The organism is Comamonas sp., assembly GCF_036666375.1.
GTDB lineage: Bacteria > Pseudomonadota > Gammaproteobacteria > Burkholderiales > Burkholderiaceae_C > Comamonas.
This window is the reverse complement of sequence record NZ_JAVWWA010000018.1, coordinates 1-55657: the sequence shown is the minus strand read 5'-3', so window position 1 is coordinate 55657 and position 55657 is coordinate 1. Positions and strand designations below refer to the sequence as shown.

The 55657-nt window shown below is 66.2% G+C and carries 54 protein-coding genes, 2 pseudogenes and 1 riboswitch (1 of these 57 cut by a window edge); of the genes and pseudogenes, 26 read left to right on the top strand and 30 right to left on the bottom strand.

Annotated elements, in window-relative coordinates:
* From RR928_RS06910 to uvrA, 3 genes are all read right to left on the bottom strand, one after another.
* Positions 1-31: the 5' portion of a glycerophosphodiester phosphodiesterase family protein gene (locus RR928_RS06910; protein WP_332681907.1), read on the bottom strand. Its footprint begins 2345 nt before the window's first position; only the first 31 of its 2376 coding nucleotides appear in the window; its start codon is at positions 29-31; the stop codon falls past the left edge of the window.
* 158 nt (positions 32-189) lie between these two features.
* Positions 190-1335 (bottom strand): NAD(P)/FAD-dependent oxidoreductase, encoded by a 1146-nt coding sequence (locus tag RR928_RS06905; protein ID WP_332536460.1) that lies wholly within the window; start codon positions 1333-1335, stop codon positions 190-192.
* A gap of 105 nt (positions 1336-1440) precedes the next feature.
* Positions 1441-4494 carry an excinuclease ABC subunit UvrA gene (uvrA, locus tag RR928_RS06900; protein WP_442881468.1) on the bottom strand — a complete coding sequence of 1018 codons (3054 nt, stop codon included), beginning with the start codon at positions 4492-4494 and terminating at the stop codon, positions 1441-1443.
* A gap of 232 nt (positions 4495-4726) precedes the next feature.
* On the opposite strand from uvrA, the gene RR928_RS06895 reads away from it, so the two are divergent.
* Positions 4727-5914, top strand: coding sequence for an MFS transporter (locus RR928_RS06895; RefSeq protein ID WP_332536459.1), 1188 nt, complete (start codon positions 4727-4729; stop codon positions 5912-5914).
* A gap of 158 nt (positions 5915-6072) precedes the next feature.
* Positions 6073-6654, top strand: coding sequence for a single-stranded DNA-binding protein (gene ssb, locus RR928_RS06890; RefSeq protein ID WP_332536458.1), 582 nt, complete (start codon positions 6073-6075; stop codon positions 6652-6654).
* Between the two features lie 238 nt (positions 6655-6892).
* On the opposite strand, the gene gcvA is transcribed toward ssb, so the two are convergent.
* Positions 6893-7807 (bottom strand): transcriptional regulator GcvA, encoded by a 915-nt coding sequence (gene gcvA, locus RR928_RS06885; RefSeq protein ID WP_332547534.1) that lies wholly within the window; start codon positions 7805-7807, stop codon positions 6893-6895.
* Between the two features lie 148 nt (positions 7808-7955).
* Between gcvA and RR928_RS06880 the strand changes: the two genes are divergently transcribed.
* From RR928_RS06880 to RR928_RS06850, 7 genes and pseudogenes are all read left to right on the top strand, one after another.
* Positions 7956-8729 (top strand): SDR family NAD(P)-dependent oxidoreductase, encoded by a 774-nt coding sequence (locus RR928_RS06880; protein ID WP_332536455.1) that lies wholly within the window; start codon positions 7956-7958, stop codon positions 8727-8729.
* Between the two features lie 60 nt (positions 8730-8789).
* Positions 8790-9134, top strand: coding sequence for a carboxymuconolactone decarboxylase family protein (locus tag RR928_RS06875; RefSeq protein WP_332536453.1), 345 nt, complete (start codon positions 8790-8792; stop codon positions 9132-9134).
* Between the two features lie 7 nt (positions 9135-9141).
* On the top strand, positions 9142-9879 hold the full coding sequence (locus tag RR928_RS06870) for a cupin domain-containing protein (RefSeq protein ID WP_332536451.1): 738 nt from the start codon (positions 9142-9144) through the stop codon (positions 9877-9879).
* Positions 9854-9934: pseudogene (locus tag RR928_RS06865) on the top strand (hypothetical protein); the annotation flags it as partial. The gene RR928_RS06870 and the pseudogene RR928_RS06865, both read left to right, overlap by 26 nt.
* Positions 9935-9965: 31 nt before the next feature.
* On the top strand, positions 9966-10172 hold the full coding sequence (locus RR928_RS06860) for a hypothetical protein (protein ID WP_332681912.1): 207 nt from the start codon (positions 9966-9968) through the stop codon (positions 10170-10172).
* A gap of 11 nt (positions 10173-10183) precedes the next feature.
* Positions 10184-10654 (top strand): type III secretion system chaperone, encoded by a 471-nt coding sequence (locus RR928_RS06855; protein ID WP_332536447.1) that lies wholly within the window; start codon positions 10184-10186, stop codon positions 10652-10654.
* A 17-nt stretch (positions 10655-10671) separates the two neighbouring features.
* Complete coding sequence (locus tag RR928_RS06850; RefSeq protein ID WP_332536446.1) at positions 10672-10914, top strand: hypothetical protein; 243 nt, start codon at positions 10672-10674, stop codon at positions 10912-10914.
* Positions 10915-10985: 71 nt separating this feature from the next.
* On the opposite strand, the gene RR928_RS06845 is transcribed toward RR928_RS06850, so the two are convergent.
* From RR928_RS06845 to hppD, 4 genes are all read right to left on the bottom strand, one after another.
* Entirely contained in the window at positions 10986-11696 is a 711-nt protein-coding gene (locus RR928_RS06845; RefSeq protein WP_332536445.1) for an SDR family NAD(P)-dependent oxidoreductase, read from the bottom strand.
* On the bottom strand, positions 11686-12588 hold the full coding sequence (gene phhA / locus RR928_RS06840; protein ID WP_332536444.1) for a phenylalanine 4-monooxygenase: 903 nt from the start codon (positions 12586-12588) through the stop codon (positions 11686-11688). The genes RR928_RS06845 and phhA overlap by 11 nt, the downstream gene beginning before the upstream one ends.
* 1 nt (position 12589) lies before the next feature.
* The gene (locus RR928_RS06835) at positions 12590-12904 is read right to left on the bottom strand and encodes a 4a-hydroxytetrahydrobiopterin dehydratase (protein WP_332536442.1); all 315 of its coding nucleotides are present in this window, start codon (positions 12902-12904) and stop codon (positions 12590-12592) included.
* A gap of 72 nt (positions 12905-12976) precedes the next feature.
* Positions 12977-14059 carry a 4-hydroxyphenylpyruvate dioxygenase gene (gene hppD / locus RR928_RS06830; RefSeq protein ID WP_332536440.1) on the bottom strand — a complete coding sequence of 361 codons (1083 nt, stop codon included), beginning with the start codon at positions 14057-14059 and terminating at the stop codon, positions 12977-12979.
* Positions 14060-14592: 533 nt separating this feature from the next.
* On the opposite strand from hppD, the gene RR928_RS06825 reads away from it, so the two are divergent.
* A complete protein-coding gene (locus RR928_RS06825) occupies positions 14593-14946 on the top strand; it encodes a DUF1428 domain-containing protein (protein ID WP_332681902.1) in 354 nt (117 codons plus the stop codon).
* Between the two features lie 12 nt (positions 14947-14958).
* On the opposite strand, the gene RR928_RS06820 is transcribed toward RR928_RS06825, so the two are convergent.
* The 5 genes from RR928_RS06820 to RR928_RS06800 form a co-directional block, all read right to left on the bottom strand.
* On the bottom strand, positions 14959-16701 hold the full coding sequence (locus RR928_RS06820) for an ABC transporter ATP-binding protein (protein ID WP_332681900.1): 1743 nt from the start codon (positions 16699-16701) through the stop codon (positions 14959-14961).
* Positions 16698-17648, bottom strand: a complete 951-nt coding sequence (locus RR928_RS06815; RefSeq protein ID WP_332536436.1) for an ABC transporter permease — start codon at positions 17646-17648, stop codon at positions 16698-16700. The genes RR928_RS06820 and RR928_RS06815 overlap by 4 nt, the downstream gene beginning before the upstream one ends.
* A 17-nt stretch (positions 17649-17665) precedes the next feature.
* Entirely contained in the window at positions 17666-18631 is a 966-nt protein-coding gene (locus RR928_RS06810) for an ABC transporter permease (RefSeq protein WP_332536434.1), read from the bottom strand.
* A gap of 71 nt (positions 18632-18702) precedes the next feature.
* Complete coding sequence (locus RR928_RS06805) at positions 18703-20328, bottom strand: ABC transporter substrate-binding protein (protein ID WP_332536433.1); 1626 nt, start codon at positions 20326-20328, stop codon at positions 18703-18705.
* 144 nt (positions 20329-20472) lie between these two features.
* Entirely contained in the window at positions 20473-21879 is a 1407-nt protein-coding gene (locus tag RR928_RS06800) for a leucyl aminopeptidase family protein (RefSeq protein ID WP_332681897.1), read from the bottom strand.
* A gap of 152 nt (positions 21880-22031) precedes the next feature.
* Between RR928_RS06800 and RR928_RS06795 the strand changes: the two genes are divergently transcribed.
* Positions 22032-23309 carry a hypothetical protein gene (locus RR928_RS06795; RefSeq protein ID WP_332681895.1) on the top strand — a complete coding sequence of 426 codons (1278 nt, stop codon included), beginning with the start codon at positions 22032-22034 and terminating at the stop codon, positions 23307-23309.
* Here the strand turns inward: RR928_RS06795 and mnmA are convergent.
* Positions 23306-24439 carry a tRNA 2-thiouridine(34) synthase MnmA gene (gene mnmA, locus RR928_RS06790; protein ID WP_332536430.1) on the bottom strand — a complete coding sequence of 378 codons (1134 nt, stop codon included), beginning with the start codon at positions 24437-24439 and terminating at the stop codon, positions 23306-23308. The genes RR928_RS06795 and mnmA overlap by 4 nt on opposite strands.
* 64 nt (positions 24440-24503) lie before the next feature.
* Between mnmA and RR928_RS06785 the strand changes: the two genes are divergently transcribed.
* From RR928_RS06785 to RR928_RS06770, 4 genes are all read left to right on the top strand, one after another.
* The gene (locus RR928_RS06785) at positions 24504-25478 is read left to right on the top strand and encodes a LysR family transcriptional regulator (RefSeq protein WP_332681893.1); all 975 of its coding nucleotides are present in this window, start codon (positions 24504-24506) and stop codon (positions 25476-25478) included.
* An 88-nt stretch (positions 25479-25566) separates the two neighbouring features.
* Positions 25567-26985: an FAD-dependent tricarballylate dehydrogenase TcuA gene (gene tcuA, locus RR928_RS06780; RefSeq protein WP_332536427.1), complete on the top strand. Its 1419-nt coding sequence runs from the start codon at positions 25567-25569 to the stop codon at positions 26983-26985.
* An 11-nt stretch (positions 26986-26996) separates the two neighbouring features.
* Entirely contained in the window at positions 26997-28220 is a 1224-nt protein-coding gene (tcuB, locus tag RR928_RS06775; RefSeq protein WP_332536425.1) for a tricarballylate utilization 4Fe-4S protein TcuB, read from the top strand.
* A gap of 58 nt (positions 28221-28278) precedes the next feature.
* Entirely contained in the window at positions 28279-29256 is a 978-nt protein-coding gene (locus tag RR928_RS06770) for a Bug family tripartite tricarboxylate transporter substrate binding protein (RefSeq protein WP_332536423.1), read from the top strand.
* A gap of 60 nt (positions 29257-29316) precedes the next feature.
* Here the strand turns inward: RR928_RS06770 and RR928_RS06765 are convergent, their stop codons facing one another.
* Positions 29317-29907 carry an NUDIX hydrolase gene (locus RR928_RS06765; protein WP_332536422.1) on the bottom strand — a complete coding sequence of 197 codons (591 nt, stop codon included), beginning with the start codon at positions 29905-29907 and terminating at the stop codon, positions 29317-29319.
* A gap of 34 nt (positions 29908-29941) precedes the next feature.
* Positions 29942-30478 (bottom strand): GNAT family N-acetyltransferase, encoded by a 537-nt coding sequence (locus RR928_RS06760; protein WP_332681890.1) that lies wholly within the window; start codon positions 30476-30478, stop codon positions 29942-29944.
* A gap of 200 nt (positions 30479-30678) precedes the next feature.
* Between RR928_RS06760 and RR928_RS06755 the strand changes: the two genes are divergently transcribed.
* A complete protein-coding gene (locus tag RR928_RS06755) occupies positions 30679-30927 on the top strand; it encodes a DUF2061 domain-containing protein (protein WP_332536418.1) in 249 nt (82 codons plus the stop codon).
* Between the two features lie 87 nt (positions 30928-31014).
* Here the strand turns inward: RR928_RS06755 and RR928_RS06750 are convergent, their stop codons facing one another.
* Complete coding sequence (locus RR928_RS06750; protein WP_332536416.1) at positions 31015-31386, bottom strand: hypothetical protein; 372 nt, start codon at positions 31384-31386, stop codon at positions 31015-31017.
* Positions 31387-31511: 125 nt separating this feature from the next.
* Entirely contained in the window at positions 31512-32543 is a 1032-nt protein-coding gene (locus RR928_RS06745; protein WP_332681888.1) for a Bug family tripartite tricarboxylate transporter substrate binding protein, read from the bottom strand.
* A gap of 384 nt (positions 32544-32927) precedes the next feature.
* On the opposite strand from RR928_RS06745, the gene RR928_RS06740 reads away from it, so the two are divergent.
* The 3 genes from RR928_RS06740 to RR928_RS06730 all read left to right on the top strand — a co-directional run bounded on the left by RR928_RS06740 (position 32928) and on the right by RR928_RS06730 (position 36343).
* Positions 32928-35240: an NADP-dependent malic enzyme gene (locus tag RR928_RS06740; RefSeq protein ID WP_332547543.1), complete on the top strand. Its 2313-nt coding sequence runs from the start codon at positions 32928-32930 to the stop codon at positions 35238-35240.
* Positions 35241-35384: 144 nt separating this feature from the next.
* Positions 35385-35789 carry a ribonuclease domain-containing protein gene (locus tag RR928_RS06735; protein WP_332539047.1) on the top strand — a complete coding sequence of 135 codons (405 nt, stop codon included), beginning with the start codon at positions 35385-35387 and terminating at the stop codon, positions 35787-35789.
* 128 nt (positions 35790-35917) lie between these two features.
* Complete coding sequence (locus RR928_RS06730; protein ID WP_332539046.1) at positions 35918-36343, top strand: barstar family protein; 426 nt, start codon at positions 35918-35920, stop codon at positions 36341-36343.
* A 50-nt stretch (positions 36344-36393) separates the two neighbouring features.
* On the opposite strand, the gene rsmA is transcribed toward RR928_RS06730, so the two are convergent.
* The 3 genes from rsmA to RR928_RS06715 are packed head-to-tail and all read right to left on the bottom strand — an operon-like array spanning position 36394 to position 40898.
* Positions 36394-37164: a 16S rRNA (adenine(1518)-N(6)/adenine(1519)-N(6))-dimethyltransferase RsmA gene (gene rsmA, locus RR928_RS06725; RefSeq protein ID WP_332539045.1), complete on the bottom strand. Its 771-nt coding sequence runs from the start codon at positions 37162-37164 to the stop codon at positions 36394-36396.
* A 9-nt stretch (positions 37165-37173) separates the two neighbouring features.
* Positions 37174-38574 (bottom strand): peptidylprolyl isomerase, encoded by a 1401-nt coding sequence (locus RR928_RS06720; RefSeq protein ID WP_442881529.1) that lies wholly within the window; start codon positions 38572-38574, stop codon positions 37174-37176.
* Positions 38575-38588: 14 nt separating this feature from the next.
* The gene (locus tag RR928_RS06715; protein ID WP_332547552.1) at positions 38589-40898 is read right to left on the bottom strand and encodes an LPS-assembly protein LptD; all 2310 of its coding nucleotides are present in this window, start codon (positions 40896-40898) and stop codon (positions 38589-38591) included.
* A 181-nt stretch (positions 40899-41079) separates the two neighbouring features.
* On the opposite strand from RR928_RS06715, the gene RR928_RS06710 reads away from it, so the two are divergent.
* Together RR928_RS06710 and RR928_RS06705 are read left to right on the top strand one after the other, a co-directional pair.
* A complete protein-coding gene (locus RR928_RS06710) occupies positions 41080-42177 on the top strand; it encodes an aminoglycoside phosphotransferase family protein (RefSeq protein WP_332681885.1) in 1098 nt (365 codons plus the stop codon).
* Between the two features lie 98 nt (positions 42178-42275).
* Entirely contained in the window at positions 42276-43040 is a 765-nt protein-coding gene (locus RR928_RS06705; RefSeq protein WP_332539043.1) for a 16S rRNA (uracil(1498)-N(3))-methyltransferase, read from the top strand.
* A gap of 130 nt (positions 43041-43170) precedes the next feature.
* Here the strand turns inward: RR928_RS06705 and RR928_RS06700 are convergent, their stop codons facing one another.
* The 5 genes from RR928_RS06700 to RR928_RS06680 all read right to left on the bottom strand — a co-directional run bounded on the left by RR928_RS06700 (position 43171) and on the right by RR928_RS06680 (position 48319).
* Positions 43171-44646, bottom strand: a complete 1476-nt coding sequence (locus tag RR928_RS06700; protein ID WP_332539042.1) for a M20/M25/M40 family metallo-hydrolase — start codon at positions 44644-44646, stop codon at positions 43171-43173.
* Positions 44647-44713: 67 nt separating this feature from the next.
* Positions 44714-45853, bottom strand: coding sequence for a glycerophosphodiester phosphodiesterase (locus RR928_RS06695; protein ID WP_332681882.1), 1140 nt, complete (start codon positions 45851-45853; stop codon positions 44714-44716).
* Positions 45854-45917: 64 nt separating this feature from the next.
* The gene (metW, locus tag RR928_RS06690) at positions 45918-46502 is read right to left on the bottom strand and encodes a methionine biosynthesis protein MetW (RefSeq protein WP_332539038.1); all 585 of its coding nucleotides are present in this window, start codon (positions 46500-46502) and stop codon (positions 45918-45920) included.
* On the bottom strand, positions 46499-47626 hold the full coding sequence (gene metX, locus RR928_RS06685) for a homoserine O-succinyltransferase MetX (RefSeq protein WP_332539037.1): 1128 nt from the start codon (positions 47624-47626) through the stop codon (positions 46499-46501). The genes metW and metX overlap by 4 nt, the downstream gene beginning before the upstream one ends.
* Before the next feature lie 114 nt (positions 47627-47740).
* A complete protein-coding gene (locus RR928_RS06680) occupies positions 47741-48319 on the bottom strand; it encodes a TMEM165/GDT1 family protein (protein ID WP_332539035.1) in 579 nt (192 codons plus the stop codon).
* Between the two features lie 41 nt (positions 48320-48360).
* Positions 48361-48537: riboswitch (yybP-ykoY riboswitch) on the bottom strand.
* A gap of 240 nt (positions 48538-48777) precedes the next feature.
* On the opposite strand from RR928_RS06680, the gene RR928_RS06675 reads away from it, so the two are divergent.
* Positions 48778-49158 carry an RNA recognition motif domain-containing protein gene (locus RR928_RS06675; protein WP_332547545.1) on the top strand — a complete coding sequence of 127 codons (381 nt, stop codon included), beginning with the start codon at positions 48778-48780 and terminating at the stop codon, positions 49156-49158.
* 251 nt (positions 49159-49409) lie between these two features.
* On the top strand, positions 49410-49988 hold the full coding sequence (locus RR928_RS06670) for an RNA recognition motif domain-containing protein (protein ID WP_332539051.1): 579 nt from the start codon (positions 49410-49412) through the stop codon (positions 49986-49988).
* Positions 49989-50136: 148 nt separating this feature from the next.
* On the opposite strand, the gene RR928_RS06665 is transcribed toward RR928_RS06670, so the two are convergent.
* Genes RR928_RS06665 through RR928_RS06650 form a run of 4 tightly spaced genes read right to left on the bottom strand, consistent with a single transcriptional unit; the run spans position 50137 to position 53118 of the window.
* Entirely contained in the window at positions 50137-50928 is a 792-nt protein-coding gene (locus tag RR928_RS06665; RefSeq protein ID WP_332539032.1) for an SDR family oxidoreductase, read from the bottom strand.
* Positions 50929-50930: 2 nt separating this feature from the next.
* A complete protein-coding gene (gene lptC, locus RR928_RS06660; RefSeq protein WP_332539050.1) occupies positions 50931-51560 on the bottom strand; it encodes an LPS export ABC transporter periplasmic protein LptC in 630 nt (209 codons plus the stop codon).
* Positions 51560-52117: a KdsC family phosphatase gene (locus tag RR928_RS06655; RefSeq protein WP_332539031.1), complete on the bottom strand. Its 558-nt coding sequence runs from the start codon at positions 52115-52117 to the stop codon at positions 51560-51562. Before RR928_RS06655 ends, lptC begins: the two co-directional genes overlap by 1 nt.
* Entirely contained in the window at positions 52117-53118 is a 1002-nt protein-coding gene (locus RR928_RS06650; protein WP_332539030.1) for a KpsF/GutQ family sugar-phosphate isomerase, read from the bottom strand. The genes RR928_RS06655 and RR928_RS06650 overlap by 1 nt, the downstream gene beginning before the upstream one ends.
* A gap of 129 nt (positions 53119-53247) precedes the next feature.
* On the opposite strand from RR928_RS06650, the gene RR928_RS06645 reads away from it, so the two are divergent.
* From RR928_RS06645 to RR928_RS06635, 3 genes and pseudogenes are all read left to right on the top strand, one after another.
* A complete protein-coding gene (locus RR928_RS06645; protein ID WP_213293504.1) occupies positions 53248-53802 on the top strand; it encodes an adenine phosphoribosyltransferase in 555 nt (184 codons plus the stop codon).
* 81 nt (positions 53803-53883) lie between these two features.
* Positions 53884-54930 carry an Lnb N-terminal periplasmic domain-containing protein gene (locus RR928_RS06640; protein WP_332539029.1) on the top strand — a complete coding sequence of 349 codons (1047 nt, stop codon included), beginning with the start codon at positions 53884-53886 and terminating at the stop codon, positions 54928-54930.
* 11 nt (positions 54931-54941) lie between these two features.
* Positions 54942-55657 (top strand): annotated as a pseudogene (locus RR928_RS06635) (alpha/beta hydrolase); the annotation flags it as partial.

The window sequence follows — 55657 nt, the reverse complement described above, 5'->3', positions numbered from 1 at the left end:
CCAGACTGATTGCCAGAAAAGCCGCTACCACTGTCTTCGACGTGTTCATCTCATCCCCGTTTTGCAAAAAGAGATGACTCTAGGTGCGCGGGATGACAGGCGTATGGCGTGTATGTGACAGCGGCCGGCACGCTACTGCCCTCGGTCGCTCCAACCTGTGGATAAAAATGTGGATAAGTCCAATGGTCGTCAGCGCAGCCGGGCCGGCGACAGTCTTTCGGGCAGCACGCCTTCGGTTTGCAGGCGCGCATCGAGGGCCGCATCGAGCAGCAGATCACGCGCCAGCAGGCCGGCCGCATAGGCGGTCTGTATGCCGTAGCCGCCCTGCGCGGCGAGCCAGAAGAAGCCGGGCTGACCGGCTTCGGGCGGCGCGTCCCAGCCTATGACCAGCTCGCCATCGGCGACAAACGAGCGCAGGCCGGCCCAGGTATGCGAGGGCCGGCGGATCTGCAGCGTGGTGTTTTCCTCGATGTGGAAAATTCCCGTCGCGACATCGATTTCCTCGGGCACCACGTCGTGCGGCGTGGTCGGGTCGGCGTTGGCCGGCGAACCCAGCAGCTGGCCGGCATCGGGCTTGAAATAGAAGCTGTCATCGACGCCCATCACGGCCGGCCAGTGGCGCGTCTCCATGCCCGCGGGCGGGGCAAAGGTGAACGCGCTGCGGCGCTTGGGCACCAGGCCCAGCGGCGCGACGCCAGCCAGCGCCGCCAGCGCGTCGGCCCAGGCACCCGCGGCATTGACCACCTGCCGGGCCGCAATGCGGCTGCCGTCGGCCAGATCGATCTGCCAGCAGGCGTTGGCGGCATCGCGCGTCAGCGAGACCACTTCGGCGGCGCAGCGCAGCTGGCCGCCGCGCAGCCGCATGCCGCGCAGGAACGCCTGGTGCAGGCCATGCACGTCGATGTCGCGCGCATTCTCGTCGAGAAAGCCGGCAACGATGACATCGGCGCGCAGACAGGGCACCAGCGCCAGCATTTCGGGCTGGTCCAGCCAGCGCACGGCGGGCGAATGCAGCCGCGCTTCGGCAAACGCCGCCTCAAGCTGATCGAGCTGGTCGGCGCGCGCCACATAGAGTGCGCCGCGCGGGCTCAGCACCGGCTCGGGCATGAAGTCCGCGGGCGGCGCGGTGTAGAAAGCGCGGCTGGCGCGCGTCAGCGCCTGGACCTGGGGCGGGCCGTAATGCTCGAGGTACAGCGCCGCCGAGCGGCCCGTCGAGTGATAGCCCGGCTGGGTCTCGCGCTCTAGCACCAGCACCGAAGCGTGTTCGGCCAGCTGCCAGGCCACGGATGCGCCCGCAATGCCGGCACCGACCACCACAAAATCAACGGGAGACATAGTCACCTCCTCACACGAAAAATACCGGGGGCGCCGCTATGGTTGCCTGCGGCGCGGAACTCGATTGTCGGCGCAGATGCGCATGGCAAGCCAGCGGGCAGCGGGTCAGCCCGGCACGCCCAGATAACGCCGCAGATAATGCCCCGTATGGCTGCCTTCGTGCGCCGCCAGCTGCTCGGGCGTGCCCGTGGCGACCACGTTGCCGCCGCCGGCACCGCCTTCGGGGCCCATGTCGATCAGCCAGTCGGCGGTCTTGATCACGTCGAGATTGTGTTCGATGACGACAATCGTGTTGCCCGCGTCGCGCAGCTGGTGCAGCACCTTGAGCAGCAGGTCGATGTCGGCGAAATGCAGGCCCGTGGTCGGCTCGTCGAGGATGTAGAGCGTGCGGCCGGTGTCGCGCTTGCTCAGCTCCTGGGCCAGCTTGACGCGCTGCGCCTCGCCGCCCGACAGCGTGGTCGCGCTCTGGCCCAGGCGGATGTACGACAGGCCCACGGCCAGCAGCGTCTGCAGCTTGCGCGCAATGCTGGGCACGTCCTGGAAGAACGCATGCGCGTCCTCGACCGTCATCTGCAGGATCTGCGCGACGTTCTTGCCCTTCCACAGCACTTCGAGCGTCTCGCGGTTGTAGCGCTCGCCGTGGCAGATGTCGCAAGGCACGTAGACGTCGGGCAGAAAGTGCATCTCGACCTTGACCACGCCGTCGCCCTGGCAGGCTTCGCAGCGCCCGCCGGCGACGTTGAAGCTGAAGCGCCCCGGACCGTAGCCGCGCTCCTTGGCGGTCGCGGTCTCGGCCATCAGGTCGCGTATCGGCGTGAACAGTCCGGTGTAGGTCGCGGGATTGCTGCGCGGCGTGCGACCGATCGGCGACTGGTCGACGTTGATGACCTTGTCGAAATATTCCATGCCCACGACTTCGTCGTGCGGCGCGGGCTCTTCGCTCGCGCGGTAGAGCTGGCGCGCGACTTCGGCGTACAGCGTGTCGTTGACCAGCGTGCTCTTGCCCGAGCCCGAGACGCCGGTGACGCAGGTGAACAGGCCCACGGGGAACTCCACCGTGACGTTCTTCAGGTTGTGGCCGCGCGCGCCGACCACGCTGATCGCCTGCAGCGCACCCTGGCGCGCGACATGCTCGGCCTGGCGCTCGGCGCGGCGCAGCGCCGCGGCCGAGACCGGAAAGCGCGACTTCGCGGGCGCGGATGCGGGTTCCGCGGACTTGACCACGGGCAGCCAGGGCGTGCGCCGCGCGGGCACGGCAATCGACTGCGTTCCCGCGAGATAGCGGCCGGTGGGCGAATCGGGATTGGCGCGCACCTGCTCGAACGTGCCCTGGGCCATCACGCGCCCGCCATGCAGGCCCGCGCCCGGGCCCATGTCGATGATCTGGTCGGCGGCGCGCATCATGTCTTCATCGTGCTCGACGACGATCACGCTGTTGCCGATGTTGCGCAGGTGCTGCAGCGTCGCGATCAGCCGGTCGTTGTCGCGCTGGTGCAGGCCTATGCTGGGCTCGTCGAGCACATACATCACGCCCGTGAGGCCGCTGCCTATCTGGCTGGCCAGGCGTATGCGCTGGGCTTCGCCGCCCGACAGCGTCTCGGCGCTGCGGTCCAGGCTCAGGTAGCTCAGGCCCACGTCGTTGAGGAACATCAGCCGCGAGGTGATCTCGCGCACCACCTTGTCGGCGATGTCGGCCTTGGCGCCCTGCAGCTTGAGCTGGGCGAACCAGGCGTGGGCTTCGGCCAGCGTTGCGCGGCTGACTTCATAGATGGCACGCTGCTGCTCGCCGTCGCCAATGCGCACCCAGCGCGCCTCGCGCCGCAGCCGCGTGCCTTCGCAGTCGGGGCAGCAGCGCGTGCTGCGCATGCGCGCGAGGTCGTCGCGCACCACGCTCGAATCGGTCTCGCGGTAGCGCCGCGTGATGTTGGGAATGATGCCTTCGAACGGATGGTGCTTGATCAGCGGCTGGGCCTTGTTCTTGCCGCTGTCGGTGAAGTAGGCAAAGGCAATGGCTTCCTCGCCCGAGCCCCACAGCACGGCCTGGCGCACCTGCTCGGGCAGCTCTTCGAACGGCGCCTCGATGTCCGCGCCGTAGTGCGCGGCCACGCTTTCGAGCATGGTGAAGTAATAGGCATTGCGCCGGTCCCAGCCCTTCACGGCGCCGCTGGCCAGGCTCAGCGTGGGAAACGCGACCACGCGCTCGGGATCGAAGGTCTCGCTCTGGCCCAGGCCGTCGCAGGTGGGGCAGGCGCCCTGGGGCGAATTGAACGAGAACAGCCGCGGCTCGAGCTCGGGCAGCGAATAGCTGCAGATGGGGCAGGCGAACTTGGCGCTGAACCAGTGCTCGACGCCGGTGTCCATTTCAAGCGCGACCACGCGGCCGCCGGCCTCGCCGCCGCCGGCGCGCAGCGCGGCTTCGAAGCTTTCGGCCAGGCGCTGCATCGCGTCCGGGCGCACCTTGAGGCGGTCGATGACGACGTCGATCGAGTGCTTCTCGTTCTTCTGCAGCTGCGGCAGCGACTCGACTTCGTGGATCTTGCCGTCGATGCGAAAGCGCACGTAGCCCTGGGCCTGCAGCTGGGCGAACAGCTCGGTGAACTCGCCTTTCTTGTCGCGCGCCAGCGGGCCCAGCACCATCAGCTTGGTGTCCTCGGGCAGCGCCAGCGCGGCGTCGACCATCTGGCTGATGGTCTGCGACTGCAGCGGCAGCTGGTGGTCGGGGCAGTAAGGCGTGCCGGCGCGCGCGTAGAGCAGGCGCAGGTAGTCGTTGATCTCGGTGACCGTGCCCACGGTGGAGCGCGGGTTGTGGCTGGTGGCCTTCTGCTCGATGCTGATCGCGGGCGACAGGCCTTCGATCAGGTCGACATCGGGCTTGTCGAGCCGGCCCAGGAACTGGCGCGCATAGGCCGACAGGCTTTCGACATAGCGCCGCTGGCCTTCGGCGTAAAGCGTGTCGAACGCCAGGCTGGATTTGCCCGAGCCCGACAGGCCCGTGATCACCACCAACTGGTTGCGCGGAATATCGAGGTCGATATTCTTCAGGTTGTGCGTGCGCGCTCCGCGGATGCTGATGCGCGACTGTGCCAGGGCATGGCCCAGATAGCGACCGGAATCTGCAGCGCTTGCCTGCTCGGAAGAGGGATGAGTGGGGTCGTTCACGGGCGCGGGCGCTCCATGCGGGGAAACCTAGCATGATAGTGAGCCTGGCCCCGGAAATGCGACGAACTTGCAGATCACGGACAATCGGGGTTGTTATTGCGCCGCACGCAAGGGGAATCTCCTCTGCGCGCCAAGGCCGCCTTCTTCCAATCACTTGCATTTCTTGCGCGTGCCACAAACGACCACCCCCCTTTCGGCTGCCCCGCCCGCCCCTGCCCCGGACGCCTCCACCATGACGCCGCTGGAGCGCCGTGCGAGCGGCGGCCTGGCGCTGATCTTCGCCTTGCGCATGCTGGGGCTGTTCCTGGTGCTGCCGGTGTTCGCGCTCGAAGCGCGCAAGTACCCGGGCGGCGACGATCCGGCGATGGTCGGCCTGGCAATGGGCCTGTACGGCCTGACCCAGGCGCTGTTCCAGCTGCCGCTGGGCCTGGCCTCGGACCGCTTCGGCCGCAAGCGCGTGATCGTGTTCGGCCTGCTGGTGTTCGCGGCCGGCAGTCTGCTCGCGGCGCTGGCCGATTCGCTGACCGGCCTGATGGTCGGCCGCGGTCTGCAGGGCGCGGGCGCGGTCTCTGCGGCCGTGACCGCGCTGCTTGCCGACCAGACGCGCGACGCCGTGCGCACCAAGGCCATGGCCATCATCGGCGGCTCTATCGGCCTGATGTTCGCGCTGGCGCTGGTCGCCGGCCCCATGCTGGCCGCCTGGGCGGGTCTGTCGGGCGTGTTTGCGCTGACGTTCGCGCTGGCGCTGGCCGGCATCGCCGTGGTCATCTGGGTGGTTCCGCCCGAGCCGCTCAAGCACCAGGACGCGCCGCGCGGCCGCCTGGTCGAGCTGCTGCACCAGCCCGACCTGCTGCGCCTGAACCTGGGCGTGTTCGTGCTGCACACCGTGCAGATGGCGATGTGGGTGGCCGTGCCCGCGCTGCTGCTGCAGGCCGGCTTGCCCAAGGGCGCGCACTGGCAGATCTACCTGCCGGCCGTGCTGCTGTCGTTCATCGCCATGGGCGGCATGTTCTCGCTGGAGCGCAAGGGCAAGCTGCGCATGGCGCTGCTGGGCGCGATCGCGCTGGTGCTGGTCGTGCAACTGGGCCTGGGCGCGGTCGCCGCCAGCGGCGCCACGCCTTCGCTGTGGACCATGGGCCTGCTGATGCTGGTGTTCTTCTGCGGCTTCAACATTCTCGAAGCCAGCCAGCCCAGCCTGGTCTCGCGCATGGCGCCCACGCCGCTGCGCGGCGCGGCGCTGGGCACCTACAACACGCTGCAGTCGCTGGGCCTGTTTGCCGGCGGAGCGCTCGGCGGCGCGATCGCCAAATGGGCCGGCATGCCGGGCCTGTTTGCCGTCACGGCCGTGCTCACGGCGATCTGGCTGCTCGTGACCTGGCCGCTGCGCCCGGTCGGCAAGACCGGCGCCGGCGGCCACTGAGATCTCCGGCCCCTATCGATATCACGGGTTTGCCCGCAGTCTTGGGCAAACGGATATGCTCCCGTCTGCGGCGTCTCCGAGGGGGATGCTGCAATCCAAGCATCTGGCACGGGCCCCCTCATCTACTGGCCCGCGCTATCCATTTTTCGAGGTTATTCATGGCATCCGTCAACAAAGTCATCATCGTCGGCAATCTGGGCCGCGATCCAGAAATGCGCGCCTTTCCCAGCGGTGACCAGGTGGCCAACGTGACCATCGCCACCACCGACCGCTGGCGCGACAAGAACACCGGTGAAAACAAGGAAGCGACCGAATGGCACCGCGTGGTGTTCAACGGTCGCCTGGCCGAAATCGTCGGCCAGTACCTGCGCAAGGGTTCGCAGGTCTATGTCGAAGGTTCGCTGCGCACGCGCAAGTGGACCGACCAGGCCACGGGCCAGGAACGCTACGCGACCGAAATCCGCGCCGACACCATGCAGATGCTGGGCAGCCGCCAGGGCATGGGCGGCGGCCAGCAAGGCGGCGGCTACGGCGACGACAGCGGCTACGGTGACAGCAACGGCGGCAATGCCGGCAACAACGGCGGCGGCTACGAAGCCGCGCCGCGCCGCCCCGCGCCCGCTCCGCGCGCTCCCGCCCCCGTGCAGCGCATGGCCCCTCCCGCCCAGGCCCCGATGGCCCCCGCACCCCAGCGCGCGGCTTCGGGCTTCGACGACATGGATGACGACATCCCGTTCTGACCGGCGATTTTTAGATCTGTAAACAAAGAGCCCTAAGTGATTGTCACTTGGGGCTTTTTTCATTGCTTACACTAAAAGATGTATCTGCCCCAGGATCCGATTGACTCGCTCACTCCCGCGTCCTCCTCCGATCGCGAAATCTTCAAAGTCATATCGATCAAACGTCCTTCCACATGGGCCGAGCTCCCTTCAAATGAAATTGAAGATTGAATCGACAACAGCTGTCTGATCCGGACGCTCAGTTCGCAAGAGCTTCGGCGCACAACCAGTCGCGAAAGGTGACGAGCCGCGGAAGTTTTGCACTCTCCGCTCGGTAAACCACGTAGTAGGCTAGTGGCGACGCGAAGTCCACCTCCGGGAACAACCTGACAAGGCGGCCGGCAGCCACGTCGTCGTGCGCCATGACGCTGCGCGCCATGGCAATGCCATGCCCTTCAATCGCAGCCTGAAGGACGGCCGCTGAGTTGTTGATCTTCATGCCGCGCGCCGTGTTCACGTCGATCATGCCTGCCCGAGACAGCCATTCGTCCCAAGATGGAAAGCCCGTCTGGGCGTCCATCGAAAGGTCATGGATCAGCGTCTCGCGTGCCAGATCGCATGGCCGCTCGAAGCAACCGCGATCGGTCAGCAACTGCGGCGAGCACACCGGATAGACCTGCTCATCCATCAGCTTGTCTGCCACCAGCCCGGGCCAGAAGCCGGCACCGTACCGCACGCCTATGTCGATCTGCTGCGCCGCGAAATCGACTGGCTTCAGGCTCGTGTCGAGCCGCACATCGGTGTCCGGGCAAACCGCCTGAAATCGGTCGATGCGCGGCAACAGCCATTTGGCCGCGAACGCCGGGCTCACCGTGACAGTCAATACGCCGCGAGCAGCGGCCTCCTTCATTCGTTCAAGTCCGTGAGCCAGGCTTGCCAAGCCGGCTCGGATGTCCGGAAGGGCACGCTCGCCGGCGTCCGTTAAAGCCAGTCTGGCTTTCCCGCTGCTACCTCTGACAAAGAGGAGCGTGCCGACCCAGTCTTCCAACGTTCGCACCAGTTGCCCCACGGCAGCGGGCGTCACGTTCAACTCTCCAGCGGCGGCTGAAAAGCTCTGGTGCCGCGCGCTCGCCTCGAACGCACGCAACGCGTTGAGATACACGGGTGTTTTCATTAAAGATTTTCTTTATGGTTGAGACACTTTATCTCGTTTGTCTGCAACCGCCAAACCGCGAAGAATTGCGTCCATGCCGAGGCGGAACTCACTTGTTGAGAAAAACTGTCCAAGGCAAGTTTGATACTTTTTCTTCAGGAGTTTAATTATGCAAGGTCAATTCCAAGGCAAGAAGCTGCTAGTGGTCGGTGGGACCAGCGGCATGGGTCTGCAAACCGCTCGCATCGTCCTCGCCGGCGGCGGCAGCGTCGTCGTCGTCGGCCACCGCGCCGACAAGGCGCAAGAGGCTCGCAAGGAGCTGTCAGCCCTCGGCCAGGTCAGCGTGTTGGTGGCCGACCTGGGCAGTGACGAGGGCCTGGCCGCGCTGCTCAAGAGCATCGATGAGCAGCATCCCGATATCGAGCTGCTGGTCAACGCCGCTGGTGTGTTCTTCCCGAAGCCCTTCCTGGAGCACCAGGACGCGGACTACGACCAGTACATGAAGCTGAACAAGGCGTTCTTCTTTGTCACGCAGAAGGTCGCCGCCAACCTGGTGGCCAAGGGTCGCCCGGGTGCGATCGTCAACATCGGCTCGATGTGGGCGAAGCAAGCCATCGCCGCCACGCCTTCGTCGGCCTACTCGATGGCCAAGGCCGGCCTGCATTCGCTGACGCAGCATCTGGCGATGGAGCTGGCTTCCAAGCAGATCCGCGTCAACGCCGTGTCGCCTGCCGTCGTGCAAACGCCCATCTACGAGGGCTTCATTCCGAAGGCGGAAGTGCACGCTGCTCTGCAGGGCTTCAACAGCTTCCACCCCATCGGCCGGGTCGGCACCCCGACGGACGTTGCCGAGGTCGTGGCGTTCCTGCTGTCCGAGAAGGCTGGCTGGGTCACCGGCGCGATCTGGGATGTCGACGGCGGCGTGATGGCTGGCCGCAACTGAAGCGATTTCAACCGTGAGCTCGCGCCAACCGGCGCGGGCTGACTCACTGGACCACAAACCATGATGCAAGACTGGAATGCCTACCGCAGCGCCCTGCTGGAGCGGGTCGGCGACCTGGCCAAGAAGAGCCCGGACGTCGTCCGCGGCCTGACCGTGATCGACAACGCAGCCGCCAAGACCGGCCATCTCGCGCCCAAGGTACACGAGCTGATCGCACTCGCGGTGGCGGTCACCACGCGCTGCGACGGATGCATCTCTGTGCACACCAAGAAGGCTGTCGAGCACGGTGCTACGGCCGGGGAAATCTCTGAAGCCCTGGGTGTCGCGATTGCCCTGAATGCCGGCGCGGCGCTGACCTACTCGGCCCGCGTCCTCGAAGCCCACGCGCAACTGCAAACCGCTTGAGGCTGACATGCTCGTCAACGCCGACTTCTCACTCCCCGCCCTCGTCACTCCTGATGCCTACCAATGGATCCCCTCGCCGCAGGCTGGCGTGGAACGGGTGATGCTGGACCGGGTGGGTGGAGAAGTCGCGCGGGCCACGAGCATCGTGCGCTACGCGCCTCAGTCGGACTTCCCCCGCCACCAACATCCCGGTGGCGAGGAGATTCTTGTCCTGTCGGGCACGTTCTCCGACGAAGCCAACGACTACCCGGCCGGGTGGTATCTGCGCAATCCGCCAGGTTCAAACCACAGTCCGTCGAGCGTCGACGGGGCGGTCATCTTTGTGAAGCTCTGGCAGATGCAGCCCGCCGAGTCGTCCGCACTGCGGATCGACACCAACGATTCGGCCAACTGGTCTGACGCCCAAGGCTACGTCGTTTGCAAGCTGTACGCCGACGACCTGGAGTCGGTCAGCCTTGTCCGTCTGCAGCCAGGTCAGGCGATGCCGGCCCAGCCGGCGACCCCGGCGGAGCTGCTGGTGCTGAGAGGGGCGCTGCAGGAAGACCACCGGCAGTTCCCCCATGGCAGCTGGCTTCGCTTCCCTGCCGGGCATCGCGTTGGGCTGGTTTCTGGCAACGACGGCGCCACTGTGTACGTGAAGACAGCCCAGCGGCATGACGGTCTCAACCGCACGCATCGCCATCGTGGGAGGTGGGCGGGCTGGCCTCTACGCGGCCTACCTGCTGGAACAGCGCGACATCCATGACTACGTGCTGCTCGAAGCCCGACCCACCTGGGGAGGCCGGATCGCATCGCACAGCCCGCATGGTTTGGCTGCATCGAGCGCGGCGCTTGATCGCTTCGACCTGGGACCCAGCCTTGCGGGCGACGCTGGCCCAGCAGTGGCGACACACCGCGACATGGATGGCGCCGCACGCCAAATATGTGGCCGTCTTTGACGTCGCGGCGCGCCTGCCGCCGCCGCGACCCGCGGGGCCGGGCGCGATGGAACCGGCGCGCGCCCAGGGTTACGAACCCTGCAGCAACGTCACTTTCTAAAGAGTGTTTTCATGGACTTCCTGGGATTTCTGCAAGCCATTGGTGCAGCGACACGACTGGATATCAGCGCCGCCGTCCAGGACGGCGGCTGCTCCATTGTTTTCAGCGACTCCCTGGAAGTCACTTTCGAGCATGATGAGCAGAACCAGAAAGTCGTGCTCTTTGCGCCGGTCATGTCCATAGGCGAATGGCCGGCCGAGTCGCGCGAGCGCATGCTTTCACGCGTTCTGGAAGTGCATCTGTTCGGCATGGCGACCGACGGCAACTACTTCGGTTTCGATCCTTTGCTCGAACGCATCCTGTTCTTTCGCAGCATGGCACTGCGCCAGCTGGAGGCGGCGGCGGCCATACAGTCCGTCGAATCGTTCGTCGACCAGCTCGAGCATTGGCAAGCCCAGTTGCTGCAGTCGTCCCTGCATGCAGAAGCGGCACCGCAGGCGCCTGCGCCCCATGCCAGCGCCTTGCCCATTCAACCTGTCTAACCGGGGCACCGTGACTTATGTCGATCATCACCAATCTGCTGAAAGTCGGCGCCGGGCTGCTTTCCATGCCGTTCCAGCCGCTGCTGGCGCTCAATCCCGTGAACTCGCTGCTCGACCGCATGACCGGCGGCAGAGTCAACCGGGATGTCCTCGCCCAGCAATTCTTCAGCGGTCTCTGGGGTTTGACCATGGCCCATTTCAGCACCGCATTGGCTGAACGCAATGCACAGCAGGTGGCCTACCGGCCGCGCAATTTCTGAGAGCATTCGGCAAGGCCGGCTGAAACTCGGCACACCGTCACCCGATTTCCGTTGGCGACCTGCCAAGCGCTTCAGCTCAAGCCCGTTACCGGCAGCGATGCGCCATGAATCGCGCGCGCCTGTTCCGAAGCCAGGAACAGGATGGCGGCCGCGAGGTCGTCGGGCGCGACCCAGCGCCTGGGATCGGCGTCGGGCATGGCAGCGCGGTTCTCGGGCGTGTCGATGATGGTCGGCAGCACGCAGTTGACGTTGATGCCCTGCTCGCGCAGCTCGCCCGACATGGCTTCGGTGATACGCGCGAGCGCGCTTTTCGACGCGGTGTAGGCGCCCATTGCGGCCACGCCGCGCGCGGCCGCGAACGCACCCACGTTGACGATCTTGCCGCTGCCTTGCGCGAGCATGCCCGGCACGATGGCCTGGGCGGTGTGCAGCGCGCTGCGCACGTTGAGCGCGAACAGGAAGTCCCAGTCTTCGGCGGGCGTCGCATGCACGGGCGGGCCCATGCGAAAGCCGCCCGCGAGATTGCACAGCACATCAATGCGGCCGAAGCGCGCGACGGCCTGCGCGGCCATGTCGGCGGCACCCGCCGGCTGCGTCAGGTCGGCGGCGACCAGCAACTGCTGGGTGTTCGCATGCGCTTCACCGAACGCTTCGGCGAGCTTGGCCTGATGCAGGCCGACCAGCACCAGGCTGGCCCCCGCGCGCGCAAAGGCCGCGGCGACCGCGCGTCCCAGGTTGCCGTCGGCGCCCGTGATGACGACGACCTTGTTCTCAAATGGCATGGCGCAGCTCCTGGCGTTTTGCATGGTGATAGGTGCCGATACCGCGCGTGATCACGCGGTCGCCGGCCTGGATGTCGCCGGGCTCGAAGTCCGGCTGGCCGGCGATGGCCTGGTAGACAGGTTCGAAGTCGATGCGCGCCAGATCGAGCAGTTGCTCGAGGCTGTCGACGACGAAATACGACTCCTGGAAGTCGTCGATGCGGTACTTGGTCTGCATCACGCGCGCAAGATCGAAAGCGATGCGATTCGGCGACGCGGAATCGAGCGCGAACACGCTTTCGGTAAAGGAGCTCGCAATGCCCGCGCCGTAGATGCGCAGCCCGTCGGCCTGCTGCACCAGGCCGAACTCGACCGTGTACCAATAGACGCGCGCGAGCTTGTCGAGCACGCCCATCTTCTGCGCGCGCAAGCCCCCCTGGCCATAGGCCTGGATGTAGTCCGCGATTGCCGGGTTCATGAGCATGGGCACATGGCCGAACACGTCATGGAACACATCGGGTTCTTCGAGGTAGTCGAGTTCATGCGGCTTGCGGATGAACTGGCCCGAAGGAAAGCGGCGGTTCGCCAGATGGTCGAAGAACACGTCGTCGGGCACGAGGCCGGGAACGGCCACGACTTCCCAGCCGGTCTGTTGATGCAGGATCTCGTTGAGACGGCGGAAATCGGGGATTTCGTCCGGACCCATGGGCAGGCGCTGCATGCCGTCGACAAACGCATCGCAGGCGCGGCCGACGAGCATTTTGGTCTGTCGCTCGAACAGCGTCTTCCAGGTCGCGTGGTCCTGGGCCGTGTAGTTCTCCCAGCCCTGGTCTATGGTCCAGTCGGCGCGCTCGGGCCGGAACGCATCGCCCGCAGCAAGACCATGCTTGGCGGCTTCGGTGGTGGTGTCCATGTCAGTGCTCCTGCGCCGCGAGCGCCGTGAACAACGCATCGGCCGCGGCCGCGAACGCGAAGTCCTTTGGCGACAGGCCGTTGACGTCGTGCGTGGTCAGCGTGATGTCGACGCGGTTGTAGACGTTGAACCATTCGGGATGGTGGTCGGCTTTTTCGGCGACCAGCGCGAGCTGGGCCATGAAGCCGAACGCCTGGGCAAAGTCCAGGAAGCGAAAGCTGCGCTGCATCAGCCCGCCACGCTGGGCCGTGAAGGCCCAGTCCTTGAACCGGAGCTTGCCATCCTCGATCTGCTGCGAGCTCAATGGGGTCGTCATGTTGTCTCGATTTCTTCTGTGGCAATGACGGCCGGGCGGAGCCGCCCCCTGCCCGGCGGGGGTGCGCCGGCCTCAGGCCGTCTGCAGCACGCCGCGCGCGATCTGGTCGCGCTCCAGCGACTCGAACAAGGCCTTGAAATTGCCTTCGCCAAAGCCTTCGCGGTAGTCGCCCTTGCGCTGGATGAACTCGAAGAACACCGGGCCGAACACCGTGCCCGAGAAAATCTGCAGCAGCAGCCGCGGCTGGCCGCCTTCGGTCGTGCCATCGAGCAGAATGCCGCGCGAGCGCAGCTCGCCGGCATTTTCGCCATGGCCCGGCAGGCGGCCGTCGAGCATTTCGTAATAGGTGTCCGGCGGTGCCTTCATCAGCGGCACGCCGGCCTTGCGCAGCCTGTCGACACTGGCCAGCAGGTCATCGGTCAGCAGCGCGATGTGCTGTATGCCTTCGCCGTTGAAGGCCATCAGGTATTCCTCGATCTGGCCCGATCCCTTGACCGACTCTTCGTTGAGCGGAATGCGGATCATGCCGTCGGGCGCGGTCATGGCCTTGGACGTGAGGCCCGTGTACTCGCCCTTGATGTCGAAGTAGCGGATTTCGCGGAAGTTGAAGAACTTCTCGTAGAACGCAGCCCAGTAGGCCATGCGGCCACGGTAGACGTTGTGCGTGAGGTGGTCGACGATCTGGAAGCCATGGCCGCGCGGGTGGCGGTCCACGCCTTCGATGAACTTGAAGTCGATGTCGTAGATCGATTTGCCTTCTTCGAAGCGGTCGATCAGATACAGCGGGGCGCCGCCTATGCCCTTGATCGCGGGCAGGCGCAGCTCCATCGGGCCCGTGGGCACGTCGACGGGCTGGGCACCGAGTTCGAGTGCGCGGTTATAGGCCGCATGTGCATCGCGCACGCGAAACGCCATGCCGCAGGCCGAAGGGCCGTGCTCGGCGGCAAAGTACGCGGCCGGGCTCTTGGCTTCGCGGTTGACGATGAAGTTGATGCCGCCCTGGCGGTACAGGCTCACGTCCTTGGAGCGGTGGTTTGCGACCAGCGTGAAGCCCATCTGCTCAAGAATGGGTTCGAGCACGCCGGGCGTGGGCGAAGCAAACTCGACGAACTCAAAGCCCATCAGGCCCATGGGATTTTCAAAAAGATCGGCCATAACGTTGTCTCCGCATTGTTGGGTGGGTGCCTCAATGCTAGTGAGATGACCGAGCGCGAATCATGCAGAATGCGGCCATTTCACGCGACAAACGCAATATTCCTGCACAAACCAAAACAACAGCGCTTTTTTGCGTGAAGATGCAATGGATTCGCGCATTTGCGCGCCAATAACGCACCCAATCGCGCCATGCCTGCGCCATGTCAATGCCTGCAGCGCGCCTGCCGCCAAGGTCTTTTCTACCACCGCAGGCGGCGCGCGCTGCCGATGACACCTCTGGCGGCAAGGGCTAGTCCGCCGCGCACCGCAGGCACGGTGCGCTGGCATGGCCTAGAACCGGTACTTGGCCGACAACATGAAGTTGCGCGTCATCAGCCGCACGGCGCAGAGCCAGGCGCGCTGGGCCGCGCGGCCCGGCAGACGCACGAACGCACACCCTGCCGCCAATAGCGCGGCGCGCGTGATGCGGTTTATTACAGTCTGGGGCGCGCGACTCTGCGAGCATGGTCCTCTCTTTGCAAAGGAGGCAAGCCATGAAATACGTCGATGGATTCGTGGTGGCGGTACCGGCCGCCAACAAGCAGCAGTACCTCGAGATGGCGACACGCGCCGCCCAGGTCTTCAAGGACTATGGCGCGACCCGCGTCGTCGAATGCTGGGGCGACGATGTGCCCGACGGCAAACTGACCGACTTTCGCGGCGCGGTCAAGGCCGTCGACGGCGAGATCGTGGTCTTCTCCTGGATCGAATACCCGTCGCGCGAAGTGCGTGACCGGGTCAACCAGGAAGCGATGAAGGACCCGCGCCTGGCGGGCATGGAAAAGCAGATGCCGTTCGACGGCAAGCGCATGATCTTTGGCGGCTTCATGCCCTTGCTGGACACCTGAGCGCTTGCGGCCTCAGCCAGTGCGCTGGCGCCCCATATCCGGCACCGCCGCAATCAGCGCCTGGGTATAGGCATGCGCGGGCGCGGTCAGCACGCGCTCGGCCTGGCCCACCTCCACCAGCCGGCCGTGCTGCATCACGCCCACCGTGTCGCACATGTAGCGCACCACGGCCAGGTTGTGGCTGATCAGCAGATAGGTCAGGCCGAACTCGTCCTGCAAGTCCTTCATCAGGTTCAGCACCTGGGCCTGCACCGACACGTCGAGCGATGACGTGGGTTCGTCGCAGACGATGAACTCGGGCCGGCTCACCAGCGCGCGCGCGATCGCGATGCGCTGGCGCTGGCCGCCCGAGAACTGGTGCGGATAGCGGCGCACGTCGTCGGGCGACAGCCGCACGCGGCGCAGCGCCTCCTGCACGCGTTCGGCGGTTTCCTCGGGCCCGCTGCTCAGGCCCAGCACTTCCAGCGGCTCGGCGATCAGCGCACCGACCTTCCAGCGCGGATTGAGGCTCGCATACGGGTCCTGGAAGATCATCTGAAAGCGCCGGCGCAGCGCGACCGCCGATGCGGGGTCGGCCCAGCGGTCCTTGCCGTCGATCACGATGCGGCCCGCCGTGGGCCGGGTCAGCCCGGCAATCATGCGCGCCACGGTGGACTTGCCCGAGCCCGACTCGCCGACCAGGCCGAAGCTGCTGCCGCGTGCAATCGAGAAGCCCACATCCTGCACCGCATGCAGCACGCGTTTCGGTTGGCGCGCAATGGTGCGCGCGAGCCAGCCGCCCGAAAGATCGAAATCGCGCGACAGGCCGCTGATCTGCACCAGCGGCGGCCCATCGATCACGGCCCTGGCCACGGCGCCGTGCGGCACCGCCTCGGCTGCGGCGGCACCGATCTCGGGAACCGGCAGCCGGTGCGTGGGCGCGCCCAGCGAAGGAATCGCCGCCATCAGCGCGCGCGTATAGGGCGCGGCCGGCGCATCGAGCACCTGGCGCACCGGCCCCGTTTCCAGCACCCGGCCCTGGAACATCACCATCACGCGGTCCGCGGCTTCGGCGATCACGCCCATGTCGTGCGTGATCAGCATCGCCGCCGTGCCGCGCTCCTTGCAGACGCGGCGCAGCACGCGTATCACCTGGGCCTGGACCGAGACGTCGAGCGCGGTCGTGGGTTCGTCGGCGATCAGCAGCGCGGGCTCGGCGCTGAGCGCCAGCGCAATCGCCACGCGCTGGCGCATGCCACCCGAGAACTGGTGCGGAAACTGGTGGAGCCGGGCCGCGGGCTCGGCGATCTCGACTTCGGCGAGCAGGTCGATCGCGCGCTGGCGCGCCTGGCGCTCGCTCAGCGGCAGATGCTGGCGTATCGTCTCGACCAGATGCTGACCAATGGTCAGCACCGGGTTGAGGCTGGTCAGCGGGTCCTGGAACACCATCGCGATATGCTTGCCGCGCAGCCGGCGCAGGTCTTCGCCGCGCAGCGTGTCTATGCGTTCGTCGCGCAGGAAGATCTGCCCGCTGCTCATGCGCCCGGGCGGCGCGATCAGGCCGATGACGGCATTGCCGGTCATCGACTTGCCCGCGCCCGACTCGCCGACCACGCCCAGGATCTCGCCGGGACGGATCTCGAACGTCACGTCATCGAGCACCGTGACCGGGCCGCGGTGGGTGTCGAACGTCACTCCCAGGTGCTGCACGCGCAGCACGGGGTCGGGCAGCAGATTCTCGGCCGAAGTCTGCAGAAAAGCGTCGCGGGCAGTCATTGCAGTTTGGGATTCAATGCGTCGCGCAGCCAGTCGCCGACCAGGTTGACGGAAAGTGCCAGGGCCAGCAGCACCAGGCCGGGGAACAGCAAAATCCACCACTCACCGGAAAACAGAAAGCCCTGGCCCACGCGTATCAGCGTGCCCAGAGACGGCTGGGTCGGCGGCAGGCCCACGCCCAGATACGACAGCGTCGACTCGGCGACGATGGCCAGTGCGAAGCTGATGGTCGCGATCACCAGCACCGGCGCCAGCAGGTTCGGCAGGATATGGCGCAGCAGGATGCTGGCGCGCGAACGGCCTATGACCTGGGCCGCGAGCACATAGTCCTTGTGCTTTTCCACCATCACGGCGCCGCGCACGGTGCGCGCGTACTGCACCCACTCCGACAGGCCTATCGCCAGGATGATCACGTACAGCGCCATATCGTCGCGGTAGCTTTCGGGCAGGATGCCGCGCGCGATGCCGAACACCAGCAGCGCCACCAGCAGCACCGGGAACGTCAGCTGCACGTCGGCAACGCGCATCACCAGCGTGTCGAACCAGCCGCCCGCGTAGCCCGCGATCAGGCCCAGCGGCACGCCGATGGCCAGCGACAGCGCGACCGAGGCGGCGCCGACGAGCAGCGACATGCGCAGGCCGTAGAGAATCGCCGAGTAGACATCGCGGCCCTGCTCGTCTGCGCCCAGCGGATAGGTCGCGCCCGAGAGCCCGGCCTGGCCCGGTGCGGTGAACGCGTCGAGCAGTTCCAGCGCTGCCGGGTCGAAAGGGTTCTGCAGCGCCAGCCAGGGCGTGAACAGCGCCGCGCCGCACAGCAGCAGCAGCACGGCCACGGCAGCCTGCACCGTGAGCGAGCGCCCGAGCGCGCGCAGCACGGCGGATTCGCTGCGGCGCAGCTGCCACCAGCGCAGGCGCGCCGGCACAAGGGAAGAGGAGGTTTGAGCCATGGTCTTGAACGGATCTCTCAGCCGCGGCGCAGCCGCGGGTCGACCAGCAGATAGGCGCCGTCGACAAGGAAGTTGATGACGACGTACAGCGCGGCAATCAGCATCAGATAGGCGGCGATCACGGGCACGTCTACGCCCTGGATCGAGTTGATGAACAGCAGTCCCACGCCCGGCCACTGGAATACGGTTTCGGTGACGATGGCAAACGCGATCAGCGAGCCGATCTGCAGTCCGGTGATGGTCACGACCGGAATCAGCGTGTTGCGCAGCGCATGGCCGTAATGGATGCGCTTCTCGGGCAGGCCGCGCGCGCGCGCGAAACGCACATAGTCGGTGCGCAGCGCCTCGAGCATCTCGGCGCGCACCAGGCGCATGATCAGCGTCAGCTTGAACATCGCCAGCGTGCACACCGGCAGCACCAGCGAGGCCCAGCCCGAGGCCGTGAGAAAACCCGTGGTCCAGCCGCCGAGCTGCACGGTGTCGCCGCGGCCGAACGACGGCAGCCATTGCAGCTCGACGGCAAACAGGTAGATCAGGCCTATGCCGATCAGGAACGTGGGCAGCGAGACGCCGACCAGCGACAGCGTCATCAGCGCGCGGCTGAGCCATGCGTCGCGGCGTATCGCGGTGTAGACGCCGAGAATCACCCCGCCCGTGACGGCCAGCAGCGCCGCGATCAGCGCCAGCTCCAGCGTCGCCGGCAGGCGCTCGGCAATGACTTGGACCACCGGCCGCTTGAGCCGGTAGGAGACGCCAAACTCGCCCTGCAGCACATTGCCCATGTAGCGCAGGTACTGCACGGCCACGGGCTGATCGAAGCCCAGCTCGGCAATCACCGCCTGGCGGTCGGCGAGCGAAGCGTCCTCGCCCAGCAGGCTGATCGTCGGGTCGCCGATATGGCGAAAGACCAGGAACGAAATGAAGGACACTGCCAGCAGCACCAGCAACGACTGGCCCAGGCGACGCGCAAACAACAGGGGCATGCAGTCTTCTCGTGGAGTATGGAAGAGGACCGGGCCGGGCGGACGCCGGCCTGGTCACCTGATGGCAGGCCTTATTTCTCGGCCAGCTTGAACAGCTTGAAGTACGGTGTGTTCGACGGATTCACGGGAATGTCGAAGCGGCGCTTCATCGCATAGGTCTGGATCTGGTCGTGCAGCGGCAGATAGATCAGCTCCTTTTGCACCGTGGTCCAGATGTTCCGGATCGTCGCATCGCGCTTCTTGCTGTCGCCTTCCGAGGCCAGCGACACGATCTGCCGGTCGACGGCGTCATTGCTGTAGCGCGTGGCATTGGTCGCGCCGCGCGCGTTCTTGCCGCGCGTGTGCACCAGGTAGTCGAAGATATAGGCCGAGTCATAGGTCGGCACGCCCCAGCCGTAGAGGTAGAAGTCGGTGTCCTGGTTGTTGATCGCGGCCGTCTGGATCGCCAGCGGACGCGACACCACGGTGGTCTTGACGCCCGCGCGGCCCAGGAATCCGGCGACGGCCTGGCAGATCGCCTCGTCGTTGAGATAGCGGTCGTTGGTGCAGTGCAGCGTGATGCCGAAGCCGTTGGGGTAGCCGGCATCGGCCAGCAGCTTTTTCGCCTGTGCCACGTCGGCCTTGCCGACGGCGCCGAACGCCTTGTCGTAGCCGTGCACGAACGGCGGCGCGATGATGTTGGTCGGCACCGACAGGCCGCGCATCACGGCCTTCTGGATTGCCACGCGGTCGATCGCGAGCTGGAAGGCCTGGCGCACGCGCACATCGGCCAGCGGATTCTTGTCCTTGACGTCGGAGTAGGTCAGCGGCGCCGCGCCCACATTCAGGCCCAGGAAGATGGTGCGGTTTTCCGCGGCCTGGTTGACGCGCAGCTTGGCGTCGGCGCGCAGGCGCGCGATGTCCTGGATGGGCAGATCCTGCACGAAGTCGACTTCGCCCGACAGCAGCGCGGCGACGCGCGTCGCGGGCGCCTTGATCGGCAGATAGACCAGCTCGTCGATGGGCAGCGGGAACAGGCCCGTGCCCCAGTAGCCGGGAAATTTCCTCAGCACCGTGCGCACATCGGGCTCGCGCGACACCAGCGTGTAGGGCCCCGTGCCGTTGACGTTGCGCGTGGCGTAGGTCTCTTCCTTGGCCGAAGCCTTCTGCGGCGTTTCCACGCCATGCTTCTTCGCCCAGGCGGCGCTCAGGATCTGGATGTTGATCAGGTTGTCGGGCAGCAGCGGCGTCGTGCCGTTGGTCTTGATGTGGATGGTGAACGGATCGATCTTCACCACGTCGGTGATCGCCACCAGCAGCGAGCGCATGTCCGACGAAGGCGAGCGCGCGCGCTCCAGCGAGAACAGCACGTCGTCGGCGGTGAACAGGCTGCCGTCGTGGAACTTCACGCCCTTGCGCAGCTTGAACTCCCAGACCGATGGGTCGCTGGTCAGCGCCCAGGACGTGGCCAGCGTGGGCTGCAGCTTGCCGTCGGCGGTGCGGATGATCAGCGGCTCGTAGACCTGGTGCAGCAGGTTGTGGTTGGGGCCGTTGTTGAGCGCATGCGGGTCCAGCGTGGAGGCGTCCGTGGAACGCGCCCAGCGCAGCGTTTCGGCCTGTGCCGCGGCGGCGCCCATCAGGGCCGCCAGCAGAACGCAGGCCACGGCGCTGGCGCGCAGCGGGGCAGAAAAACGGGGGGCAAGGAGTCGTTGATTCATGGGACGAAAGCGCTGGACGCGAAGCGGGAAACAGGCGTGCACGGCACGCGGTGAGCAGCCGATTCTCGGCAGCGCCGCGCCCGCGCACAACGCAGGAATCCGCATAACCAAATGCGCTTTTTCGCCCGGGATGCGGCGCGCAGCTCAGGGCGCGAAGCGCTCGCTCAGCAGGCTGAACAGCGCGCGCAGGCCCTGGGCTTCGCCGCCCTTTGGCCGGCCCGGGCGGGCCTCGGTATTCCAGGCATACAGGTCCAGATGCAGCCAGGGCACCTGGGCCGGCACGAAGTCCTCGAGAAACAGCGCCGCGGTGATGGCGCCGCCCATGGGCGTGCTGGCCGCATTCATGGTGTCGGCGCTGTCGGACTTGAGCAGCCGGCGGTACGGTGCCCACAGCGGCAGGCGCCACAGCGGATCGTGCGTGCGCCGGGAATGGGCCAGCAGATCGGCGGCCCAGGTTTCGTGGTTGCTGAACAGCGCCGGCAGCTCCGGGCCCAGCGCCATGCGCGCCGCACCGGTGAGCGTCGCCAGATCGATGACCAGCGCCGGCGCCCGAGCGGGATCTTCCACGCCCGGCCGCAGCGCGTGGTGCAGCGCATCGGCCAGGATCAGCCGGCCCTCGGCATCGGTGTTCTCGATTTCCACCAGCCGGCCGTTGCCCGCGCGAATGACATCTCCGGGGCGCAGCGCCAGCGGCCCCACGCCGTTCTCCACCGCGGGCACCAGCAGCGTCAGATGCACGGGCAAGCGCGCCTGCATGATCAGCCCGGCCAGCGCCATTGCATGCGCCGCGCCGCCCATGTCCTTTTTCATCCAGCGCATGCCGGCTGCGGGCTTGAGGTCCAGCCCGCCGCTGTCGAAGCACACGCCCTTGCCTATCAGCACGATGCGCGGCGCCGCGCCATCGCCCCATTCCAGCTGGGCCACGCGCGGCGCCTGCGCGCCCGAGCGGCCCACCGCATGCACCAGTGCGAAGCCCGCGCCTGGCAAGGCCTCGCCGACCCACTCGGTGTACTGCGCGCCGTGTTCCGTGGCCAGCGCCTGCACGGCGGCGGCCAGGGCCTGCGGGCCCAGCTCGTTGGCCGGCAGATTGACCAGCCGGCGGACTTCGGCAACCGCTGCGGCCAGACATTCCATGGCCTGCAAGTCGCCGTCTTTCACCCGCAGCTGCACCGCCTGGCGTTCGGGCGCCAGCGCGCCCAGCGCCCAGCCCAGCTGGCGCAAGGCATCGCGTTCGGCATCTGCCGCCTCATCGCCCGCCGCCACGGCATACACGCCTGCGGGCAGCAGCGGCGGCAATGCGGCCAGCTGCCACAGCGGCTCCGACGGATCAATGCCCACCAGCACGCCGGCGAGGGCGCCATCGGCACCGGGCAGCAACAGAACGCGACCCGCAAGCGGCTCGAAGCCCGTGGTCGCTATCCATTGGCGCTGCAGCGGCGGCAGGCTGCCGAGCAGGCCCGGCCATTGCGCCGCCGAACTCAGATGCAAAGGGATTGCCTGCGCCGGCGCGAGCGCAAAGGCGCCGCGCGACGGCAGCAAAGAGTGATTCATGGTCAGGACCGCTTGGAACAAACCAGCCAAGGTAGCTGTTTTGGCGCCGGCGTCCAAGCGCGATTTTCGGCTAAGCATATGCCCAGCCCCGGGAACCCGTGATGCGTTGTGGTTACCAACAGGGCGCAGCTGCGCCCCACAACAGGATGCCCATGAGCACACCCATTCCCTTGACGCCCCACACCCATGTATCGCTGAGCAGTGCGCGCATAGCCAAGCTCATGGACAGCGACGCCGGGCAGGCCGCCAAGCTCAATGTCTTCGATCGTTTCATCGATCTTTTCCGGTCCCACAGCAAGGAAGTGGCGCTGAAAAATCTGCATGCCATGCTGCACGACGGCGGCACCAGCAACTTCGCGCGCTTCAACCTGCTGTCACAGCTGGCCGCGCCCCACAGCCAGTCGCTGTTCACGCTGAACATCGCCGCCCACCCCAGCGCGCCGCAGCACCACACAGTGGAGTACTGCATCAACGGCGAGCCCATCAAGACCGATACCGTCAATGCGCATGAAAAGGAGTTGATCTGCCTGCATCTGGGCAAGCCCCAGGACACGGCCGTGCAGCAACAGCAGGTCATCACCATAGACCGGCACTGCCTCGACACGCGCCGGCAGATGGCCCAGGTGCGGGACGCGGATTTCTCGGGCGGAGGCGTCAACAAGAAATTCCATGCCGCGAGCGGCTTGCTGCGGGCGGAAAACAGGACAGGCACCGAGGATTTCGACCGGGAACTCGCGCTCACCGCCTATGCCGAAGATCGGCCGGAGCTTGCCGGCTATATCTCCACGCAGAAGAAAGTCACCGATACGGCCCAGCTGCACCGCGCGCTGAGCGCACGCCACGCCTATGCCATGGTCGACATCTATGACCCCGCGCATGTCGCGAGCCATGAAATGGACCGGTGCATCGACAGCCTGTCACGCGATCAGACCAAGAGCCTGCTGGCGCAACTCGTCGACATGGCGCGCGTGCTCTACAAGAACCAGGTGGCGCACCGCGATCTGCACATGCACAACCTGCTCGTGCACGAGATCAAGGACACCGGCAGCGTGCATCTCAAAGCGATCGACTTCGGTCGTGTGGCCATGGCCGAGGACTTCGAGTCCAGGAAGTTCGAGGACATCGACTACCTGTTCGACAAGCAGGGCGCGACGCTGCTCGAGACCTTTGGCCGCAACCATCTGGCGCGCGCCGGCTCGGAAGTGGAGATGAAGCACTATCCCATCCACAAGCTCTGCGAGAAATTCAACGCCAAGGGCATTGCGCTGGCCCCTGTGCTGTCCCGCATAGGCGCGCACCTCAAGAGCGACCTTCTGCATGCGGGCGCGGACCAGGCCCTGGTGGATGCGGCATTCCATAAGGCATCGCAGTCGCTGCAGCTGTGCTTTGCCCAGCTGCAGCCGCGCACCGAAGGAATCCGCTTTGCCTAGGCTGGCGTGGCTTGCGGGTACGCGGCCACGGCCGAGATCATGCCCCCGCCCAGGCAGACATCGCCGTCATACAGCACGGCCGACTGGCCTGGCGTGACCGCCCATTGCGGCTCGGGGAAGTCAAGGCGGAAGGTCTCGCCCGCGGCCCCGCTGATGACCGCCGGTGAATCGGGCTGGCGATAGCGTGTCTTGGAGCCATAAAGGCCGGGGGCGGGCGGCTCGCCCGCGACCCAGCTCGCGTTGTCGGCGTCGAGTTGCAGCGACAGCAGCCAGGGATGGTCATGGCCTTGGACCACGCGCAGGATGTTCTTGTCGAGCTCCTTGCGCGCGACGAACCAGGGGTGGTGTTCACCGCCGCCGCGCTGCGCGCCTTTTTCCTTGATGCCGCCAATGCCCAGGCCCTGGCGCTGGCCCAGCGTGTAGAACGACAGGCCTTGGTGCCGGCCCAGCTTGCGGTCGCGGTCGTCGAGGATCCAGCCCGGTTCCTTGCTGATGTAGCGGTTGAGGAAGTCGCGGAACGGCCGCTCGCCGATGAAGCAGATTCCGGTCGAGTCCTTCTTCTTCGCGTTGGGCAGGCCGATTTCCTCGGCAATGCGCCGCACTTCGGTCTTGTGCAGCTCGCCCACGGGGAACAGCGTCTTGGACAGCTGGGCCTGGTTCAGGCGGTGCAGGAAATAGCTCTGGTCCTTGGCCGGGTCCAGGCCCTTGAGCAGCTCGAAGCGCTGCGTCTGCAGGTTCTGGCGCACGCGCGCATAGTGGCCGGTGGCGATCTTCTCTGCGCCCAGGCGCATCGCGTGGTCCAGAAACGCCTTGAACTTGATCTCGGCGTTGCACAGCACGTCGGGGTTGGGCGTGCGCCCGGCCTGGTACTCGCGCAGGAACTCGGCAAACACCCGGTCCTTGTACTCGGCCGCGAAGTTCACATGCTCGATCTCGATGCCGATCACGTCGGCCACGGCCGCGGCGTCGACGAAGTCGACGTTCGACGAACAGAATTCGCTGTCGTCGTCATCTTCCCAGTTCTTCATGAAGATGCCGACCACGTCATGGCCTTGCTGCTTGAGCAAATAGGCGGTCACCGCCGAATCCACGCCGCCTGAAAGGCCCACCACCACCCGATGCTTTGTCATAGGTGTGCGATTATCCCAGCGCGCCACCCGCAACGGTGTGGTGGGGACAAATACAGGACAAGCAATGGAATTGCGGCAGCTGCGCTACTTTGTGCGCATCGTGGAAATGGGCTCTATGAGCCGCGCGGCGCGCGAGCTCGACGTCGTGCAGTCGGCGCTGAGCCAGCAGATCACGCGGCTCGAGAGCGAGCTCGCCGTGCGCCTGCTGCAGCGCACGCCGCGCGGCGTCGTGCCCACCGAGGCCGGTGTCGCGTTCTTTCGCGAAGCCCAGCTCGCGCTGCGCCACGCCGACCAGGCCGTGCGCAGCGCCCAGCAGTCGCGGCTGTCGGGCTCGGTGAGCCTGGGACTGGCGCCGACCACGGCCACCATCCTCGCGCTGCCGCTGATGCAGGCCATGCGCACGCGCTACCCCGACGTGCGCCTGCACATGGTCGAAAGCATGTCGGGCCATCTGGCCGAAATGCTCAATGCGCGCGCGCTCGACATGGCCGTGCTGTTCGATTCGCGGCTGCACGGCAACGAGGCCGGCCAGGCACGGCCGGGCGGACGGCGCTGGCAGGTGCACCCGCTGATCGAGGAGAGGCTGTTCCTGATACGCTCGCGCCGCCACCCGCAGATCGGCGTTCTGCCCGCGTCCATGGCGCTGGCCGATCTCGCGCGCGAGCCCCTGATTCTGCCCACGGGCCAGCACGGCCTGCGCAGCACGCTCGACACCGCGTTCGCCCAGGCGCGCTTCACGCCGCATGTGGTGCTCGAAGTCGATTCGCTGTCGATGGTGATGGCGGCTGTCGACGCAGGCCTGGGTTCTTCGCTGCAGCCCTGGGCGGCCATGGGTCGTTTCGAGGACGCGGCCCAGCGTTTCGAGTCGGCACTGATCACCGACAAGGACGCGCAGCGCACCAACCTGCTGTGCAGCCTGTCCGAGGACGAGCTGTCGCCGGCCGCGCTGGCCGCGCGCGTGGTGCTGGTCGACTGCGTGCGCGAGCTCGTGCAGTCGGGCGCCTGGAGCGGCACCTCGCCCATCCATCACGATAACTGATACCCCCATGCACTGAGCCCCCTGCACCGGGGCCGGGTTGATTCCTACAGTTGAGCTCCCCACGAGAGAGACTGCAAGGAGAATTCCCATGGACACCGATGTTCTGGTCATCGGTGGTGGCAACGCCGCCCTTTGCGCCGCCCTGATGGCGCGCGAAGCAGGTGCGCGCGTGCTGCTGCTGGAGTCCGCACCCCGCGAATGGCGCGGCGGCAACTCCGCCCACACGCGCAACCTGCGCTGCATGCACGACGCGCCGCAGGACGTGCTCGTCGAAGCCTACCCCGAGGAAGAGTTCTGGCAGGACCTGCTCAAGGTCACGGGCGGCATCACCGACGAACACCTCGCGCGCCTGGTGATACGCGCCTCCTCCACCTGCCGCGACTGGATGCGCCGCCATGGCGTGCATTTCCAGCCGCCGCTGTCGGGCGCGCTGCATGTCGCGCGCACCAACGCTTTCTTCATGGGCGGCGGCAAGGCCCTGGTCAACGCCTACTTCCGCAGCGCCGAGGCGCTGGGCGTGGAGATCCGCTACGAGTCGCCCGTGGACCGGCTGGAGATAGACAACGGCCGCTTCGTCGCGGCCTGGTGCAACGGCCAGCGCATCACCGCCAAGAGCTGCGTGCTCGCGGCCGGCGGCTTCGAGTCCAACCGCGAATGGCTGCGCGAGGCCTGGGGCCAGAATGCGCGCGGCGAATGGCCTTCGGACAACTTCCTGATACGCGGCACGGCCTACAACAAGGGCGTGCTGCTGCGCCACCTGCTCGATGAGCACCAGGCCGACCGCATAGGTGACCCTACCCAGGCCCACATGGTGGCGATCGACGCGCGCGCGCCGCTGTATGACGGCGGCATCTGCACGCGCATCGACTGCGTCTCGCTGGGCGTGGTCGTCAACCGCGACGCCGAGCGCTTCTACGACGAAGGCGAGGATTTCTGGCCCAAGCGCTATGCGATCTGGGGCCGGCTTGTCGCCCAGCAGCCGGGCCAGGTCGCGTACTCGATCATCGACGCCAAGGCCATAGGCCGCTTCATGCCGCCGGTGTTCCCAGGCATCACCGCCAACAGCCTGCCCGAACTCGCCGAGAAGCTGGGTCTGGACCCCGCGACCTTCACGCGCACGCTGGACGCCTACAACGCGGCCTGCCGCGTGGGCCGCTTCGACCACACGGCGCTTGACGACTGCCACACCGACGGCGTCGCGCCCGCCAAGACCCACTGGGCCAGGCCCATAGACACCGCGCCGTTCTACGGCTACGCGCTGCGCCCGGGCGTGACCTTTACCTACCTGGGGCTCAAGGTCGACGACACCACGGCCGTGCGCTTCGCGGGCCGGCCCAGCAGCAACCTGTTTGTCGCCGGCGAAATGATGGCCGGCAACGTGCTCGGCAAGGGCTACACGGCCGGCGTGGGCATGTCCATAGGCACGGCCTTCGGCCGCATCGCCGGACGCAACGCGGCCCTGGCCGCACAAGGCCAGCCAGCCGTCGCTGGCGCCGTCAAAGATTAGGAATCCGCCCCATGCAAACCCTGCAATCCCTGACCGAGGACGCCAAGGCGCTGGCCAACGGCCTGCCCGTGACCGCCGCCAAGTCGCCCGCCAAGGTCATTCCCATCCAGGTGATCTCCGCCGAAGCCGAAGTCGCGCGCGCGCTGCAGATCTGCAATGCCTGCCGCTACTGCGAAGGCTTTTGCGCGGTGTTTCCGGCGATGACGCGCCGGCTCGAATTCGGCACGGCCGACGTGCACTACCTCGCCAACCTGTGCCACAACTGCGGCGCCTGCCTGCACGCCTGCCAGTACGCGCCGCCGCACGAGTTCGCGGTCAACATCCCCAAGGCCATGGCCGAGGTGCGCGGCAAGACCTATGCCGACTACGCCTGGCCACCCGCGCTGGGCAGCCTCTACCAGCGCAACGGCCTGACGCTGTCGCTGGCCTTGGTCGCGGCGCTGACGCTGTTCATGGTGCTGGCCGTGGTGCTGCAGGGCAATGGCCTGGCCGCGCTGTGGGGCGCCGATCTGGGCGGCAACTTCTACCGCCTGTTCCCGCACAACCTGCTGGTGGGCATGTTCGCGCCGGTGTTCCTGTTCGTGGTGTTCGCGCTGTTCATGGGCGTGCGCCGCTTCTGGAAAGAGGTCAAGCCCGCGACCGGCGGTGCCGATGTCGGCAGCGCCGCGGCCGCCGAGGCGACCTCGGACGTGCTGCGCCTCAAATACCTCGACGGCGGCCACGGCCAGGGCTGCAACAACGAAGACGACGCCTACACCCAGCAGCGCCGCCGCTGCCACCACCTGACGTTCTACGGCTTCATGCTGTGCTTTGCCGCGACCAGCCTGGCCACGGTCTACCACTATGTGTTCGGCTGGGCCGCGCCCTACGACCTGCCCAGCCTGCCCAAGATCCTGGGCGCGGTCGGCGGCCTGAGCCTGATGCTGGGAACGGCCGGCCTGTGGCGGCTGAACTTCAAGCGCCATCCCCAGCATGGCGATGCCCGGCAAAAACCCATGGACCTGGGCTTCATCGCGCTGCTGTTTGTCGTCAGCGCCAGCGGCCTGGCGCTGTGGCTGGGACGCGGCACGCCCGCGCTGGCGCTGCTGCTGTGCCTGCACCTGGGCGCGGTGATGGCGCTGTTCGCCACGCTGCCCTACGGCAAGTTCGCGCACGGCGTGTTCCGCACTGCGGCGCTGCTGCGCCACAACACCGAAAAACGCCAGCCCAACCCCATAGGACTGGGCGCGGACTGAGGGTCCCGGCCCGGCCCTTCCTGTGTATTTCCACAATAACGACTACGAGACTCCCCACATGCAACGTCGCACGCTTCTTCATACCGCCATGCTTGCCTCCTCGGCACTGGCCTTTGGCGGCCTGTCCCAGGCCCAGGACTTCCCGCCCAAAAAGGCCGTCACCCTGGTCGTGGGCTTTGCGGCCGGCGGCGCCGCCGACGCGGCCGCGCGCCTGATCGCCAAGAAGCTCGGCGAGAACATAGGCCAGTCGGTGGTGGTAGAAAACAAGGGCGGCGCGGGCGGCAATATCGCCCATGGCCAGGTCGCGAATGCCGCGGCCGACGGCTCGGTGATCCTGTTCGGCTCGGTCGGCCCGCTGACCATCGCGCCGCACCTGATGAAGCTCAACTACGACCCGTTCAAGGACCTGGCGCCGATTTCGGGCGGCGTGAACTTCCCCAACGTGCTGGTGGTGCACAAGGGCGCAGGCGTGAAGACGCTCAAGGAGTTCGTCGCGCTGGCCAAGAAAAGCCCGGGCAGCGTCGACTATGCGTCCTCGGGCGCGGCCTCGGCCTCGCATCTCGCGGGCGAGCTGTTCAACCAGCGCGCGGGCGTCGAAATGGTGCATGTGCCCTACAAGGGCGGCGCGCCCGCGCTGCAGGACCTGCTGGGCGAGCGCGTGACCAGCTACTTCGCCGCCCCGCCCACGGCCCTGCCCCATGTGGAAACCGGCAAGCTGATTCCCCTGGCCACGACCGGGCTCACGCGTCCGGCCTACATGCCCAACATTCCCACCGTGGCCGAAGCCGGCTACCCGGGGTTTGAAGCGCTCAACTGGTATGCGTTTGTCGGCCCGGCAAAGACGCCTACGGCCATACTGGACCGCTGGAACCGCGAAATCGTCAAGGTGCTGGGCGACGACGAAGTCAGGAAAGCCCTGCAGGCGCACGGCCTCACGCCCCAGCCGACCACGCGCAAGGAACTCGCGGCCTTCATGCAGAAGGAATACGAGCAATGGGGCAAGGTGGTGCGCGAACGCAAGCTTACGATGAACTGAAACCGGGAGCGTCGCCGGCAAGCGCTGTGGATAACTTATCCACAGGCCGCGCTCCAGGCTTCAAAGGCTGGGATCGCCGGGCAACTGGTCCGCGGGCAGCAGGCCCGCGGGGCGCCGGCCGCCGGAGCGCGTGTCGGGGCCGCGGCCGGAGGGGCTGCGGCTGGTCGGCCCCGGCACCTCATAGACGCTGGCGTCCACATGTAGCAGCGACAGGTCGAAGCGCTGGCCCGCGAGATAGTCCTTCACCGACTGCAGCACCACCGGGCTGCGATGCCGCGCCGCGCTCGACTCGAGTTCGGCCAGCGTCATCCAGACCGTGCGCAGCACGCCATCGTCAAGCGGGCGCTCGGGATGGTGGGTGCCGAGCTCGCCGGTGAACGCAAAGCGCACATAGGTGATGTCGGCACCGGTGCGCGTGCGCGTGAAGCGGTTCATGTAGATGCCCACCAGCGCCGTGGGCGTGAAGCTGAAGGCGGTTTCTTCCAACACTTCGCGCGCGCAGGCATCGATGGGGGATTCGGCAGGATCGAGATGCCCCGCAGGGACATTGAGTTTCAGCCCGTCGGCCGTCTCTTCTTCGACCAATAGGAAGCGTCCATCTCTTTCGATGATGGCGGACACGGTGACATTGGGTTTCCAGCGATCAGGCATATCCAGCATTATCGCCAGACTCGCCGTGTACGGACTATGTGTGATCCGCAACAAACACCCGTTGCATATAGACAGCGTCTGCGCCATAGCTTGCCAGCCGCTGCAATTGGCCCTGCTCCTGCAGCGCCTGCGGGCGGTAGCCGTGGCGGCGCCAGTAATCCTGCGTGCCCTGCACCGACACCAGCGACGACTGCCGTATGCCGCGCTCGCGCGCCAGCGCCCACAGCGGCGCCAGCAGACGGTCGGCCAGGCGCTGGCCGGCATGGTCGGGGTGCACCGCCATGTCGTGCAGATACAGCACGTCGGGCGTGGCGCAGCGGTCGAAGTCGCCATGCAGGGGCGTGACCTTGCCAGCCAGCGACCAGTAGGCCGCTAGATAGGCCAGCAACTCCCCGCCGCGCTCGACCACCAGCGAACACTGGGCGGGACTGGCGAGCCGGCGCGCATAAACGCTTTCGCTTTCGGCGTAGCCAGCGCCGTAGCAGGCGTACTGGATCGCCATCAGCGCACCCAGGTCACCAGACTGCAGCGGCCGCACCCGGCAAGGCAAAAGTTCGTTCAAAGCCGGCATCGGTTCACAAGCAACTGTATTCAAGAGGCAAAAACCCCGAAAACGGGGCAAATCCCGCCATTATCCGCGCGGCGCCGCAAACCTGCAGTGCCATGCAGATCGACCATGCGGAGCGGCTATGACGCCGTTGCAGGCAATCAATTGGACGCCTTAATTGAGAATGAATATCATTTGGCTTAATTCATCGCCAAGGAATCCGCATGACCCGTCTTCTCAACCTGTTCCACGCCCACCAACCGACGCTGTTGAAGACCGGCAGCTATTACCTGATCCATATTGCGGTCGCGGCCTGCGTGGCCTATGCGGTCACGCGCAACTTCTGGGCTTCGCTGACGCTGAGCCTGCTCGAGCCCACGGTGCAAGCCGTTGCGTACTTCTTCCACGAAAAGGCCTGGAACCGCGCCCAGGCGCGCAAGGCCTTGCAGCCTGCGCTGGGAGCGGCGCAATGAACGCCAGGCTTGGAACGCGCGCAACCTCATCGGGCTTCGCCGCCTGGGCCACGCAATGTCTCGCGGCCTGGGCGAGCGTCGCCTAGATCACTTCTTGCCGTCGAGCTCGTGCTTGCTGCCGTCGCCGCGCGCGTCGGTGATGCCGCTCGCATAGCCTGCGGCCGGGCTGGAACCGCCATCGGCCTGACCGTCGTCCTTGGCGCCTTCCGGAGCGATCACCGCGCGCGGCGGCACGGGCACAGCCGCCGGCAGCGATTGCGCGGCGGCGATGCGTACCGGATAGTGCGGCGTGGGCTGGGGATTGGAATCGGCCAGCAAAGGCGCGCGTGGCAGCGGCTGGTCGAACGCGGGCAGCTGCGCCATGGGGTGGCTGGCAGAGGTTGCACCGGACTGCGGGCTGCAACCGACCAGCGCCGCTGCAGCAATGCAGGCGGCAAGAGCAAGGAAATGAGAGCGCATTACAGGTTCCTCCATTGAACAGCGCCTGCGGCGCGTCATCCACCGCCCGCAGGCCAGGCTCCCATCATGTCTGCAAACGGCGGCGCGGTCTGCAGGACAAATGCCCCGGCCGCCGCGCCTGCCGTTCAGTCCAGCGTGATGTTGGCGTTCTTGATCACCGCGCGCCACTTGGCGACTTCGACCTTGAGGAAGTCGGCCGATGCGGCGGGCTTGAGCGCCGACGGCAGCACGCCCATGGCGTCGAGCTTGGCCTTGACCACGGGATCCGGCAGGGCCTTGGCGATCTCGGCGTACAGGCGGTCGACGATGTGCTGGGGCGTTCCAGCGGGCACGGCGGCGAGGAACCAGGCATCGGCCTGGAAGCCCTTGAGGCCTTGTTCGTCCATGGTCGGCACGTCGGGCAACGACGCCAGGCGCTCGTTGTGCGCCACGGCCAGCGCGCGCAGCTTGCCGGCCTTGAGCTGGGAATCGATGGTCACCGCGGTCAGGAAGCCGAAGTCGGTCTCACCCGCGACCAGGGACACCACGGAAGGTGCGCTGCCCTTGTAGGGGATATGGCTGATCTTGACCTTGGCCTGCATCGCATACAGCTCGGCGCCCAGATGGTTGGGGCCGCCCGTGCCCGACGAAGGGTAGTTGAGCTTGCCGGGATTGGCGCGCGCCGCGGCCGTCAGTTCGGCCATGGACTTGAACGGGCTTTGCGCGCCCACGGTCAGCACCAGCGGGCTGCGCGCGACCAGGCTCACGGCCGTGAAGTCCTTCAATGGGTCGTAGGGCAGCTTGGTGTAGAGGCCGGGCGCCATGGCCATGCAGCCCACATCGCCGAGCACGATGGTGTAGCCGTCGGCAGGCGCCTTGGCGACCTGATCGCAGCCCAGCGTGCCGTTGGCGCCGGGTTTGTTCTCGACCACCACGGTCGCATTCATGTTCTCGCCCATCTTCTGCGCCAGCAGGCGGCCCAGGATGTCGGTGGAGCCGCCCGCCGAGTACGGCACGACCAGGCGTATGGGCTTGGTCGGATAGCCCGTGGGGCTCGCTGCCTGCGCCCAGGTACCGACCAACGCGGCGGCGGTCACGGCACCGCCCAGCACCATGCGCAGGGTCGCGCGGCGGGTGGTGGCGGGAGCGGAAGAAAGGCGGGAAGTGGGCAGCGACATGAATTCCTCTTAATGCGGGTTAGCGTTATTACCGACCAGGAGCATAACGCGGTTTGATCCATACAAAAATGCATGGAGCAGTGCATGTCGCGCATGGTTTTGCCCCAGCTTGGTGCACCCTCTCTGTCCAGTTGCCGACAGTCGGCATTTGACCTTGTGGCGCCGGCCGACCGTGTTCCGTTTTTGATAGCGCTGAGCCTACAATGAGGCATATACGGAGTGATCCATGCAACCGGGCAGGTCGGGCAACTGTTGCCTCAGCGGCCTGTACGCAGGTACGGCAACGCAGGCCCGATGGCGTGGGCCACTCTCATAAAAGCGATCCGTCAGGCCTGCCTGAGCCTGCACTGCGGATTGGATTCACTCTCGAGCTGGAGACGCTTGATGTCCGACAATACGGTCCCCCCTACCCCCATCGACAAACGTGCCCTGCTGCGCCGCGCAGCGCTGGAGTACCACGAGTTTCCCAAGCCCGGCAAAGTGGCCATTGCGGCGACCAAGCCCATGGCCAATCAGCACGATCTGGCCCTGGCCTACTCTCCCGGCGTGGCCGCGCCCTGCGAGGAAATCGTCAAGGACCCGAACGCCGCGTTCAAATACACCAGCCGGGGCAATCTGGTCGGCGTGATCTCCAATGGCACGGCCGTGCTGGGCCTGGGCGACATCGGTGCGCTGGCCTCCAAGCCGGTCATGGAAGGCAAGGGCGTGCTGTTCAAGAAGTTCGCCGGTGTCGATGTCTTCGACATCGAGATCGATGAAAAGGACCCGCAGAAGCTCGTCGAAGTGATCGCCGCGCTCGAACCCACGTTCGGCGCGATCAACCTGGAAGACATCAAGGCCCCCGAGTGCTTCTATGTCGAACGCGAACTGCGCAAGCGCATGAAGATCCCGGTCTTCCATGACGACCAGCACGGCACGGCGATCACCGTGGCCGCGGCCATGATCAATGCGCTCAAGGTCGCCAACAAGAAGATCGAGGAAGTGACGCTGGTCGCCTCGGGCGCGGGCGCCGCGGCGCTCGCCTGCCTGAACCTGCTGCTCAAGGTCGGCCTGCGCCGCGAGAACGTGTTCGTGACCGACCTCGCCGGCGTGGTCTACACGGGCCGCCTCGAACTGATGGACGAAGACAAGGCGCAATTCGCGCGTGATACCGACAAGCGCAAGCTCGCCGAGGTCATGGTCGGCGCCGATGTGTTCCTCGGCCTTTCGGCGGGCGGAGTGCTCAAGCCGGAAATGGTTGCCACCATGGCCGCGCGTCCCGTGATCTTTGCGCTGGCCAACCCCAATCCGGAAATCACGCCAGAAGACGTCAAGTCTGTGCGCGATGACGTCATCATGGCCACCGGACGCACCGATTACCCGAACCAGGTCAACAACGTCCTGTGCTTCCCGTACATCTTCCGCGGCGCGCTCGACTGCGGCGCGACGACCATCACGCTCGAAATGGAAATCGCGGCAGTGCACGCGATCGCCGACCTCGCACAGGCTGAACAGAGCGAGGAAGTCGCGGCAGCCTATGCGGGCGAGCCGCTGGTCTTCGGCCCTGAATACCTGATTCCCAAGCCTTTCGACCCGCGCCTGATGATGAAGATCGCGCCGGCCGTGGCCCAGGCCGCGGCCGATTCGGGCGTGGCCCAGCGTCCCATCCAGGACATGGATGCCTACCGCGAGCACCTGCAGACCTTTGTCTATGCGTCGGGCACGACGATGAAGCCGATCTTCACCGCGGCCAAGAATGCCACGCGCAAGCGCGTGGCCTATGCAGAAGGCGAGGAAGAGCGCGTGCTGCGCGCCGCGCAGATCGTGGTCGACGAGCGAGTCGCGCGCCCCACGCTGATCGGCCGTCCGGCCATCATCGCCCAGCGCATCGTGAAATTCGGCCTGCGCCTGGAGCAGGGTCGCGACTACGACGTGGTCAACGTCGAGGACGACCACCGCTACCGCGACTTCTGGCAGACCTACCACCGCATGACCGAGCGCAAGGGCATCACCGCGCCCATCGCCAAGATCGAAATGCGCCGCCGCCTGTCGCTGATCGGCGCCATGCTGCTGCACAAGGGTGAAGTCGACGGCCTGATCTGCGGCACCTGGGGCCAGGTCACGCACCATCTGAACTACATCGATCAGGTGCTGGGCAAGCGCGCCGGCGTGCAGACCTTTGCCTGCATGAACGGACTGCTGCTGCCCGACCGCCAGGTGTTCCTGGTCGACACCCATGTGAACTACGACCCCACGGCCGAGCAGCTGTGCGAGATCACCATCATGGCCGCCGAGGAAATGATGCGCTTCGGCATCAAGCCCAAGTGCGCGCTGCTGAGCCATTCGAACTTCGGCTCCAGCGACCAGCCCACCGCGCTCAAGATGCGCGCCACGCTGGAGCTGCTGCGCGTACAGGCCCCATGGCTCGAGGTCGACGGCGAAATGCACGGCGACGTCGCGCTCAACGGCAAGGCGCGCGCGGCGCTGATGCCCCACAGCACGTTGGTCGGCGACGCCAACCTGTTGGTGCTGCCCAACATCGACGCGGCCAACATTTCCTACAACCTGCTCAAGACCGCGGCGGGTGGCGGCATCGCCATCGGCCCGGTGCTGCTTGGCGCGGCCCAGCCGGTCCATGTGCTCACGCCAAGCGCCACGGTGCGCCGCCTGGTCAACATGACGGCCCTCACGGTGGCCGACGCCAACGCCGCCCGTTAAGCCATCTTCCAGGTCGGACGCGGCCTGTCGGAAATGTAAGCGCCTGCCCAAAATTTGGGCAGGCGCTTGCTTTTTGGGGGGTGATGCGGCACACTAGCAGGTCGAAATTTCAGGCATAACCTGAGTTTCTGAAAGGTGTTTTTGATGCTGAAGGCTGTCGCCGCCCGTTGTTTGCAGACCGGTTTTGCGATCGTTTTAGGGACAGCCTGTGCCGTTGCGCCACTGATGGCTTCAGCGCGCGGTACCGAGCCGTCTCCTGACCTGTCCACCATTGCGCTGTCCGAATTGCCTCCACAAGGGCGAGCGACGCATGGGCTGATCCGCGCAGGCGGGCCTTTCCCCCATGCCAAGGACGGCAGCGTCTTTGGCAATCGCGAACGCATCCTGCCCAGCCGCAAACGGGGCTATTACCGGGAATACACCGTCAAGACGCCGCGCTCGCAAGACCGCGGCGCACGGCGCATCGTCTGCGGCGGTCCGCCCCAGACGCCCGATGCCTGTTATTACACCCGCGACCATTACGCCAGTTTTTACTACATCATCGAATGAAGCCGCAACCGACACCCGCCGCCGTTGGCCGCGAAGGGTGCCTTGATGGCCCCTCTTATTTTTCGCAACCGGGCGACAGCTTGTTTGCCGCCCCTGTGGACAGCCTAGTCAAAGAAAGAACCACGGAGATGGAAACGCCACTTCGTAAGAACCCTGACCTCCCATTGCGCAATGTGCGCCAGAACATCGTGCAGTCCATCCGCGCCTATCGCGTGCAGGACCTGCAGGATGCGGCGAGGGTTCTGGGCAACCATTTCCTGTATGCCAATCTGGCCCATGCCCAGACCAAGCAGGACATTCTGGATCTGATCGCCACCCAGTTCATGTTTCCGGCCCACTTCGGCAAGAACTTCGACGCACTCTACGACTGCCTGACCGACCCACTGCACAAGGCCGGGCCGCAACCCGGCTTCATCCTGGTGCTCGATCAGATTCCGACCACCACCAAGTTCGACAAGGAAGTGCGCGAGCAACTGCTCGACAGCTTCCGCGATGCGGCCGACTACTGGGCCGAGCGCAAGGTCTCGTTCCGCTGCTTCTACTCGTTCCTCTGATCGCGCCAGCGATGCAACCGTGAAAAAGCCCCTCGCGGGGCTTTTGTGCGTTATCCGGCGCGGCCTACTTGCGCGGCCAGCGCCACGTATTCGTCCACGGACACCTCCTCGGCGCGGCGCTTGACGTCGAAGTCGCCCGCATAGGCCTTCTCTTCGAGCCAGCGACCCAGCGTATGGCGCAGCAGCTTGCGGCGCTGACTGAAGGCCACCTGAACCATCTCTTCGAGCAGACGCTTGTCGACCGGCGCGGGCGCGGCGCGCGGCACCATGCGCACCACGGCGCTGTTGACCTTGGGCGGCGGATCGAAGCTCTCGGGCGGCACGAACAGCACTTCCTGCATCTCATAGCGCCATTGCAGCAGCACCGACAGACGGCCGTAGGCCGCGGTCGAGGGCTTGCCCACCATGCGGTCTATGACTTCCTTCTGCAGCATGAAATGCTGGTCCTGGATCAGCTCCACATACTCGAGCAGATGGAACAGGATGGGCGTGGAGATGTTGTAGGGCAGGTTGCCGACCACGCGCAGCTTCTGCGTCTGCAGCTTCTGCGCCACGGCGGCGAAATCGACCTTGAGCACATCGGACTCGATCACATCGAGCTGCTGGTGCAGACGCAGGCGGAACGCCAGGTCGCGGTCCAGCTCGATCACGGTGATGCGGCCCAGGCGCTCGACCAGCGGCTGGGTCAGGGCCATCAGGCCGGGACCGATCTCGACCATGGGATCGCCGGCTTTGGGATCGATCGCGTCGACAATGGCATCGATGATGCCGCCATCGGTCAGGAAATTCTGACCGAAGCGTTTACGGGGAATGTGTTTCAAACCTAAACCTTATTGCGGGGGATCGCGGTACTCGACGTAGGCGCGACCGCGGACTTCCTGGACCCAGGTGGCATAGGCCTTGTCCAGCTTCTGTTCACGCACGATGTTGCGCAGCGCGTCGCGCTGCTCGCGCGGCGTCAGTGTCGCCTGGCGGCGGTCGATCAGCTGGATCAGGTGCACGCCGAAGCGCGACACCACCGGCGCACTGACTTCGCCCGGCTTGAGCTGGTTCAGCACTTCCTCGAATTCAGGCACGAAGGCGCCAGGACCGGCCCAGCCGAGATCGCCGCCTTGCTTGGCGCTGCCATCCTGCGAGTATTCGCGCGCCAGATCTTCGAAACGCGCCTGGCCCGCCTGCACGCGGCGGCGGTAGTCGGCCAGACGTTCGGCCGCCTGGCCTTCGTTGAGCTGGTCGGATGGGCGCAGCAGAATGTGGCGCGCATGGTTCTGCGTGACCACGGTGGCCATGCCCTGCTGCGAACGGTCTATCACCTTGAGCAAATGGAAGCCCGCACCCGAGCGCACAGGACCGACCACGGAGTTCTTGGGCGAGGATGCCACGGCGCGCGTGAACAGCTCGGGATAGCGATCCGCGGGGCGCAGGCCCAGCACGCCGCCTTCCTTGGCCTCGGGGGCGTCGGAATATTCGCGCACCACGGCAGCGAAGTCCTGGCCCGCGTTGAGCTTCTCGAGCGCTTCGCGCGCACGCGCCTCGCGCTGGGCGATGACGGCGGGCGAAGCGTTCTCGGGCACGGCAATGAACACATGGCCCAGGTTCAGCGTCATGTTGGAGGTGTCGCCGCTCGCACGCTGCTCCTTCAGATACTGGTCGATGTCGAGTTCGCTCACGCGCACCCGGCCATCGACTTCACGCTCGCGCAGGCGCTGCAGCAGCAGCTGGTTGCGCAATTCCTCGCGAAAACGCTTGGCACTGATGCCGTCGGCCGCGAGCCGCGACATCATCTGTTCGAGCGACAGGCTGTTCTGGCGCGCGACGTTCTGCGCGGCCTGGTCGAGCGCGTAGTCATCGACCTTGATGCCTTGCTCGCGCGCGGTCTGCAGCTGCGCCTTCTCGAGAATCAGGCGCTCGAGCACTTCACGCGCCAGCACGTTCTCGGGCGGCAGCTGCCCACCCTGGGCCGCGATGGACTGGGCCACGCGCGCCATGCGCTCACGCACTTCGGAATTGGTCACGGGCTCGGAATTGACCACGGCCACGATGAAGTCCGCCGAACGCACGCCGGTATTGCCCGGAACGGCGCGGGCGCTGCCGTCCAGCGCCTTTGACAGGGAAGCGGCCGGCCCGCCGGACAGACGCAGGCCCTGGGCCTGCACGCCCACGGCGGCAAAAGTGGCCAGGCACACGAGGCCGATGGCAAAGGTGCGAGGGGTCAAGGAAGAAAGACGCATGAGCTGTGCTTTGTTTAATCGTAATTGCTGAAGCGGCTGGGCGTGGCGGTGGTCTGACGCAAGGCCTGGTAGCGAGGGATATTGTCCTTCAAGCTCTGCAAGGGGTTGGCACCCAGGCTCAAGCGCGAGAAGCCGACGAACTCGACCTGGAACAGCAACCGGGTATTCGAGGTGGTCACACTGCTTTGCAGGCGCTCGAGCACGACCCGGCCGACCCAGCAGCAGCTGTCATATTCGAAGCCGACCACGGTATCGACGAGCTTGCGATCCTGCAGACTGTAATTCAACCGGCCCACAGAGTACCAGCGCCCGCCGTCGCGGCCTTTGTCCTCGGTCGCCCAAGGGTTACGTATGGGCCATTGCCAGCCCACGTCGACCTGCTCGCTGGTGCCGCGCTGCAGGCGGTAGGCCGCGCTGATCGTGCGGTAGTTGCCCGGGCTGTAGCGCGCGCCCACGGTCGTGCGTTCCGAGTGGCCGGTCTCGCGGTTGTATTGCACGGCCGCGTCGAGCGCCCACTGGGGCGTCCAGTTGACCGACGCGCCGAACAGGATGTCGGACAGCCGGTCGGTCGCCGGTACTTCGCCCGGCAGGGTCACGCGCTGGTCGGAAAAGCGCACGCGCTGGGCCACGCCGAAGCGCGCGGACTCGGCGCCGGTGTCGGCATCGATGAAACGCGTGGTCAGACCCAGGGTCAGCAGGTTGTTGTCCGCGAGACGGTCATGTCCGCTGTAGCTGTTGTCGCTGTAGATCGTCGCCAGGTTGAAGTCGTTGAGCGCGGTGTCGTACACCGGCAGCATGTTCTGGGCGCGGTACGGCGTATAGGTATAGAAGGCGCGCGGCTCCAGCGTCTGCAGCAGGCTGCGCCCGAACAATGCGGTCTCGCGCTCGAATATCAGGCCGCTGTCCAGGCTCACCGTGGGCAGGGTACGCCCGGACGATGTCATGCCGTTGCTCAGCGGATTGTCGAACTGGTACTGCGTCGCGTGCAGCTTGAGCTTGGGCGTGAAGAACGCGCCCGGCGAAAGGAACGGACGGCTGAGTTCAGCCATCAGATAGCTGCGCTGGGCGTTGACCTGGCGGGTCAGCAGGGGATCGGCTTCGAAGCGCGTGGTATCGGCCTCGACCGTCAGGTCCAGGCCGCCGCCCAGGTTCAGCGGCGTATAGCGCCATTGCAGCTGCGGCATGCGGTCATAGGGCGGCATGATCGGCGAGGCCACGTCCTGCAGCGTCTGCCATTTGAGCGTGCGCAGCATCAGCGACGTGTCCTGTCCGCCCCAGCTCAGGATGGCGTCGCTGGGCAGCAGGCGGGAATTGAGCGTCCGGTCGGTGTCGCGCCGCGTGAAGTCGCGCCAGTAATTGTTGTCGCTCACGCGGTTGAGGTTCAGGTTCAAACCGAGCCCGCCCCAGGGCGAGGCAATCTGGCCCTGGTGCTGCAGCTTATAGGCCCAGCGGTCGCGGTCGCGCAGCCGGTCGCCCGGCATGTAATCGAGGCGCACCTTGCCCTGGTAGGTGGGCTCGAGGTAGCGGAACTCGGCGCCCAGGTTCACACCGCGCTTGGTCATCAGCGTGCTCGACAGCGTCGCGTCGCGGTTGGGCGCGAGATTCCAGTAGTAGGGCTGGGTGTATTCAAAGCCGCTGACGTTGTCCAGACCTATGGTCAGCGGCAGCAGGCCCGACTTGCGCTGGTCCGACAGCGGAAAGCTCACCACCGGAATCGGCAGCACCGTGACGCCCTTGAACTGCAGCTTGGCGCCACGCGCATAGCCGACCTGCTCGCCCTGATCCAGATGGATGGAGTCGGCCTTGAGCATCCAGTCGGGTTGCCAGCTGGCCTCGTTGTCGCGCTGGCAGGTGGTGTAGGTGGCGTTGTAGACGATGGAACGCTCGCGGTCCAGGAACTCCACCTGGGACGCGTCGCCATGCGCCTGCGTGGCCAGGAAACGGTAGTTCGCATCCGTGAAGTTGCCGCGGAAGGCGTCGACTTCCAGATCGAGCCGGTTGCCGTCGAAGACATTGCCCGCACGGTTGATGTGCACCTGGCCTTCGGCCTGCAGCCGGTCATCGGCGACCGTGTATTCCATGCGGTTGGCACGGACAATCGTGTCGCTGCGGCGCAGTTCGGCATGGCCGTCGATCACGGCGCGCACGTCGGCCTGGCCCGCAATCGAGTCGCCGCGCACATATACCGGCTGCAACGGCCGCGCGGCTTCGGGAATCCGCTCCTGCAGCATCGGGGTGGAGCGCAGCACCGGCGCGGGCAGCGGGTCTGCAGGGTCGGCCTGGGCCTGGGCCAGCGTGGGCAGGCCGGCCCAGGCCAGGGCCATCCACCACACCAGGGGGCGGACGGCCGGCAGGCCAGACGACAGCTGCCGCCGGGGCAGCGGGCAGGACGTGGGCACGGCTATGGATTGCTGGCGAGAAGGCACGGTGGGCGAAAAGGTGGAAAGCTGAGGGGCCAATGCCTGCACGCGGGCAAGCAGGCGAGTTTGTAGAATCCGATTATCCATGAGCCACCCCATCTCCCCCATTGCCAGCGTTGAATGGCCCAATGCCGAACGCCAAGCCGCTTTTGCGGCCTGGCTCGCCCCTCTTGTCAGTTTGCATCAGCTCCAGCCTGAAAGCCTGCGTCCCGCGTCGGCCGATGCAAGCTTTCGCCGTTATCTGCGACTGGACTGCGCCGGCGGCGCCAGCCTGATCGTGATGGACGCGCCGCCCGACAAGGAAGACTGCGCGCCTTTCGTCAAAGTACAGGCGCTGCTCGCCGACGCCGGTCTCAAGGTGCCCGACATTCTGGCCTGGGACCAGGCCCAGGGCTTCATGCTGCTGAGCGACCTGGGCTCGCAGACCTTGATCGAACGCCTGAACCCGGCCGCGCCGCGCGACGCCGAAGCATGGTACCGCCAGGCCACGGACACGCTGCTGACCTGGCAACTGGCCTCGCGCCCCGGCGTGCTGCCCGTCTATGACGAAGCCCTGCTGCGCCGCGAACTGGCGCTGTTCCCCGACTGGTATCTGGCCAAGCACAAGGGCGTGACACTCGCCGGCAAGCAGCAGGAAACGCTGTCCAAGGCCTTCGACGCCATCGTCGCCCAGAACCTGTCCGTGCCCAGCGTCTACGTGCACCGCGACTTCATGACGCGCAACCTGATGCTGCCGCAAACCGCGGGCGGCCCGCTGGGCGTGCTCGACTTCCAGGACGCGGTCTACGGCCCCGTCACCTATGACATCGCGAGCCTGCTGCGCGACGCGTTCATCAGCTGGGAAGAGGATTTTCTCATCGACATCTGCGTGCGCTACTGGGAAAAGGCGCGCAAGGCCGGCCTCGTGGGCGCGACCAGCGCCACGGGCTGGGGCGATGACTTCGGCGAGTTCTACCGCGCCGTCGAGTGGATGGGCCTGCAGCGCCATTTCAAGGTGGCCGGCATCTTCGCGCGCCTGACGCTGCGCGACGGCAAGCCCAAGTACCTGGCCGACACGCCGCGCTTCATTCATTACATCCGCGCCACCGCCGACCGCTACCGCCAGCTGGGCCCGCTGCTCAAGGTGATCGACGAGATCGAGAACATCCAGGCCGTAGAGGGCTACGCGTACGGAAGGATGTAAGCCGATGGCAGCATTTGCTTGCTGCTATTGCCGTTCCACACATAAAAGCGGGTGCCTGGCGCCCGTTTTTTGCCTGTTTTCCCATTTTTTGATCGCCCATGCCCCGTTTTCACTGCCCTCTTCCGCTGCGCACCGGCGATACGCTTGAGTTGCCCGCGGGCGCCGCGCGCCATGTGCAGGTGCTGCGCCTGCAGCCCGGCGACAGCATCACCCTGTTCGAAGGCCAGGCCGGCGACGGCTTCACGGGCGGAGAATTCGACGCCACCGTGCTGCGCATGGGCCGCAGCGACGTGGAGGTACAGGTCGGTGCGCACCGCGCGCTCGAGCGCGAGACCGCGCGCGAAGTGCATCTGCTGGCCGGCATCACGGCCAACGAGCGCATGGACTGGCTGGTCGAGAAAGCCACCGAGCTCGGCGCCACCAGCATCACGCCGCTGCTTGCCGAGCGCAGCGTGCTCAAGCTCAAGGGCGAGCGCGGCGACAAGAAACGCGCCCATTGGCAGGCCGTGGCCGTCGCTGCCAGCGAGCAATGCGGGCGCAACCGGGTGCTGGTGATTCACCCGGCCACCGACCTAGCGGGCTGGCTGAAAGACCACCCCACCGTGGATGGGCCCGACGCGCAGCTGCCCGCCCGGCTGCTGCTGTCGCTGGGCGAAGGCACGCAGCCGCTGCGGGCCGCGGCCGAGCAGCATGCGCCGGCGAACAAATCCGTGGTCTTCCTGTCAGGCCCCGAAGGCGGCCTGAGCCCCCAGGAAGAAGCGCTGGCGCGCGCCAACGGCTTTGCGCCCGTCACCCTGGGCGCGCGCGTGCTGCGCGCCGAAACCGCGCCCCTGGCGGCGCTGGCGACGTTGACTTTGGATTGAGGCTGGGGCGTTCACACTTCGACAAGCTCAGTGCGAACGGTTTCTCGCGCACGGCTGCCCGTTCGTGGCGAGCTTGGCTGGGCAGCCCGGTCGAACCATGAACGGCCTGCCCTGACGCAATCTACGCTGACTACTCCGCCACCGGCAAGCTGGCAATCACCTGCGCCACCGCCGCGGTGATCTTCTTGGCATACGGCACATGCAGGAACTCGTTGGGTCCATGCGCATTGCTCTTGGGGCCCAGCACGCCGCAGACCATCATCTGCGCCTTGGGAAAGCCCTGGCTCAGCATGTTCATCAGCGGAATCGTTCCGCCCTGGCCCACATAGCCGCAGGCCGCGCCGAAATGCGCCTGGCTCGCGCTTTGCAGCGCCTGCTCGAACCAGGAGTCCATGGCCGGTGCGTTCCAGCCGCTGGCCGAGCTCAGGCCTTGCCAAGTGACCTTGGCCTTGTAGGGCGCGTTGTCCTCGAGCAAGGCCTTCATTTCCTGCACGCAGGACGCAGCGTCGACCAGCGGCGGCAGGCGCAGGCTCAGCTTGAACGCGGTGTAGGGGCGCAGCACATTGCCCGCGTTCTGCAACGTGGGAAAACCTTCGGCGCCGGTCACGCTGAGCGTGGGCTCCCAGGTGCGCTTGAGCAGCGACTCGACGGGATCGGACGTGGTCGGCAGCGCGAAGGTGGTTGCACCGCCGCAGTCGTAATGCGCCCAGGGGAAGCGCTTGGTGACTTCCTCGCCCAGGATGGCCGCCGTGGCGCGCGCCTGGGCCAGCCGGTCGGCAGGCACTTCGCAGTGGAAGCTCGCGGGCAGCAGCCGGCCCGTGGCACTGTCTTCGAGGCGGTCGAGCACCTGGCGCATGATGCGAAACGACGACGGCACGGCGCCCGAGGCATCGCCCGAGTGGATGCCCTCGGTCAGAATCTCGACCTTGAGCGTGCCCGTGGCCATGCCGCGCAGGCTGGTCGTGAGCCACAGCTGGTCGTAGTTGCCCGCGCCGCTGTCCAGGCAGATCACCAGCGCGACGTCGCCCATGCGCGCCCGCAGCGCGTCCACATAGGGCAGCAGGTCGCGCGAGCCGCTTTCCTCGCAGGTCTCGATCAGCCCGCAGATGCGCGGATGCGCCACGTTCTGGCGCTTGAGCTCCTGCACCGCGGCGATGCTGGCGTAGACCGCATAGCCGTCGTCGGCGCCGCCGCGGCCATAGAGCTTGCCGTCCTCATACTTGGGCGTCCACGGGCCCAGATCGCTGCGCCAGCCTTCGAATTCGGGCTGCTTGTCGAGGTGGCCGTACATCAGCACCGTGCCCTGGCCCTGCGACTGCGCCTGGGTCGCCGCGACTTCGAAGAACAGCACGGGCGTGCGGCCCGGCAGGCGCACGATCTCGAGCGTCAGGCCCGCGACCTTCTGCGCCTCGACCCAGACGGCCGCATTGCGCAGCACGGTGTCCAGATAGCCCTGCTGCTCCCAGTCGGGCGCGAACATCGGCGACTTCGCGGGAATCGCGATGTACTCGGACAGCTGCCCGACGATGTCGCGGTCCCACTGGGCGCTGACGCGCTCCAGTGCGAGGGCCGGATCGAGGGCGGTGGCGGGGATGCGTGCATTCATGGCTAAAGCTCCTTCGTCGATGCCACGGAGGGCCGCGGCGATCTTCTATTGTCCTGCAGACTGCGGCTCAAGGCTGGCGCTGCATTGCACTGATGGCGGCGCGGCCAATTGCCGGGTCATCGGTGAACACGCCGTCGATGCCGGTGCGCAGAAAGGCGTCCATGTCGGCGCGCGCATCGCCGCGCTGGGCGGCGTTGGCGGCCGGCGCGCTCTTGAGCTGGGCCGGCAGGAAGGCGTTTTCGGGACGCAGCGTCCAGACATGCACCACCAGGCCTGCGGCATGTGCGTGCTGCACGAACGACGTCGGCTGACCATGGCCGCCATCGACCACGGGAATCACCATGGTCTTGCTCGGCCCCACGCCCTGGGCATAGGTCGCGATCTCGGCCAGGCCCGCGGGCGTGGCCATCTTGGCGTAAGTGGTGCGCGGCTGACCCGCGCGCGCCTGGTCGAACGGGCTGCCGTTGGGCGTCAGCAGCTGCACCAGGCGCACGGGCGTGAGCACATGCAGCGCGCGCAGGTTGTCGACTTCGAACGACTGGATGAACACCGGCGCATCGGCGCGGTTCAAATCATGCCTGGCCAGCACTTCGAGCAGCGGCTTTTCCAGCGGCTGGCCTATGGACTGAAAGTAGCTCGGGTGCTTGGTCTCGATGTACAGGCCTATGGTGCGCCCCGTGCGTGCGCTTTGCGTGCGCGCCAGCGCAATCATTTCTTCCAGCGTGGGCACTTCGAACTGGCCATCGTAGGCCGCGCTGGCCGGGCGCAGCTGGGGAATGCGTTCGCGCGCGCGCAGCGTCTTGAGTTCGGCCAGCGTGAAGTCTTCCACGAACCAGCCGGTGATGGCCTTGCCGTCTATGGTCTTGGTCGTGCGGCGCGCGGCAAACTCGGGCCGATCGGCGACATCGGTGGTCGCTTCCTGCAGCGAGCCATCGGTCTTGAGGATGGCGATCGCGTTCTCGTGGCGCGACACCAGCACGCCGTCGCGCGTGATCACCAGATCGGCTTCGATCAGGTCGGCGCCATCATCGATGGCCTTCTGATAGGCCGCCAGCGTGTGCTCGGGGCGCAGCGCCGACGCGCCGCGGTGGGCAATCAGCGCGGGCTGGGGCGGCCAGCTCGCCGCCGTCTGGGCCTGGGCAGCCCCCGCAAGCGCCAGCCACGCCAGCGCAAACACCGTTTTCTTGCTCGACCGCAGCAAATCCATGGATCACCTTTCGTCAGGGCGCGCGAGCACCATGCCTGCGCCGGCCCATGCTACAGGTTTGCGCTCAGCTGTGCTCCAGGCAGAACACGGCCGTGCCGGCGCGCAGATTGGGCAGAAAGCGCACCGTCTCGCCGCCCTGCAGACCGAAAGCGTCGCGCACCTGCAGCCGGTTCTTGTGCGCCAGCACTTCGAAGTCCTTGAACGTGCCGACGCGGATATTGGGCGTGTCGTACCACTGGTACGGCAGGCGGCGCGTGACCGGCATGCGCCCGCGCAGCACCGACAGACGGTTGGGCCAGTGCGCGAAGTTGGGGAAGGCGACTATGCCCAGGCGGCCTATGCGCGCGGTCTCGCGCAGCATGATCTCGGCATTGCGCAGATGCTGCAGCGTGTCGATCTGCAGCACCACGTCGAAGCTGTTGTCGCCGAACATCGCCAGACCGTCCTCGAGGTTGAGCTGCAGCACGTCGACGCCGCGGCGCACGCAGGCCAGCACATTGGCGTCATCGAGCTCCACGCCGTAGCCGCTGCAGCCGCGCTCGCGCTGCAGATAGGACAGCAAGCCGCCGTCGCCACAGCCCAGATCCAGCACGCGCGCACCTTCGGGCACGAGGCGGGCAATCGCCTCCATGGTCGATTTTTCGGTCATGCGATCTCCTTTGCGATGCTTTCAAAATAAGAGCGCATGACGCCCAGATAGCGCGGGTCATCAAGCAGGAAGGCATCGTGACCATGGGGTGCGTCGATTTCGGCGTAGCTCACGCGGCGCTGGTTCTCGAGCAGCGACTTGACGATTTCGCGGCTGCGCGCGGGCGCGAAGCGCCAGTCGGTGGTGAAGCTCACCAGCAGGTACTTGGCCTGGCTGGCCGCGAGCGCCCGCGTGAGGTTGCCCGCATGGGCGCGCGCCGGGTCGAAGTAGTCGAGCGCGCGCGTGATCAGCAGGTAGGTGTTGGCGTCGAAATAGTCGCTGAACTTGTCGCCCTGGTAGCGCAGATAGCTTTCGATCTCGAACTCGATGTCCTGGGTGCTGTACTTGAGCTCCAGGCCGTCGCGCAGCTGGCGGCCGAACTTCTGGTTCATCACGTCGTCGCTCAGATACGTGATGTGGCCGATCATGCGCGCGATGCGCAGGCCGCGGCGCGGCACCACGCCGTGGTCGTAGAAGTTGCCGCCGTGGAAGTCGGGGTCGGTCACGATGGCGCGGCGCGCGACTTCATTGAACGCGATGTTCTCGGCGTTGAGGTTGGGCGCGCTGGCGACCACCACCGCGTGCGCCAGGCGCTCGGGGTAGCGCAGCGACCAGCACAGCGCCTGCATGCCGCCCAGGCTGCCGCCGAGCACGGCCGCGAGCCGCGAAATCCCCAGCCGGTCGAGCAGCCGCGCCTGGGCATCGACCCAGTCCTCCACGGTGACCACGGGAAAATCGGCGCCATAGACGCGGCCGGTGTCGGGGTTCTCGTGCATGGGGCCGGTCGAGCCGAAGCACGAGCCGAGGTTGTTGACGCCGATCACGAAGAAGCGGTTGGTGTCGACCGGCTTGCCCGGGCCTATCATGTTGTCCCACCAGCCTTCGCTCTTGGGCTGGTCGGCATAGACGCCGGCCACATGGTGCGAGGCATTGAGCGCATGGCACACCAGCACCGCGTTCGAGCGCTCGGCGTTGAGCTCGCCGTAGGTTTCGTAGGCGAGGTCGTAATGGTGTATCGAGGCGCCGCCCTGCAGGGGCAGGGCATCCTCGAAATGCATGGACGAAGGAGTGGCGATGAAGGACATGAAAAAACCCGGCATCGCTAAAAACGAGGCCGGGTCGAGATGTCGTCGGACGGGTCTTTAGCTGGATTTATAAAGCGCCCGCAAGCATTGGCAAATCGGCGCGTGAAGCGCCCATTATGCCAAAACCGCTACGCCTGGGGCCCACAACGCGAGCAAGCCCAGCACCAGGAAAATTCCGGCCGACACCAGATGCACGATGCGCAGCGGCACCAGGCGCGTGATGCGCTCGCCCAGCCAGACCACGGGCGCGTTGGCGAGCATCATGCCCAGCGTCGTTCCCGCAACCACCCACAGGTAGGCGTTGTACTTGGCCGCGAGCACCACGGTGGCGATCTGCGTCTTGTCGCCCATTTCGGCGAGGAAGAACGCGATCAGCGTGGTGCCGAACACGCCCCAGCGCGAAACAGTGGCGGTCTCGTCTTCGTCGAGCTTGTCGGGAATCAGCATCCAGACCGCCATCGCGATGAAGCAGCCGCCCAGCACCCAGCGCAGCACCTGCGGGCCGATCAGCGTCGTGACCCAGGCGCCGACGGCGCCGGCCAGCGCATGGTTGGCGAGTGTGGCGGCGAGGATGCCGAGCACGATGGGCCAGGGCTTGCGAAAACGGGCGGCGAGAACCAGCGCCAGCAGCTGCGTCTTGTCGCCCATTTCGGCGATGGCAACGATGGCGGTAGAGACAAAAAAGGCTTCCATGGGGTTTTTCTAATCAACAGGCCGGACGACGCGAACGCATTGGCTGCGCACCGACTCCGGCCATGTGGATCGGCACCCAGCCAATGGTCTCGCCCAGTCTGAAATCCGCGGAACGGATCCAGCAACCGCATGCACCATAGGTTGTGAGAACCCAAGTTTGTTGATGCATGCCTTCGGTGCGTTGCACACCGAACGGGCTACTCCCCAATGACAGCGGCGATTGTAGACAAGACGGCTGTTTCGCGTGGAATTCCGGGTAAATACCGACCCAAAAAGTGTTGTAGCCACACCGAAATTTCAAATCAGAGCATTTTGTACGGGTATATATAGCTCATAATGTCCAAGCCTTTCCGCAAAGCAATGAGTAGTAGGCAGGTGCGTTTCGGTCTCTAAAGTTGTCAGGTAGTTGACTGCATAGGGCTCCATCGCGTTTTCAAGTGTTTTTTCAGGAGTCCTCCATGGGCAACAAACTTTACGTCGGCAACCTGCCGTACTCTTTCCGTGACGGCGATCTCGAGCAAGCTTTCAGCGAATTCGGCAATGTCAACAGCGCCAAGGTCATGATGGAACGTGACACCGGCCGTTCGAAGGGCTTCGGCTTCGTCGAAATGAGCAACGATGCTGAAGCACAAGCAGCAATCCAAGGCCTGCACGGCCAAAACCAAGGCGGCCGTGACCTCGTGGTCAACGAAGCCCGTCCTATGGAACCCCGCCCTCCCCGTAGCGGTGGCGGCTTCGGCGGCGGCGGCTTCGGCGGCGGCAATGGCGGTGGCGGCTTCGGCGGCGGCCGTAGCGGTGGCGGCGGTGGCGGCTTCGGCGGCGGCCGTGGCGGCTACTAAGCACTGACTCAGGGTTTTCATTAACCCAATGTCAAAAAAGGGCCTCTGGCCCTTTTTTTTCGTCTTTTTCATGCAAATACGTCTTTCGCCGGCTTTTTTTTTGTGTTTCTTTTCCCTCATAATTTGTGATCGGTGTCCCCGATATCAGTGCAGGTGATTTGCAATGCGTGCGCAGGTTTTCTTTCATGGATCGCTGGCAACATGTGAGCACCACAGCAATTGTGTTACTTGAGGAGTTTGAGGAGTCTTTAATGGGCAACAAGCTGTATGTTGGCAATCTCCCTTATGGAGTGCGTGACAACGACCTTGAGCAGGCATTCAGCCAGTATGGTTCAGTGACGAGTGCCAAGGTAATGATGGAGCGCGACACGGGTCGCTCCAAGGGGTTTGGGTTCGTGGAAATGGGCAGCGATTCTGAAGCGCAGGCAGCAATCCAGGGCATGAACGGACAAGCACTCGGCGGGCGCAGCATTGTCGTCAATGAAGCGCGCCCGATGGAGCCACGCCCACCGCGCAGCGGTGGCTATGGCGGCGGCGGTGGCGGCTATGGCGGTGGCGGCGGTGGTGGCTACGGCGGCGGTGGCGGCGGTGGTTATGGTGGCGGCCGCGAAGGCGGTGGCGGCTACGGCGGCGGTCGTGACGGCGGCGGCGGCTATGGCGGCGGTGGCCGTGATGGCGGCGGCTACGGCGGTGGTGGCGGCGGCCGTGACGGCGGCGGTTATGCCGGCGGCCGCAATGACGGCGGTTTCCGCAGCCCCTATGGCTCGGGTCCGCGCGGCGGCGGCGGCGGCGGCGGACGTGGCGGCTACGGCAATAACAACGGCGAATAATCCGCACGCAAAACAAAAAGGCTTCACTTGAAGCCTTTTTTTACGTCTGGAGTATGTCGTTTGCGGTGGGTTGCGGGTATTCACCAGTGCAGGTCAAAATGCCGGCATCTGACAACCAGTGGCTGTAAGACAAAATCGTCAGATTCTCTTATTCTGCGGTTTTGTGCCGGTGTTTGGTTTGCCGACCTTGTAACAAACGGTCAAACACGGCATTGGGCAACAGGCGCAACAACTTGGCCACGATACCCATCTGCCAGGGAATCACTGCATAACTGGTTTGCCGCATGATGGCCCGATAAGCACGCGCGGCGAAGTCGTCGGCAGTGAGCAGAAACGGCATTCCATAACGGTTATCGCGCGTCAGCGGCGTGGCGACATAACCGGGCAGCAGGGTCACCACGCGCACGCCGCGCGCGCGCAGTTCGCCGCGCAGGCTCTCGCAATAGCTGACCACGGCGGCCTTGCTGGCGCAGTAGGCGCCGTGTCCGGGCAGGCCGCGGATCGCGGCCACGCTCGCCACGCCGACCAGCGTGCCCGAGCCCCGGGCCTGCATCGCGCGAATGAAGGGGTGAAATGTCGCCGCCATGCCCAGGTTGTTGGTCGCGAACAGCTTGGCCATCACGCCCAGGTCTTCGCGCTCGGCGGAATCTATGCCCCAGCTCACGCCCGCGTTCGCCACCACCACCTGCGGCAGGCCCTGGCGCACGAGACACTGCATGCCGGCCTCGACAATGCTGGCTTCGACCGACACGTCGGCGCCATAGACCGCATAGCGCGCGGGATCCAGCCCTGCCACCGTGGCCCAGTCGTGGATCGCCTGGGTATTGCGCGCCACGAGCGCCAGGTCATGGCCCTGGGCATAGAAGCGTCCCGCGAGGGCCTGGCCTATGCCGCTGGAAGCACCGGTGATGAAGACCAGGGAACGCGCGGGCGCGGTCATGTTCAGCGCCCGGCCGCGGCCGCGGCAGCGGGCTGCAGCACGCCGCGCACCCGACCTTCGAGCTGCAGCACCTGATCGATGTGGTCGTAATTGAGCTGGTTGGCCGTGAAGCGGTCGCTGCCACGCCACAGCACCACGGGCTTGTCGGAAAGCACGCGCTCCTCGTTGGTCCAGGCGTGCAGGAACTCGCCCTCGAAGCGCAGTTCGGGCGTGCGCTTGCCATCGGGCAGCTGCATGGCTTCGCGCGTCACGCGCGCATCGCCGAACAGCTGGACTTCGGAGCCGTCGCCGTTGCTCAGGCCGCGCAGCGCCGTGGCCCGGGTCTTGCGACCGTCGGGCCCGGTTGCCTGGATGCGCACGCCGTCGATCTCGAGCGTGTCGGTGTCGGGGTAATGGCGCGCCATCTGGCCCTGCAGCTGGCGCGTCATGCGGCCCGCGGCGTCGAAGTTCTGCACCGAGAAGTCCTTCATGAAATAGTCGGGCTCATGCACCGGCGCGCGCGCGGCCGCGGACGGCAGCGCGGACGGCGCATTGCGCACCAGCCACCAGCTGGCCAGCGCCATCAGGCCCATCAGGATCACGGGCAGATAGATCGTGAAGCTTTCCCAGCCGCGACGCCATGGGGGGCGCATCATGCATAGCTTTCGAGCAGGCTGGCGTAACGGCCCGAGGCCACGAGCAGCAGATCGCAGAAGTCGCGCGCCGCGCCCTGGCCGCCCTGGCGCTGGCTCACGTAATCGGCCGCGGCCAGGGCTTCGGCATGGGCATTTGCGGGCGCGCAGGCGATGGCCGCGCGGCGCATCACGGGCAGATCGGGCCAGTCGTCGCCCATGGCCGCGGCCTGGCTCCAGTCGAGTCCCAGCGTCTGCAGGAACTCCTCGGCCGCAGGCTTCTTGTCCTCGGTGCCGAAACGCGCATGCACCACGCCCAGGTTCTTGAGCCGCAGGCGCAGCGGCGCGGAGTCGCGGCCCGTGATCACCACGGGCGTGATGCCGATCTTCTGCAGCAACTTGAGGCCATGGCCGTCGAGCGTGTTGAAGCGCTTGATGACTTCACCTTCCTGGGTGAAATACAGGCCGCCGTCGGTGAGCACGCCGTCGACATCGAAGAACACCACCCGCACCCCCTGGGCCTTGAGCAGCAACTGGGGCGCGAAATCGAGCGCCGGAGCGAGAGCGGAACTTTGCATCAGATCACCTTGGCGCGCATCAGATCGCGAATATGGACCACGCCGACGAGCTGGTCGGCGCCTTCGATCACCAGCACCGACGTGATGCCGTGCTGCTCCATGAGCCGCGCGGCATCGACGGCCAGCGCATCGGCCTGGATGGTATGGGGTTTGGCATGCATGACTTCGCCGGCCGTGGTGCTCAGCAGGTCGGCGCCCTGTTCTATGCGCCGACGCAGGTCGCCATCGGTGAACACGCCGCGCAGCTCGCCCTGGTCGCCGACGATGGCCGAAGCGCCCAGGCCCTTGGCGCTCATTTCGCGCATCAGCAGCAGGAAGGATGTATCGGCGGTCACGCGCGGCACGTCCTGGCCCGAGCGCATCACATCGCTCACATGGGTCAGCAGCTTGCGGCCCAGCGCGCCGCCCGGATGGGAGCGCGCGAAATCCTCGGCCTTGAAACCGCGCGCATCGAGCAGCGCCACCGCGAGCGCGTCGCCCATTGCGAGCTGGGCCGTGGTGCTGGCCGTGGGCGCGAGGTTCAATGGACAGGCTTCGCGTTCGACATAGGTGTCGAGCACCCAGTCGGAGTGGCGCGCCAGCGTGGAGGCGGAGTTGCCGGTCATGCCGACGACGGGCACGCCCTGGCGGCGCAGCGCGGGCAGCAGCGCCGCGATCTCATCGCTCTCGCCGCTGTTGGACAGCGCCAGCACCAGGTCTTTTTCCGTGACCATGCCCAGGTCGCCATGGCTGGCTTCGCCCGGATGCACGAAGAACGACGGCGTGCCGGTCGAGGCCAGCGTCGCGGCGATCTTGCGGCCCACATGGCCGCTCTTGCCCATGCCCATGACCACCACCCGGCCATGGATGGCGAGCACGCGCTCGACAACCTCGGCGAACACGGGCGACAGACGGTCGGACAGGGCCAGAAGGGCCTGGGCCTCGATGCCCAGGGTGTCACGCGCGAGTTGCAGGGCCTGGGGGCCGTCAAAAGGACGCGTCGATGCTGCTGCAGATTTCATGCGTGGATTTTAGGGCCTGGACCCAATTCCGCTGGTCACGACAGGTCGGCCGCGGCAGCGCGGCGCACGGTCTGTATAAACTCCTGCAGCCGCCGGGCCAAGCCCGGCCTTGTACAGAATATTTCCGCCATGCTCCACACCACCATCAACGATTACCTCCGGCAATACATCCGCACGGTGCCCGACTGGCCCGCGCCGGGCGTGCAGTTCCGCGACATCACGCCGCTGCTGCAGGACCCGAAAGTCTTCCGCGTGCTGATCGACGCGTTCGTGCACCGCTACATGGACCCGGCGCTGCGCCCCGATGTGGTTGCGGGCCTGGATGCGCGCGGTTTCATTCTGGGTGCCGTGGTCGCCTACGAACTCAACGTCGGCTTCGTGCCCATACGCAAGAAAGGCAAGCTGCCCTTCACCACCGTCGAGGAAACCTATGAGCTCGAATACGGCAGCGCCACCGTCGAGCTGCACGCCGATGCCGTCAAGCCCGGCGACCGCGTGCTGCTGATCGACGACCTGATTGCCACCGGCGGCACGATGATGGCCGGCAAGAAGCTGCTGGAGAAACTCGGCGCCCAGGTGATCGAAGGCGCGGCCATCGTCGACCTGCCCGAACTCGGCGGCTCGGACCGGTTGCGCGAAGGCGGGCTGTCGCTTTACACGCTGGTCGACTTCGCCGGGCATTGATCTTGCACCTGTGACACACTCACCGGCCGCATTGCGCGCCGGTTTTCTGCCCCCTCTCCTTCTTTTCCTCCCTGTCGACCCATGCCCCTGCCCCGTGACCATGCCAAACAAGCTGCGCCTCCAGGGCGCGTGTGGGCCGGCGGCGCGCGCGCCCTCGGCGCGCTGCTGGGCCTGGGACTCGCGGCCTTCGGCGCGATCGCGCTGTGGAGCCAGGCGCCGGGCGGCAGGTTTGCGGCCGCGGCGCTGGCCGGCCTGTGGGTGATCTGGGTCGGCGCGTCGTGCCTGCTGGCCAGCGCCGACCCGCGCTCCTGGCGCGCCTGGGGACTGCTGGCCGCGGGCTGCATGCTGCTGGGCCTGTGGTGGGTGTCGATAGCGCCGTCGAACGACCGCGTCTGGGCCGCCGATGTGGCGCGCACGCTGCGCGCCGAACGCCAGGGCTCGCTGGTGCTGCTGCACAACGTGCGCAATTTCGACTGGCGCAGCGACGACGACTTCACCGTGCGCTGGGAGACGCGGCGCTATGACCTCGATCGCCTGCGCTCGGTCGACATGGCGCTGTCGTACTGGATGGGACCGGCGATCGCGCACACGCTGGTGTCCTTCGGCTTCGACGACGGCCGCCAGCTGGTGTTCTCGGTCGAAGTGCGCAAGGAGCGCGGCGAGGAATACTCGGCGCTGGCCGGATTCTTCAAGCGCTATGAGCTCGCGCTGGTCGCCGCCGACGAGCGCGACATCCTGGGCGTGCGTGCCCGCGCACGCGATGAAGATGTCTATCTCTATCGCGTGCACATGTCCCAGACCGCGATGCGCGCGCTGTTCGAGCAATACCTCGACGAGTCGGACGCCCTGCGCGCGACGCCGCGCTTCTACCAGACGCTGACCGCGAACTGCACGACCATCGTCTACGCGATGATGGAGCGCATCGTTCCCGGCCTGCCGCTGGACCCACGCCTGCTGCTGTCGGGCTACCTGCCGTCCTATGTGCAGGAAGTCGGCGGCCTGACGCCGGGCTACTCTCTGCAGGAGCTGCAGGAAAAGGGGCGCATCACCGAGCGCGCACGCCGCCTCGGCCCCAACGCCGACTTTTCCGCCGCCATACGCCAAGGCCTGCCCGTGCAGGCGCGCTGAGGTCCACTTCCATGATTTTTCCCGCTGTGCGCGCCTGGCGCCTGGTTTGCTTGCTGGCTGCCGCCGCGCTGCTGGCAGGCTGCGCCGGAGTGCATGTCAGCTCCCTGCTGCCTTCGGACTACCTGTCGCAGCGGCGCTCCGACATTCTCACGGCCGGAACCCTCAGCGCCGCGACCCAGGAAACGCTGCGCGTCATCGGTCTGGAACGCAAGCGCTGCGAGGAGCTGCCCTCCCAGTGCCGCGACAGCATCGTCAGCACGCCCGCACTGACCGATGACCAGCGCCTGTCCGCGCTCGCAGAACTCTGGACCCAGGCCGCGCTGCAGGCCCAGCGCGCCGCGCCGGGCAGCCACGGCAGCGACGAAATCGACGCCTGGTTCGAAGCCGCGCGCCACGCCTATGCCTACCTGTTCTTTTCCTCGCGCAAGCCCAGCGAGCGCATGTTCGAAGACCGCCAGACCCAGGTGCGCGACTACTACAACCACGCCGTGGAGCAGGCCATCACGGGGCTGTTCCACCACAGCCAGCAACGCCGTCTCACGGCGCTCGAAGCGTCGGTGCTGCCCTGGAACGGCTGGAATCTGCACACCAATCTCAGCGGCATCTGGCTGCCGCAGGACGCGCAGATGCCGCGCGAACTCATTCCGGCCTCGTCGCTGACGTTTTCGGGCCTGCGCAACATCTACCGGCGCGACGGCTTCGGCGCGGAGCTGGTCGCAGTCTTCCC

Bases quoted from the DNA above. Each gene is read 5' to 3' on its own strand.
- RR928_RS06905 (WP_332536460.1), bottom strand. From the start codon at position 1,335: ATGTCTCCCGTTGATTTTGTGGTGGTCGGTGCCGGCATTGCGGGCGCA.
- RR928_RS06895 (WP_332536459.1), top strand. From the start codon at position 4,727: ATGACGCCGCTGGAGCGCCGTGCGAGCGGCGGCCTGGCGCTGATCTTC.
- ssb (WP_332536458.1), top strand. From the start codon at position 6,073: ATGGCATCCGTCAACAAAGTCATCATCGTCGGCAATCTGGGCCGCGAT.
- gcvA (WP_332547534.1), bottom strand. From the start codon at position 7,807: ATGAAAACACCCGTGTATCTCAACGCGTTGCGTGCGTTCGAGGCGAGC.
- RR928_RS06880 (WP_332536455.1), top strand. From the start codon at position 7,956: ATGCAAGGTCAATTCCAAGGCAAGAAGCTGCTAGTGGTCGGTGGGACC.
- RR928_RS06875 (WP_332536453.1), top strand. From the start codon at position 8,790: ATGATGCAAGACTGGAATGCCTACCGCAGCGCCCTGCTGGAGCGGGTC.
- RR928_RS06870 (WP_332536451.1), top strand. From the start codon at position 9,142: ATGCTCGTCAACGCCGACTTCTCACTCCCCGCCCTCGTCACTCCTGAT.
- RR928_RS06855 (WP_332536447.1), top strand. From the start codon at position 10,184: ATGGACTTCCTGGGATTTCTGCAAGCCATTGGTGCAGCGACACGACTG.
- RR928_RS06850 (WP_332536446.1), top strand. From the start codon at position 10,672: ATGTCGATCATCACCAATCTGCTGAAAGTCGGCGCCGGGCTGCTTTCC.
- RR928_RS06845 (WP_332536445.1), bottom strand. From the start codon at position 11,696: ATGCCATTTGAGAACAAGGTCGTCGTCATCACGGGCGCCGACGGCAAC.
- phhA (WP_332536444.1), bottom strand. From the start codon at position 12,588: ATGGACACCACCACCGAAGCCGCCAAGCATGGTCTTGCTGCGGGCGAT.
- RR928_RS06835 (WP_332536442.1), bottom strand. From the start codon at position 12,904: ATGACGACCCCATTGAGCTCGCAGCAGATCGAGGATGGCAAGCTCCGG.
- hppD (WP_332536440.1), bottom strand. From the start codon at position 14,059: ATGGCCGATCTTTTTGAAAATCCCATGGGCCTGATGGGCTTTGAGTTC.
- RR928_RS06825 (WP_332681902.1), top strand. From the start codon at position 14,593: ATGAAATACGTCGATGGATTCGTGGTGGCGGTACCGGCCGCCAACAAG.
- RR928_RS06820 (WP_332681900.1), bottom strand. From the start codon at position 16,701: ATGACTGCCCGCGACGCTTTTCTGCAGACTTCGGCCGAGAATCTGCTG.
- RR928_RS06815 (WP_332536436.1), bottom strand. From the start codon at position 17,648: ATGGCTCAAACCTCCTCTTCCCTTGTGCCGGCGCGCCTGCGCTGGTGG.
- RR928_RS06810 (WP_332536434.1), bottom strand. From the start codon at position 18,631: ATGCCCCTGTTGTTTGCGCGTCGCCTGGGCCAGTCGTTGCTGGTGCTG.
- RR928_RS06805 (WP_332536433.1), bottom strand. From the start codon at position 20,328: ATGAATCAACGACTCCTTGCCCCCCGTTTTTCTGCCCCGCTGCGCGCC.
- RR928_RS06800 (WP_332681897.1), bottom strand. From the start codon at position 21,879: ATGAATCACTCTTTGCTGCCGTCGCGCGGCGCCTTTGCGCTCGCGCCG.
- RR928_RS06795 (WP_332681895.1), top strand. From the start codon at position 22,032: ATGAGCACACCCATTCCCTTGACGCCCCACACCCATGTATCGCTGAGC.
- mnmA (WP_332536430.1), bottom strand. From the start codon at position 24,439: ATGACAAAGCATCGGGTGGTGGTGGGCCTTTCAGGCGGCGTGGATTCG.
- RR928_RS06785 (WP_332681893.1), top strand. From the start codon at position 24,504: ATGGAATTGCGGCAGCTGCGCTACTTTGTGCGCATCGTGGAAATGGGC.
- tcuA (WP_332536427.1), top strand. From the start codon at position 25,567: ATGGACACCGATGTTCTGGTCATCGGTGGTGGCAACGCCGCCCTTTGC.
- tcuB (WP_332536425.1), top strand. From the start codon at position 26,997: ATGCAAACCCTGCAATCCCTGACCGAGGACGCCAAGGCGCTGGCCAAC.
- RR928_RS06770 (WP_332536423.1), top strand. From the start codon at position 28,279: ATGCAACGTCGCACGCTTCTTCATACCGCCATGCTTGCCTCCTCGGCA.
- RR928_RS06765 (WP_332536422.1), bottom strand. From the start codon at position 29,907: ATGCCTGATCGCTGGAAACCCAATGTCACCGTGTCCGCCATCATCGAA.
- RR928_RS06760 (WP_332681890.1), bottom strand. From the start codon at position 30,478: ATGCCGGCTTTGAACGAACTTTTGCCTTGCCGGGTGCGGCCGCTGCAG.
- RR928_RS06755 (WP_332536418.1), top strand. From the start codon at position 30,679: ATGACCCGTCTTCTCAACCTGTTCCACGCCCACCAACCGACGCTGTTG.
- RR928_RS06750 (WP_332536416.1), bottom strand. From the start codon at position 31,386: ATGCGCTCTCATTTCCTTGCTCTTGCCGCCTGCATTGCTGCAGCGGCG.
- RR928_RS06745 (WP_332681888.1), bottom strand. From the start codon at position 32,543: ATGTCGCTGCCCACTTCCCGCCTTTCTTCCGCTCCCGCCACCACCCGC.
- RR928_RS06740 (WP_332547543.1), top strand. From the start codon at position 32,928: ATGTCCGACAATACGGTCCCCCCTACCCCCATCGACAAACGTGCCCTG.
- RR928_RS06735 (WP_332539047.1), top strand. From the start codon at position 35,385: ATGCTGAAGGCTGTCGCCGCCCGTTGTTTGCAGACCGGTTTTGCGATC.
- RR928_RS06730 (WP_332539046.1), top strand. From the start codon at position 35,918: ATGGAAACGCCACTTCGTAAGAACCCTGACCTCCCATTGCGCAATGTG.
- RR928_RS06720 (WP_442881529.1), bottom strand. From the start codon at position 38,574: ATGCGTCTTTCTTCCTTGACCCCTCGCACCTTTGCCATCGGCCTCGTG.
- RR928_RS06715 (WP_332547552.1), bottom strand. From the start codon at position 40,898: ATGGCCCTGGCCTGGGCCGGCCTGCCCACGCTGGCCCAGGCCCAGGCC.
- RR928_RS06710 (WP_332681885.1), top strand. From the start codon at position 41,080: ATGAGCCACCCCATCTCCCCCATTGCCAGCGTTGAATGGCCCAATGCC.
- RR928_RS06705 (WP_332539043.1), top strand. From the start codon at position 42,276: ATGCCCCGTTTTCACTGCCCTCTTCCGCTGCGCACCGGCGATACGCTT.
- RR928_RS06700 (WP_332539042.1), bottom strand. From the start codon at position 44,646: ATGAATGCACGCATCCCCGCCACCGCCCTCGATCCGGCCCTCGCACTG.
- RR928_RS06695 (WP_332681882.1), bottom strand. From the start codon at position 45,853: ATGGATTTGCTGCGGTCGAGCAAGAAAACGGTGTTTGCGCTGGCGTGG.
- metW (WP_332539038.1), bottom strand. From the start codon at position 46,502: ATGACCGAAAAATCGACCATGGAGGCGATTGCCCGCCTCGTGCCCGAA.
- metX (WP_332539037.1), bottom strand. From the start codon at position 47,626: ATGTCCTTCATCGCCACTCCTTCGTCCATGCATTTCGAGGATGCCCTG.
- RR928_RS06680 (WP_332539035.1), bottom strand. From the start codon at position 48,319: ATGGAAGCCTTTTTTGTCTCTACCGCCATCGTTGCCATCGCCGAAATG.
- RR928_RS06675 (WP_332547545.1), top strand. From the start codon at position 48,778: ATGGGCAACAAACTTTACGTCGGCAACCTGCCGTACTCTTTCCGTGAC.
- RR928_RS06670 (WP_332539051.1), top strand. From the start codon at position 49,410: ATGGGCAACAAGCTGTATGTTGGCAATCTCCCTTATGGAGTGCGTGAC.
- RR928_RS06665 (WP_332539032.1), bottom strand. From the start codon at position 50,928: ATGACCGCGCCCGCGCGTTCCCTGGTCTTCATCACCGGTGCTTCCAGC.
- lptC (WP_332539050.1), bottom strand. From the start codon at position 51,560: ATGCGCCCCCCATGGCGTCGCGGCTGGGAAAGCTTCACGATCTATCTG.
- RR928_RS06655 (WP_332539031.1), bottom strand. From the start codon at position 52,117: ATGCAAAGTTCCGCTCTCGCTCCGGCGCTCGATTTCGCGCCCCAGTTG.
- RR928_RS06650 (WP_332539030.1), bottom strand. From the start codon at position 53,118: ATGAAATCTGCAGCAGCATCGACGCGTCCTTTTGACGGCCCCCAGGCC.
- RR928_RS06645 (WP_213293504.1), top strand. From the start codon at position 53,248: ATGCTCCACACCACCATCAACGATTACCTCCGGCAATACATCCGCACG.
- RR928_RS06640 (WP_332539029.1), top strand. From the start codon at position 53,884: ATGCCCCTGCCCCGTGACCATGCCAAACAAGCTGCGCCTCCAGGGCGC.